This window comes from Methylosinus sp. DMC45, from assembly GCF_056313885.1.
This window is the reverse complement of sequence record NZ_JBQUZK010000003.1, coordinates 57672-114552: the sequence shown is the minus strand read 5'-3', so window position 1 is coordinate 114552 and position 56881 is coordinate 57672. Positions and strand designations below refer to the sequence as shown.

General features: G+C 65.8%; 51 protein-coding genes and 1 pseudogene (1 of these 52 running past the window's edge). 34 read left to right on the top strand and 18 right to left on the bottom strand.

Features of this window, described 5'->3' with window-relative positions; translation table 11 throughout:
• The first annotated feature begins 23 nt into the window (after positions 1 to 23).
• From ACT53T_RS00715 to ACT53T_RS00630, 18 genes are all read left to right on the top strand, one after another.
• Positions 24 to 1748 carry a formate--tetrahydrofolate ligase gene (locus tag ACT53T_RS00715; protein WP_018267456.1) on the top strand — a complete coding sequence of 575 codons (1725 nt, stop codon included), beginning with the start codon at positions 24 to 26 and terminating at the stop codon, positions 1746 to 1748.
• Positions 1749 to 1896: 148 nt separating this feature from the next.
• Complete coding sequence (locus tag ACT53T_RS00710; RefSeq protein WP_036293367.1) at positions 1897 to 3090, top strand: aminotransferase class V-fold PLP-dependent enzyme; 1194 nt, start codon at positions 1897 to 1899, stop codon at positions 3088 to 3090.
• Between the two features lie 117 nt (positions 3091 to 3207).
• Positions 3208 to 4149 carry a D-2-hydroxyacid dehydrogenase gene (locus ACT53T_RS00705; RefSeq protein WP_476159478.1) on the top strand — a complete coding sequence of 314 codons (942 nt, stop codon included), beginning with the start codon at positions 3208 to 3210 and terminating at the stop codon, positions 4147 to 4149.
• 197 nt (positions 4150 to 4346) lie between these two features.
• Positions 4347 to 5207 (top strand): NADP-dependent methylenetetrahydromethanopterin/methylenetetrahydrofolate dehydrogenase, encoded by an 861-nt coding sequence (locus tag ACT53T_RS00700; protein ID WP_018267459.1) that lies wholly within the window; start codon positions 4347 to 4349, stop codon positions 5205 to 5207.
• A gap of 17 nt (positions 5208 to 5224) precedes the next feature.
• Positions 5225 to 5854 carry a methenyltetrahydrofolate cyclohydrolase gene (gene fchA, locus ACT53T_RS00695; RefSeq protein WP_400765292.1) on the top strand — a complete coding sequence of 210 codons (630 nt, stop codon included), beginning with the start codon at positions 5225 to 5227 and terminating at the stop codon, positions 5852 to 5854.
• A 62-nt stretch (positions 5855 to 5916) separates the two neighbouring features.
• Positions 5917 to 7086, top strand: coding sequence for a malate--CoA ligase subunit beta (locus ACT53T_RS00690; protein WP_018267461.1), 1170 nt, complete (start codon positions 5917 to 5919; stop codon positions 7084 to 7086).
• Between the two features lie 22 nt (positions 7087 to 7108).
• Positions 7109 to 7996, top strand: a complete 888-nt coding sequence (sucD, locus tag ACT53T_RS00685; protein ID WP_018267462.1) for a succinate--CoA ligase subunit alpha — start codon at positions 7109 to 7111, stop codon at positions 7994 to 7996.
• 70 nt (positions 7997 to 8066) lie between these two features.
• Positions 8067 to 10814: a phosphoenolpyruvate carboxylase gene (locus tag ACT53T_RS00680; RefSeq protein ID WP_476159476.1), complete on the top strand. Its 2748-nt coding sequence runs from the start codon at positions 8067 to 8069 to the stop codon at positions 10812 to 10814.
• Between the two features lie 27 nt (positions 10815 to 10841).
• Positions 10842 to 11816: an HpcH/HpaI aldolase/citrate lyase family protein gene (locus tag ACT53T_RS00675; RefSeq protein ID WP_161912197.1), complete on the top strand. Its 975-nt coding sequence runs from the start codon at positions 10842 to 10844 to the stop codon at positions 11814 to 11816.
• Between the two features lie 144 nt (positions 11817 to 11960).
• Complete coding sequence (locus ACT53T_RS00670) at positions 11961 to 12338, top strand: endonuclease domain-containing protein (protein ID WP_476159474.1); 378 nt, start codon at positions 11961 to 11963, stop codon at positions 12336 to 12338.
• A gap of 210 nt (positions 12339 to 12548) precedes the next feature.
• The gene (locus ACT53T_RS00665) at positions 12549 to 13826 is read left to right on the top strand and encodes a glycerate kinase type-2 family protein (protein WP_476159473.1); all 1278 of its coding nucleotides are present in this window, start codon (positions 12549 to 12551) and stop codon (positions 13824 to 13826) included.
• Between the two features lie 49 nt (positions 13827 to 13875).
• On the top strand, positions 13876 to 14049 hold the full coding sequence (locus tag ACT53T_RS00660; RefSeq protein WP_018267467.1) for a hypothetical protein: 174 nt from the start codon (positions 13876 to 13878) through the stop codon (positions 14047 to 14049).
• A gap of 11 nt (positions 14050 to 14060) precedes the next feature.
• On the top strand, positions 14061 to 14819 hold the full coding sequence (locus ACT53T_RS00655) for a metal ABC transporter ATP-binding protein (protein WP_476159472.1): 759 nt from the start codon (positions 14061 to 14063) through the stop codon (positions 14817 to 14819).
• Positions 14809 to 15678 (top strand): metal ABC transporter permease, encoded by an 870-nt coding sequence (locus ACT53T_RS00650; RefSeq protein ID WP_018267469.1) that lies wholly within the window; start codon positions 14809 to 14811, stop codon positions 15676 to 15678. Before ACT53T_RS00655 ends, ACT53T_RS00650 begins: the two co-directional genes overlap by 11 nt.
• 3 nt (positions 15679 to 15681) lie before the next feature.
• Positions 15682 to 16605, top strand: a complete 924-nt coding sequence (locus ACT53T_RS00645; protein WP_476159471.1) for a metal ABC transporter substrate-binding protein — start codon at positions 15682 to 15684, stop codon at positions 16603 to 16605.
• Positions 16606 to 16695: 90 nt separating this feature from the next.
• The gene (locus tag ACT53T_RS00640; RefSeq protein WP_476159469.1) at positions 16696 to 17232 is read left to right on the top strand and encodes a DUF3617 domain-containing protein; all 537 of its coding nucleotides are present in this window, start codon (positions 16696 to 16698) and stop codon (positions 17230 to 17232) included.
• A 10-nt stretch (positions 17233 to 17242) separates the two neighbouring features.
• Positions 17243 to 18364: a CobW family GTP-binding protein gene (locus ACT53T_RS00635; RefSeq protein ID WP_476159467.1), complete on the top strand. Its 1122-nt coding sequence runs from the start codon at positions 17243 to 17245 to the stop codon at positions 18362 to 18364.
• A 198-nt stretch (positions 18365 to 18562) separates the two neighbouring features.
• A complete protein-coding gene (locus ACT53T_RS00630) occupies positions 18563 to 19612 on the top strand; it encodes an alpha/beta hydrolase fold domain-containing protein (protein WP_476159466.1) in 1050 nt (349 codons plus the stop codon).
• Positions 19613 to 19624: 12 nt separating this feature from the next.
• Here the strand turns inward: ACT53T_RS00630 and ACT53T_RS00625 are convergent, their stop codons facing one another.
• The 3 genes from ACT53T_RS00625 to ACT53T_RS00615 all read right to left on the bottom strand — a co-directional run bounded on the left by ACT53T_RS00625 (position 19625) and on the right by ACT53T_RS00615 (position 23095).
• Positions 19625 to 21247 (bottom strand): ABC-F family ATP-binding cassette domain-containing protein, encoded by a 1623-nt coding sequence (locus ACT53T_RS00625; RefSeq protein WP_476159465.1) that lies wholly within the window; start codon positions 21245 to 21247, stop codon positions 19625 to 19627.
• Positions 21248 to 21407: 160 nt separating this feature from the next.
• The gene (locus tag ACT53T_RS00620; RefSeq protein ID WP_036293338.1) at positions 21408 to 21815 is read right to left on the bottom strand and encodes a bacteriohemerythrin; all 408 of its coding nucleotides are present in this window, start codon (positions 21813 to 21815) and stop codon (positions 21408 to 21410) included.
• 224 nt (positions 21816 to 22039) lie between these two features.
• Entirely contained in the window at positions 22040 to 23095 is a 1056-nt protein-coding gene (locus ACT53T_RS00615; RefSeq protein WP_400765310.1) for a hypothetical protein, read from the bottom strand.
• Positions 23096 to 23251: 156 nt separating this feature from the next.
• On the opposite strand from ACT53T_RS00615, the gene ACT53T_RS00610 reads away from it, so the two are divergent.
• On the top strand, positions 23252 to 23440 hold the full coding sequence (locus ACT53T_RS00610; RefSeq protein ID WP_476159463.1) for a hypothetical protein: 189 nt from the start codon (positions 23252 to 23254) through the stop codon (positions 23438 to 23440).
• Positions 23441 to 23444: 4 nt separating this feature from the next.
• Here the strand turns inward: ACT53T_RS00610 and ACT53T_RS00605 are convergent, their stop codons facing one another.
• The 3 genes from ACT53T_RS00605 to ACT53T_RS00595 all read right to left on the bottom strand — a co-directional run bounded on the left by ACT53T_RS00605 (position 23445) and on the right by ACT53T_RS00595 (position 27866).
• The gene (locus tag ACT53T_RS00605; RefSeq protein WP_476159462.1) at positions 23445 to 23957 is read right to left on the bottom strand and encodes a CAP domain-containing protein; all 513 of its coding nucleotides are present in this window, start codon (positions 23955 to 23957) and stop codon (positions 23445 to 23447) included.
• A gap of 50 nt (positions 23958 to 24007) precedes the next feature.
• Positions 24008 to 26671: a DUF3772 domain-containing protein gene (locus ACT53T_RS00600; protein ID WP_476159460.1), complete on the bottom strand. Its 2664-nt coding sequence runs from the start codon at positions 26669 to 26671 to the stop codon at positions 24008 to 24010.
• Between the two features lie 61 nt (positions 26672 to 26732).
• On the bottom strand, positions 26733 to 27866 hold the full coding sequence (locus tag ACT53T_RS00595; protein ID WP_476159459.1) for a lysine-2,3-aminomutase-like protein: 1134 nt from the start codon (positions 27864 to 27866) through the stop codon (positions 26733 to 26735).
• Positions 27867 to 27941: 75 nt separating this feature from the next.
• Between ACT53T_RS00595 and ACT53T_RS00590 the strand changes: the two are divergent.
• A pseudogene (locus ACT53T_RS00590) lies at positions 27942 to 28850 on the top strand (acyltransferase family protein); the annotation flags it as partial.
• 56 nt (positions 28851 to 28906) lie between these two features.
• Here ACT53T_RS00590 and epmA read toward each other — a convergent pair.
• Complete coding sequence (gene epmA / locus ACT53T_RS00585; RefSeq protein WP_476159457.1) at positions 28907 to 29944, bottom strand: EF-P lysine aminoacylase EpmA; 1038 nt, start codon at positions 29942 to 29944, stop codon at positions 28907 to 28909.
• Positions 29945 to 30130: 186 nt separating this feature from the next.
• On the opposite strand from epmA, the gene efp reads away from it, so the two are divergent.
• Positions 30131 to 30700: an elongation factor P gene (gene efp, locus ACT53T_RS00580; RefSeq protein WP_018267484.1), complete on the top strand. Its 570-nt coding sequence runs from the start codon at positions 30131 to 30133 to the stop codon at positions 30698 to 30700.
• Between the two features lie 56 nt (positions 30701 to 30756).
• On the opposite strand, the gene ACT53T_RS00575 is transcribed toward efp, so the two are convergent.
• The 8 genes from ACT53T_RS00575 to ACT53T_RS00540 form a co-directional block, all read right to left on the bottom strand.
• Entirely contained in the window at positions 30757 to 31167 is a 411-nt protein-coding gene (locus ACT53T_RS00575; RefSeq protein WP_476159456.1) for a very short patch repair endonuclease, read from the bottom strand.
• A gap of 5 nt (positions 31168 to 31172) precedes the next feature.
• Positions 31173 to 32324, bottom strand: a complete 1152-nt coding sequence (locus tag ACT53T_RS00570) for a DNA cytosine methyltransferase (protein ID WP_476159454.1) — start codon at positions 32322 to 32324, stop codon at positions 31173 to 31175.
• A gap of 90 nt (positions 32325 to 32414) precedes the next feature.
• Entirely contained in the window at positions 32415 to 33077 is a 663-nt protein-coding gene (locus tag ACT53T_RS00565; protein WP_476159453.1) for a cytochrome c-type biogenesis protein, read from the bottom strand.
• The gene (locus ACT53T_RS00560; RefSeq protein ID WP_476159452.1) at positions 33077 to 35038 is read right to left on the bottom strand and encodes a heme lyase CcmF/NrfE family subunit; all 1962 of its coding nucleotides are present in this window, start codon (positions 35036 to 35038) and stop codon (positions 33077 to 33079) included. The genes ACT53T_RS00565 and ACT53T_RS00560 overlap by 1 nt, the downstream gene beginning before the upstream one ends.
• Positions 35039 to 35189: 151 nt before the next feature.
• Positions 35190 to 35630, bottom strand: coding sequence for a cytochrome c maturation protein CcmE (ccmE, locus tag ACT53T_RS00555; RefSeq protein WP_476159451.1), 441 nt, complete (start codon positions 35628 to 35630; stop codon positions 35190 to 35192).
• Between the two features lies 1 nt (position 35631).
• Entirely contained in the window at positions 35632 to 36738 is a 1107-nt protein-coding gene (gene ccmI, locus ACT53T_RS00550; RefSeq protein ID WP_476159450.1) for a c-type cytochrome biogenesis protein CcmI, read from the bottom strand.
• 57 nt (positions 36739 to 36795) lie between these two features.
• Complete coding sequence (locus ACT53T_RS00545; RefSeq protein ID WP_476159448.1) at positions 36796 to 38217, bottom strand: cryptochrome/photolyase family protein; 1422 nt, start codon at positions 38215 to 38217, stop codon at positions 36796 to 36798.
• A gap of 4 nt (positions 38218 to 38221) precedes the next feature.
• Positions 38222 to 39697, bottom strand: coding sequence for an amino acid permease (locus ACT53T_RS00540; protein WP_476159447.1), 1476 nt, complete (start codon positions 39695 to 39697; stop codon positions 38222 to 38224).
• Positions 39698 to 40004: 307 nt separating this feature from the next.
• Between ACT53T_RS00540 and ACT53T_RS00535 the strand changes: the two genes are divergently transcribed.
• Positions 40005 to 40976: an LLM class flavin-dependent oxidoreductase gene (locus ACT53T_RS00535; RefSeq protein ID WP_476159445.1), complete on the top strand. Its 972-nt coding sequence runs from the start codon at positions 40005 to 40007 to the stop codon at positions 40974 to 40976.
• 81 nt (positions 40977 to 41057) lie between these two features.
• Here the strand turns inward: ACT53T_RS00535 and ACT53T_RS00530 are convergent, their stop codons facing one another.
• Positions 41058 to 41552 carry a GlcG/HbpS family heme-binding protein gene (locus tag ACT53T_RS00530; protein ID WP_476159443.1) on the bottom strand — a complete coding sequence of 165 codons (495 nt, stop codon included), beginning with the start codon at positions 41550 to 41552 and terminating at the stop codon, positions 41058 to 41060.
• A gap of 297 nt (positions 41553 to 41849) precedes the next feature.
• Between ACT53T_RS00530 and ACT53T_RS00525 the strand changes: the two genes are divergently transcribed.
• The 12 genes from ACT53T_RS00525 to ACT53T_RS00470 all read left to right on the top strand — a co-directional run bounded on the left by ACT53T_RS00525 (position 41850) and on the right by ACT53T_RS00470 (position 54599).
• Positions 41850 to 42479 (top strand): helix-turn-helix domain-containing protein, encoded by a 630-nt coding sequence (locus ACT53T_RS00525; RefSeq protein WP_476159442.1) that lies wholly within the window; start codon positions 41850 to 41852, stop codon positions 42477 to 42479.
• Between the two features lie 257 nt (positions 42480 to 42736).
• The gene (locus ACT53T_RS00520) at positions 42737 to 43684 is read left to right on the top strand and encodes a family 2A encapsulin nanocompartment shell protein (protein WP_018267496.1); all 948 of its coding nucleotides are present in this window, start codon (positions 42737 to 42739) and stop codon (positions 43682 to 43684) included.
• Positions 43685 to 43766: 82 nt separating this feature from the next.
• A complete protein-coding gene (locus ACT53T_RS00515) occupies positions 43767 to 45965 on the top strand; it encodes a family 2A encapsulin nanocompartment cargo protein cysteine desulfurase (protein ID WP_476159440.1) in 2199 nt (732 codons plus the stop codon).
• Positions 45966 to 46153: 188 nt separating this feature from the next.
• Complete coding sequence (locus ACT53T_RS00510) at positions 46154 to 46597, top strand: RrF2 family transcriptional regulator (RefSeq protein WP_018267498.1); 444 nt, start codon at positions 46154 to 46156, stop codon at positions 46595 to 46597.
• A gap of 274 nt (positions 46598 to 46871) precedes the next feature.
• Positions 46872 to 49205: a DUF1549 and DUF1553 domain-containing protein gene (locus ACT53T_RS00505; protein WP_476159439.1), complete on the top strand. Its 2334-nt coding sequence runs from the start codon at positions 46872 to 46874 to the stop codon at positions 49203 to 49205.
• A gap of 37 nt (positions 49206 to 49242) precedes the next feature.
• On the top strand, positions 49243 to 50700 hold the full coding sequence (locus tag ACT53T_RS00500) for a DUF1501 domain-containing protein (protein ID WP_476159438.1): 1458 nt from the start codon (positions 49243 to 49245) through the stop codon (positions 50698 to 50700).
• Between the two features lie 139 nt (positions 50701 to 50839).
• Positions 50840 to 51253, top strand: coding sequence for a hypothetical protein (locus ACT53T_RS00495; RefSeq protein WP_018267502.1), 414 nt, complete (start codon positions 50840 to 50842; stop codon positions 51251 to 51253).
• A 20-nt stretch (positions 51254 to 51273) separates the two neighbouring features.
• The gene (locus tag ACT53T_RS00490) at positions 51274 to 52164 is read left to right on the top strand and encodes a dienelactone hydrolase family protein (protein ID WP_476159437.1); all 891 of its coding nucleotides are present in this window, start codon (positions 51274 to 51276) and stop codon (positions 52162 to 52164) included.
• A gap of 18 nt (positions 52165 to 52182) precedes the next feature.
• Complete coding sequence (locus tag ACT53T_RS00485; RefSeq protein ID WP_476159435.1) at positions 52183 to 52731, top strand: rhodanese-like domain-containing protein; 549 nt, start codon at positions 52183 to 52185, stop codon at positions 52729 to 52731.
• 7 nt (positions 52732 to 52738) lie between these two features.
• The gene (locus ACT53T_RS00480; RefSeq protein ID WP_018267505.1) at positions 52739 to 53302 is read left to right on the top strand and encodes a peroxiredoxin; all 564 of its coding nucleotides are present in this window, start codon (positions 52739 to 52741) and stop codon (positions 53300 to 53302) included.
• A 31-nt stretch (positions 53303 to 53333) separates the two neighbouring features.
• The gene (locus tag ACT53T_RS00475; RefSeq protein ID WP_018267506.1) at positions 53334 to 53825 is read left to right on the top strand and encodes a c-type cytochrome; all 492 of its coding nucleotides are present in this window, start codon (positions 53334 to 53336) and stop codon (positions 53823 to 53825) included.
• A gap of 30 nt (positions 53826 to 53855) precedes the next feature.
• Positions 53856 to 54599, top strand: coding sequence for a cytochrome b/b6 domain-containing protein (locus ACT53T_RS00470; protein WP_476159433.1), 744 nt, complete (start codon positions 53856 to 53858; stop codon positions 54597 to 54599).
• Positions 54600 to 54802: 203 nt separating this feature from the next.
• Here ACT53T_RS00470 and ACT53T_RS00465 read toward each other — a convergent pair whose 3' ends face one another.
• Together ACT53T_RS00465 and ACT53T_RS00460 are read right to left on the bottom strand one after the other, a co-directional pair.
• Positions 54803 to 56008 (bottom strand): hypothetical protein, encoded by a 1206-nt coding sequence (locus tag ACT53T_RS00465; RefSeq protein ID WP_476159432.1) that lies wholly within the window; start codon positions 56006 to 56008, stop codon positions 54803 to 54805.
• A protein-coding gene (locus ACT53T_RS00460) for a hypothetical protein (protein ID WP_476159430.1) crosses the window boundary here: on the bottom strand, positions 56005 to 56881 show its end. 938 nt of this gene lie beyond the right edge of the window; the window shows 877 of its 1815 coding nt (coding positions 939–1815); its start codon lies beyond the right edge, outside the window — the gene reads right to left on this strand; the stop codon is at positions 56005 to 56007. Before ACT53T_RS00460 ends, ACT53T_RS00465 begins: the two co-directional genes overlap by 4 nt.

Here is a 56881-nt window from a genome sequence, read left to right as displayed (position 1 = left end):
TCTGCGAGGGGAGAGAAATTGTAATGTCCGATACGTCCATCCCGGCCAGCGGGAAAGGCAACCAGCATCTTTCTCCCAAATCCGATATCGAGATCTCTCAAGCGGCGTCCATGCGTCCGATCGTCGACGTCGCGCGTGAGAAGCTCGGCATCCCCGCCGAACATGTGTTGCCTTACGGACATTACAAGGCGAAAATCTCCCTCGATTATCTCAATTCCCTGCAGGACCGCCCGGACGGCAAGCTGATCCTCGTCACCGCCATCACGCCGACGCCCGCCGGCGAGGGCAAGACGACCACCACGGTCGGCCTGGGCGACGCGCTCAATCACATCGGCAAGAAGGCCATCATGTGCCTTCGCGAGCCGAGCCTCGGCCCCTGCTTCGGCGTGAAGGGCGGCGCCGCCGGCGGCGGATATGCACAAGTCGTGCCTATGGAGGACATCAACCTCCATTTCACCGGCGACTTCCACGCCATCGGCGCGGCCAATAATCTCCTCTCCGCGCTCATCGACAATCATGTCTATTGGGGCAATTCGCTCGGCGTCGATCCGCGCCGCATCTCCTGGCGCCGCGCCGTGGATATGAACGACCGCTCGCTGCGTTCGATCGTCTCGTCGCTCGGCGGCGTGGCCAATGGCTTCCCGCGCGAGGACGGCTTCGACATCACCGTCGCCTCCGAGGTGATGGCGATCTTCTGCCTCGCCACCAGCCTCGAGGATCTTCAGCGCCGGCTCGGCGACATCATCGTCGCGCAGACGCGCGACAAGAAGAACATTCGCGCCTCCGAGCTGAAGGCGCAGGGCTCCATGGCCGCGCTGCTGAAGGACGCCATCGCCCCCAATCTGGTGCAGACGCTCGAGAACAACCCGGCCTTCATCCATGGCGGGCCTTTCGCCAATATCGCCCACGGCTGCAATTCGGTCATCGCCACCAAGGCGGCGCTGAAGCTCGCCGATTATGTGGTGACGGAAGCCGGCTTCGGCGCCGATCTCGGCGCGGAGAAGTTCTTCGACATCAAATGCCGCAAGGCGGGCATCAAGCCGGACGTCACTGTCATCGTCGCGACAATTCGCGCGCTGAAGATGCATGGCGGCGTCGCCAAGGACGATCTGAAGGTCGAGAATGTCGCGGCGCTGGAGAAGGGCTTCGCCAATCTGAAGCGCCACATCGCCAATGTGCAGAAGTTCGGCGTGCCGGTGATCGTCTCCGTCAACCGCTTCAGCACCGACACGCAGGCGGAGATCGAGCTGCTGCAGAAGCTGTCCGAGGCCGAGGGCGTCGATTGCGTGCTCGCCGATCATTGGGGCTCCGGCGGTCCCGGCGCGGCGGAGCTCGCCCATAAGGTCGTCTCGACGATCGAGGCCAAGCCGTCGCAGTTCAAGCCGCTCTACGCCGACGATCTGCCGCTCGTCGAGAAGGTGCGGACCATCGCCCGCGAGCTCTATGGCGCTTCGGACATCTCGCTCGATCCGTCGGTGAAGACGCGCTTCGCGGAGCTGGAGAAAGAAGGCTTCGGCCATCTGCCGGTCTGCATCGCCAAGACGCAATACAGCTTCTCGACCGACGCCAACGCCAAGGGCGCGCCCTCGGGTCATGTGATTCCGGTGCGCGAGCTGCGGCTGTCGGCGGGCGCGGAATTCGTCGTCGTCGTCTGCGGCGACATCATGACCATGCCGGGCCTGCCCAAGGTTCCCGCCGCCAATAATATCGAGGTCGGCGCGGACGGGCGGATCGCCGGCCTGTTCTAGAGCGCTCCTCGCCCGAGCATTCTCGCTCGGGCGATCGGAGCCAGCTCTGAGCGCGGCCGCCGCGGGAAGAAGCAACGGACGCCGGGCCTCGTCGCCAGCGTCCAACGACAACAAACTCGAACCGATGAGCTCGAAGGGAGCCCAAGACATGTCGAATTCCAGAATTCCGGGCCGCAATTTTCTGTTCGTTCCTGGCCCGACCAATATTCCCGATCGTATTCTGCGCGCGATGAACGTCGTCTCCGAGGACCATCGTTCGCCGAAGTTCCCCGAGCTGACGCTGCCGCTGTTCACCCAGCTCAAGAAGGTCTTCAAGACCGAGACCGGCCAGGCCTTCATCTTCCCGGCTTCGGGCACCGGCGGCTGGGAAGCGGCGATCACCAACACTCTGTCGCCCGGCGACAAGGTCATCGCGCAGCGCTTCGGCCAGTTCACCCATCTTTGGATCGACCTCGCCAAGCGCATCGGCCTCGATGTGATCGAGCAGGACGAGGAGTGGGGCGTCGGCAACAATCCCGACCGCATCGAAGAGACGCTGAAGGCCGACAAGAATCACGAGATCAAGGCCGTCTTCGCCACGCATAACGAGACCGCCACGGGCGTGACCTCGGACATCGGCGCGGTGCGCAAGGCGATCGACAACGCCAAGCATCCGGCGCTGCTGTTCGTCGACGGCGTGTCCTCGGTCGGCTCGCTCGACTTCAAGCAGGACGAGTGGGGCGTCGACGTCGCCGTCTCCGGCTCGCAGAAGGGCTTCATGCTGCCGGCGGGTCTCGCCCTCCTCAGCGTCAGCCAGAAGGCGCTGAAGGCCGGCGAGACCGCCAAGCTGCATCGCGCCTATTTCGACTTCCAGGATCATGTGAAGGCGAACGCCACCGGCTACTTCCCCTACACGCCGGCGCTGCCGCTGCTCTACGGCCTGCGCGAGTCGCTCAATGTCCTGTTCGAGGAAGGCCTCGATCAGGTCTATGCGCGTCATCACCATCTCGCCGAGGGCGTGCGCGCCGCGGTCGCGGCCTGGGGCCTCAAGCCCTGCGCCAAGGAAGCCAAGTGGAACTCCGACACGGTGACCGCCATCGTGGTGCCGGAAGGCTTCGACGCCGCCAAGGTCATCGAGATCGCCTATAAGCGCTACAATCTCGCGCTCGGCGCCGGCCTCAACAAGGTCGCGGGCAAGGTGTTCCGCATCGGCCATCTCGGCGACCTCAACGAGCTGATGCTGCTCGGCGCCATCGCGGGCGCGGAAATGGCGATGCTCGATGTCGGCATTCCGGTCACGGCCGGCAGCGGCGTCGCGGCGGCCCAGGCCGTCTATCGCGCCAATCCGATCCTCCAGGCCTGATGATTCGCGGCCTCGCCCCATTGCGGGCGAGGCCGCTACTTCAAAACGAGACGCGACGAATTACGTCGCAAAATGTCGAGCCGAAACGGCCGAGCGACTTCGGGGGAAGCAGAAAACATGTCGCACAAAATCGTCTTTCTCGATCGCGAGACGCTCGACGCCGATTTGCGCAAGCCGAATTTCCCGCATGATTATACGGAATATGCGCAGACCTCTCCGGCCGATGTGGTCGAGCGCCTGAAGGGCGCGACCATCGCCATCACCAATAAGGTGCCGCTGCGCGAGGAAGCGCTGAAGCAGCTTCCCGATCTCAAGCTGATAGCCGTCGCCGCCACCGGCACCGACGTGATCGACAAGGCCTTTACGACGGCCAATGGAATCACCGTCTCCAACATCCGCAATTACGCCTACAACACGCTTCCCGAGCATGTGATCGCGCTGATCTTCGCTCTGCGCCGCAATCTCGTGAACTATGTGGATTCGGTGCGCCGCGGCCGTTGGCAGGAGTCGAACCAGTTCTGCTATTTCGACTATCCGATCTACGACATCGCCGGCTCGACGCTCGGCATCATCGGCTATGGCGCGCTCGGCAAGTCGATCGCGACGCGCGCCGAGGCGCTGGGCATGAAGCTGCTCATCAATGACGTCGTTCCCGGCCCCGGCATCGTCGACATTCCGACGATTCTGCGCGAGGCCGATGTCGTGACGCTCAATCTGCCGCTGACGCCGCAGACGAAGAATCTCATCGGCGCGAAAGAGCTCGCCTCGATGAAGAAGACGTCGATCATCATCAACACCGCGCGCGGCGGCATCGTCGACGAGCAGGCGCTCGCCGATGCGCTGCGCAATGGCGTCATCGCCGGCGCCGGCTTCGACGTGCTGACCGTCGAGCCGCCCAAGCAGGGCAATATTCTGCTCGATCCGACGATTCCCAATCTCATCGTCACGCCGCATGTCGCCTGGGCCTCCAAGGAGGCGATGCAGGTGCTGGCCGATCAGCTGATCGACAATGTCGACGCTTTCGTCGCCGGCGCGCCGCGCAATCTGGTGACGGCGTAAGCGCAGTTGCAGAACGTCTCGCGCCCGACCCGCGCGTCAAGGCCGGGCGCGTCCCGGCCTTCCACGCCGAGAGGCGGCGGAGCGGACGAGATGAAAGTCGAAACGCATCAGAACGCCTCCGGCGCCGCGCGTGATCTCGCGGCGTGGATGGCCGGGACGAGCCCGGCCATGACGGGCGGCCTTTCACGGGAACTGCTATGACTCAGAAGCTCCTCTTCCTTCTCGACACCGATCCGGTCCCCAGCGTGTTCGACACGGTCGTCGCTTATGACGGCGGCGCGGATCATGTCATCGGCTACGCCAATGTGACGCCCGCCAATGTCGGCGCGCTGGTCGATGGCGCGATCTACACGCGCGGCCCGAAGGAGAAGCAGTTCACCGCGCTCTTCGTCGGCGGCGGCGATATGGTCGCGGGCGAGACGCTGTTCAAAGCGGTGCGCAAGCGCTTCTTCTCCAATTTCCGCGTCTCCGTGATGCTCGACTCCAACGGCTCCAACACGACGGCCGCCGCCGGCGTGGCGCTGCTCGCCAAGGCCAAGCCGCTCGCCGGCAAAAAGGCCATCGTGCTCGCCGGCACCGGCCCGGTGGGCCTGCGCGCCGCGGCCTTCCTGCATTCGGAGGGCGCCGAGGTCGCCATCACCTCGCGCCAGAAGTCGCGGGCCGACGCTGCGGCCGCCGCGCTGCAGGAGCGTTTCGGCTTCACGCCCACGGCGATCGAGGCCGTTGATAACGCCGCCCGCGCCGCGGCGGTGAAGGGAACCAATATCGTCTTCGCGGCCGGCGCCATCGGCGTGCAGCTGCTGGAGGAGAAGGACTGGCAGAACGATCCGACGATCGAGCTGCTCGCCGACGTCAATGCGCAGCCGCCGCTCGGCATCGGCGGCGTCGAAGCGACCGACAAGGCCAAGGAGCGTCACGGCAAGATCGTCATCGGCGCGCTCGGCGTCGGCGGCTTGAAGCTGAAGCTGCATCGCGCCTGCATCGGCCAGCTGTTCGAGGCGTCCGACAAGGTGCTCGACGCCGAGGAAATCTACGCGCAAGCCAAGGCCAACGCCTGACCCGAGGATCGACGAGAATGACCAAGGACGAAACGATCGGCAAATTCCTCGACGATCTCGCCAGCGAGCGCCCGACTCCGGGCGGCGGCGGCGCCGCCGCGGTGATGGGCGCGATCGGCGCGGCGCTGGTGTCGATGGTCGCCAATCTCACCATCGGCAAGAAGAATTACGAAGCCGTCGAGGAAGACCTCAAAGCCGCGCGGGCCGAGGCGGAGCGCGTCCGCGCCGAGCTGACCGCCGCGATCGACGAAGATGTCGTCGCCTTCAATTCTGTGATGGGCGCATACGGCCTGCCGCGCGCCACCGATGAGGAGAAAGCGGCGCGCTCGGCCGCCATTCAGGCCGCGCTGAAGGACGCCACGCTCGCGCCGCTGCGCGCCGTGAAGGCCTGCTTCGAGGTGATCGTCCTGTCCGAGGCCGCCGCCGACAAGGGCAATCTCAACGTTATCAGCGACGCCGGCGTCGCCGTTCTCGCGGCCAATGCCGGATTGCGGAGCGCCGCGCTCAACGTCTACATCAATGCGAAGGCGATCAAGGATCGCGAATTCGCCGAGAAGCAGATCGCCGAGGTCGAGGCCCTGCTGGCCGCGGCCGCCGAGAAGACCGAAGCCGTCTACAAGGTCGTGAGAGGCAAGATCGGCTCGTGAGTTTCGGCTCGTAAAATTTCGCCGCTCGCGGCGGCGACAAAAACTGCAAGGGGAGAGGAAACATGGACGTCCATGAGTATCAAGCCAAGGAATTATTGGCGAGCTGCGGCGTCGCGGTGCCTCCCGGCACCGTCGCTTTCAGCCCCGACCAGGCCGTTTACGCCGCCACCGAGCTCGGCGGCTCGCATTGGGTGGTGAAGGCGCAGATTCACGCCGGCGCGCGCGGCAAGGCGGGCGGCATCAAGCTGTGCCGCACCTATCACGAGGTTCAGCAGGCCGCGCGCGAATTGCTCGGCAAGCGTCTCGTCACCAAGCAGACGGGGCCGGAAGGCAAGCCGGTGCAGCGCGTCTATGTCGAGCTCGCCGACCCCTATGAGCGCGAGCTCTATCTCGGCTTCGTTCTCGACCGCAAGCTCGAGCGCGTGCGCGTCATCGCCTCCAAGCATGGCGGCATGGAGATCGAGGAGATCGCCAAGACCGATCCCGACGCCATTCTCCAGGTCATCGTCGAGCCGGCCGTCGGCCTGCTGCCCTTCCAGGCGCGCGAGCTGGCCTTTCAGCTCGGCCTCAATCTCAAGCAGGTGTCGCGCGCGGTTCAGTCGATCCTCGGCGCCTATCGCGCCTTCCGTGACAATGACGCGACCATGCTGGAGATCAATCCGCTGGTCGTCACCAAGGACGACAAGGTTCTCGCGCTCGACGCGAAAATGTCCTTCGACGACAACGCTCTCTTCCGTCGCCGCAACATCGTCGACATGAACGATCCCTCGCAGTCCGACCCGCGCGAGGCGCAGGCGCTCGAGCATTCGCTCAACTACATCGGCCTCGACGGCGAGATCGGCTGCATCGTCAATGGCGCGGGCCTCGCGATGGCGACGATGGACATGATCAAGCACGCCGGCGGCAATCCGGCCAACTTCCTCGATGTCGGCGGCGGCGCCTCGGCCGAGCGCGTCGCGACGGCGTTCCGTCTCGTGCTCTCCGACGCCAATGTGAAGGTGGTGCTCGTCAACATCTTCGCCGGCATCAATCGCTGCGATTGGGTCGCGCAGGGCGTCATCGACGCGGTGAAGGCGACCAACATCACGGCGCCGCTGGTCGTGCGTCTCGCCGGCACCAATGTCGAGGCCGGCCGCAAGCTGCTCGACGAGAGCGGCATCAATGTCATCACCGCCGATTCGCTGGCTGACGCCGCCCAAAAGGCCGTCGCCGCTTGGCGCTCCGTGAAGTGAGCGGCGAGGCCGGGAGGAAACAATGAGCATTCTCATCGACGAAAAAACGCCCATCCTCGTCCAGGGCATCACCGGCGACAAGGGCAGCTTCCACGCCAAGGAGATGATCGACTACGGCACCAATGTCGTGGCCGGCGTCACTCCGGGCAAGGGCGGCAAGACCGTGCATGGCGTGCCGATCTTCGACACGGTGCGCGAGGCGGTGAAGCAGACCGGCGCGACGACCAGCATCACCTTCGTGGCGCCGCCCTATGCGGCCGACGCGATCATGGAGGCCGCGGACGCGGGCATTCGCCTCATCTGCTCCATCACCGACGGCATTCCGGCGCAGGACATGATGCGCGTGAAGCGCTATTTCCTGCGCTATCCGCGCGAGAAGCGTCCGACCATGGTCGGGCCGAATTGCGCCGGCATCATCAGCCCCGGCAAGGCCATGCTCGGCATCATGCCCGGCCACATCTACAAGCAGGGAAATGTCGGCCTCATCTCGCGCTCCGGCACGCTCGGCTATGAGGCGGCCTCGCAGCTGAAGGAGCTCGGGCTCGGCATCTCGACCTCGGTGGGCATCGGCGGCGATCCGATCAATGGCTCGTCCTTCCTCGATCATCTCGTGCTGTTCGATCAGGACCCGGAGACCGAAGCCGTGCTCATCATCGGCGAGATCGGCGGTCCGCAGGAGGCCGAGGCCGCGGCCTGGATCAAGGAGAACTTCTCCAAGCCGGTGGTCGGCTTCGTCGCCGGCCTCACCGCGCCCAAGGGCCGCCGCATGGGCCATGCGGGCGCCATCATCTCGGCGACCGGCGACAGCGCCGCGGAGAAGACCGAGATCATGAAGTCCTACGGCCTCGCCGTGGCGCCGAGCCCGGCCGAGTTCGGCTCCGCCGTCGCCGCCGTGCTGAAGCGCGCGTGACACGACACTCGCCTCTCCCCGCGTCGCGGGGGGAGGCGCCCATCCGCCTCACCATAGCCAGGGAGACTGCATGACCGCCGACCAGAAGGTCTTGTCCGAATCGACCTCGTCCGCCGCCCCTTCGGCGCTGGCGACGCGATCGGTCAAAGAGGCGGCGGCCTTTCTGCTCGATCAGCTCGTGGGCGTGGTGAAGCGCCACCAGCCGGAGATCGCCCCGGTTCTGAGCGGCTTCGGCTCTTCCTCCGGCCTGCCGCCGGCGCTTATGGCGCGCGCGCTGCAGGCGCAGGGCATATGGTTTCAGCTGCTCTCCATCGCCGAGCAGGCCTCGGCGATGCGCCGGCGCCGCACCATAGAGCGCGCCAAGGGCCGCGACGAATTGCTCGGCTCCTTCGCGCATGTTCTGGCGGATGCGGCCAAGGCCGGCGTCTCCGCCGACGAGATTCGCGCGCAGCTGAAATCGCTGCGCATTCGCCCGGTCATTACCGCCCATCCGACCGAGGCCAAGCGCGTCACCGTCCTCGAGAAGAATCGCAAGATCTATCTGCTGCTGAAGGATCTCGAATCCTCGCGCTGGACCGATCGCGAGCGCGCCAGCCGCATCGGCGCGGTCGGCGATCAGATCGAGCTCTTGTGGCTCACCGGCGAATTGCATCTCGAGAAGCCGACCGTCGAGCACGAGGTCGCCTGGGGCCTGCATTTCTTCGCCGAGAATCTCTTCGATCTCGCGCCGGAGATGCTCGCCTCCTTCGAGAGCGCGCTCGCCGCTCATTATCCCAATGAGCGCTTCGACATCACGCCGTTCTTCCAATTCGGCTCCTGGATTGGCGGCGACCGCGACGGCAATCCTTTCGTCACCAACGCCGTGACGCGCGAGACGATGATCGTCAACGCGCTCGCCAGCCTCGATTATTATCGCCAGCGCATTCTCGATCTCGCCCGCGTATTATCGATCAGCGAAGGCTCGGTGACGATCCCGGCCGAGTTCCGCGCCGCGCTCGAGGCGGAGCTGGCGCAGGTCGAGGACGCCGACAGAATCAAGACGCGCAATCACGGCGAGGCCTTCCGGCAATATCTCACCTGCGTGCTGCGCAAGCTCGACGAGACGATCCTCGCCACCAAGGGCGAAGGCCGCGGCAAGGCGCGCTACGGCAACGCCGACGAGCTGATCCGCGATCTGCGCATTCTCGAGCAGGCGCTGACCGAGAGCCGCAGCCCCTCGCTCGCCAATGATCTGGTGCGGCCGGTGCGGCGCGCGGTGGAGATTTTCCGCTTCAGCACCGTGCGTCTCGATCTGCGCGAGAACACGACGCGCACGAATAATGCGCTGCGCGACATTCATCGCATCAAGACCGGCAAGGACGCGCCGGAGGTCGATTCGCCCGAGTGGCAGGCCTGGCTCATCGCCGAGCTGGCGCAGCCGCGCAATGGCGTTCCGTTCACCGGCCTCGCGCCAGAATCGCAGGACACGCTCGACATGTTCGCGCTGGTGGCGGACATGCGCTCGCGGCTGGATCGCGAAGCCTTCGGCAGCTTCATCCTCTCCATGACGCATTCGGTCGCCGATGTCCTCGGCGCCTATGTGCTGGCCAAGCATGGCGGGCTCTATCTCGACGACGCCGGCCTCGAGCTGTGCACATTGCCCATCGTGCCTCTGTTCGAGACGATCCCCGATCTGCGCGCCGCGCCCATCATCATGCGCGAGCTGCTGCGCGTGCCGGTCGTGCGCCGCAGCACGCGCTGGCAGGGCAATGTGCAAGAGGTGATGATCGGCTATTCCGACTCCAACAAGGACGGCGGCTTCATGTCGTCCAACTGGGAGCTCGCGAAAGCGCAATTCAAGCTCACCCGCCTCGGCGAGGAGCTGGGCGTCGCCATCGCCTTCTTCCACGGCCGCGGCGGCTCGGTCAGCCGTGGCGGCGCGCCGACGGGACACGCCATCGCCGCGCAGCCGGCGGGCTCCATTCGCGGCCGCTTCCGCGTGACGGAGCAGGGCGAGGTCGTCTCCTTCAAATACGCCAATCGCGGCACCGCCTCCTATCAGCTCGAGCTGCTGGCGAGCAGCGTCTTCGCTCATGCGCTGAAGTCCGAGCGCGAGGACGCGCTGGTTCCGCGCGCGGAATTCGACGATGCGCTGGAGGCGCTCTCCGGCGCCTCGCTCGCGGCCTATGGCAAGTTCATCGCCGATCCCGATCTCGTGGCCTATTTCCAGGCGGCGAGCCCGCTCGAGGAAATCTCGCTGCTCAATATCGGCTCGCGGCCGGCGCGGCGCTTCGGCGCGCGCAGCCTCGCCGATCTGCGCGCCATTCCTTGGGTCTTCGCCTGGGCGCAGAATCGCCACGCCATCACCGGCTGGTATGGCGTCGGCTCCGGCCTCACCAGCTTCATCGAGGTGCGCGGCGAGCGCGGCCTGCAGCTGCTGCATCGCATGTTCGAGGATTCGCGCCTCTTCCGCCTCATTCTCGACGAGGTGGAGAAGACGCTGGCGATGGTCGATCTCGGCATAGCGCGCCAATACGCTTCGCTTGTCGCCGACGAAGCCGTGCGCAAGAAGATCTTTTCGGCGATCGAGGCCGAATATCACCTCACTTGCGAGAGCGTGCTGCGCATCACCGGCGGCGGCGAGATCGGCGCGCGCTTCACCGACTATCAGGCGCGGCTCGCGCATCGCCTCGCCACCATCAACGAGGTCAACCGCGAGCAGGTGGAATTGCTGCGCCTGTTCCGCACCACCGAAGAGGAAGCGCTGAAGGAGGAATACAAGTCGGCTCTGCTGCTGTCGATCAGCTGCATCGCCGCCGGCCTCGGCGCCACCGGATAAGCTCTTACACAGGGAAAGGGAGTCATCATGAGTTTCACTTTGATCGAGCAGGCGACGCCGCGTCTCCATCGCTCCGAGCTGGCCGTTCCGGGCTCCGCCCCCGGCATGTTCGAGAAGGCCGCGACCTCCAAGTCCGACCAGGTCTTCCTCGACCTCGAGGACGCCGTGGCGCCGGACGACAAGGAGCAGGCGCGCAAGAACATCATCCAGGGCCTCAATGAGATCGATTGGGGCAATAAGACGATGACGCTGCGCATCAATGGCCTCGACACGCATTTCTGCTATCGCGACGTCGTCGACGTCGTCGAGGCCTGCCCGCGTCTCGACGTGATCCTCATTCCGAAGGTCGGCGTTCCGCAGGACGTCTACGCCATCGACATGCTGGTCACGCAGATCGAGAGCTACAAGAAGCGCACCAAGCGCATCGGCTTCGAGCTGCTGATCGAGACCGCGCTCGGCATGGCCAATGTCGAGGCGATCGCTCAGGCTTCGAAGCGCAATGAGGCGCTCTCCTTCGGCGTCGCCGATTACGCCGCCTCCACCCGCGCCCGCACCACCGTCATCGGCGGCGTGAACCCGGATTACGGCGTTCTCTCGGACAAGGACGCCGAGGGCAATCGCCAGTATTTCTGGGCCGACCAGTGGCATGCGGCGCAGACGCGCTTCCTCGTCGCCGCGCGCGCCTATGGCCTGCGTCCGATCGACGGTCCGTTCGGCGACTTCGGCGATCCCGATGGCTATATCGCCGCCGCCAAGCGCGCCGCGGTTCTCGGCTTCGAGGGCAAGTGGGCGATCCATCCCTCGCAGATCGATCTGGCCAATCAGGTCTTCACCCCCTCCGAGGCGGAAGTGAAGAAGGCCCGCCGCATTCTCGAGGCGATGGAGCAGGCGGCGAAGGAAGGTCGCGGCGCGGTGTCCCTCGACGGCCGCCTGATCGACATCGCCAGCATCCGCATGGCCCAGGCGCTGATCGACAAGGCCGACCAGATCGGCGCTGCGTAAGCAGTAGCCAAATCGTCGGGCGAGATTCCTTCTCCCGCTTGCGGGAGAAGGTGGCCCCGCGAAGCGGGGTCGGATGAGGGCCCTCGCATGCCCGCGCGAGTCTCGAAGTCCAAAACTGCCTTCGCTCGACGCTTGCGGCGCGAGATGACGAACGCCGAGGAAATCCTCTGGCGTTCGTTACGCAATTCTGGACTCGACGGTCTGAAATTCCGGCGGCAAGTCCCGATAGGGAATTATGTCGCAGATTTTCTCTGCATCGAACATAGGCTGATCGTCGAGCTGGACGGCCGACCGCATGAACAAGAAGACCAACGCCGCCATGACGCGATTCGCGACCAATGGCTGCGTGACAATGGCTACCAAGTGCTCCGCCTCGACAATGACCTCGTCATCGGTGGCGGCAATATTCCGCTGGAGCGGATTCGGGAAGCGATCGCAAATCGTCGCGGCCCCTCATCCGACCCGGCTCCGCCGGGCCACCTTCTCCCACAAGCGGGAGAAGGGAGAACACGATGGTCGTAGCGCGCTCTTCCTTCTCCCGCAGGGCGGGAGAAGGTGGCCCTCGCGTCAGCGAGGGTCGGATGAGGGCCGGCGCCGCGACCCGGATTCCGTTGGAAACTCTTCGCGAGGCGGATAGAACGATCGCGAAGCGGCGAGGACCCTCATCCGACCCGACTTCGTCGGGCCACCTTCTCCCACGAGTGGGAGAAGGGAGAACACCGAGGCTTAGGAATGTCTGACGATTATCGTGGTCTTCTCCGCGCCATGTTCGACGCCGCTGTCGGCGCGGCGCATCCGTCCGTCTGCCTGCCGGCCTTCCTCGAGAAGATCGCGCCGCCAAAGGGCCGCACCATCGTCGTCGGCGCGGGCAAGGCGGCGGCCTCCATGGCCGCTGCGGTCGAAGCGCATTGGCCGCATCCGATCGAGGGCCTCGTCGTCACCCGTTACGAGCATGGCGCTCCCACCTCCAAGATAGAGGTGATCGAGGCCTCGCATCCGGTGCCGGACGCCGCCGGCCGCGCCGCCGCGGGCCGCATCCTCGCGAAGGTGCAGGGCCTCACCGAGGACGATCTCGTGCTCGCGCTGATTTCCGGCGGCGGCTCGGCGCTGATGGCGCTGCCGGCCGATGGCGTGACGCTGGAAGAAAAGCAGGCCGTCAACAAGGCGCTGCTGAAGAGCGGCGCGACCATTTCCGAGATGAATTGCGTCCGCAAGCATCTCTCGGCGATCAAGGGCGGACGCCTCGCCCGCGCCGCCGCGCCGGCCAAGGTCGTCGCGCTGATGATCTCCGACGTGCCGAATGACGATCTCTCCGTCATCGCCTCCGGCCCCACAGTGCCGGACCCGACGACGCGCGAGGACGCGCTCGCCGTCATCGCCAAATATAAGATCGACGCGCCCGCCGCGGTTCTCGCCTATCTGTCGACCGACGCCTGCGAGACGCCCAAGCCCGGCGACGATATTTTCGATCGCGTCGAGAATATTCTCATCGCGACGCCTCAAGGCTCGCTGGACGCCGCCGCCGCAGTGGCGAGCAAGGCCGGCTTCACGCCGCTCATCCTCGGCGATCTCGAGGGCGAATCGCGTGACGTCGCTCTGGTCCACGCCGGCGTCGCCCGGCAGATCGCGCGCCATGCGCAGCCGATCGCGCCGCCCGTCGCCATCATCTCCGGCGGCGAGACCACTGTCACCGTGCGCGGCAATGGCAAGGGCGGCCGCGACGCCGAGTTCCTGCTGGCGCTGACGCTGGCGCTCGAGGGCTTCGGCGGAATCTCCGCCATCGCCTGCGACACCGACGGAATCGACGGCAGCGAGGACAACGCCGGCGCCATAATGACCGCCGATTCCTTCGCGCGGGCGGCGGCGCATGGCGTCGATCTCAAGGCGCTCTTCGCCAATAACGACGCCTATACCGCCTTCGAGAAGCTCGGCGATCTCCTCGTCACCGGCCCCACGCGCACCAATGTGAACGACTTCCGCGTCATTCTGGTGCCCGGCCGGGCGAGCTGACGGCATTCCGCGCTTGCCGGCTGCTGCTGTTATAATATAACATTCGGAAATGAACCGACAGCAATCGGCTATTTTTCAAAAGGACGCGCTCGCCGCTCACGCGCATGGCGAGCGCGCCGACGATCGCGTCTCCCTGCTGCGCCTTTCGGCGGGCGAGCGGCTTCTCGGCGCCGTCGCGGTGCTGGCGCTGCTCTGGGCCGCCGTCTATTGGGCGCTGAGCTGAAGGCGCGATCGATGAGCGCTGGCGCGATCCGGCTGGAGAATGTGACGCTCGGCTATGAGCGCCGCCCGGCCGTTCATCATCTTTCCGGCGTCGTGGAGGCCAGCGCCGGTCTCGCCGTCTGCGGGCCGAACGGCGCCGGCAAATCCACTCTGCTCAAGGCGCTCGCCGGCCTGCTGCCGCCGCTCGGCGGCCGTATCGTCTATGACGGCCTCGCGCTGCGCGATATCGCCTATCTGCCGCAATCGGCGGAGATCGATCACGCCTTTCCGATCGATGTGCTGGATTTCGTCTCCATGGGCGCGATGCGCCGCATCGGGCTTTTCGGCCGCGTCGGCGCCGGAGAGCGCACGCGCATAGCGGCGGCGCTCGCCGCGGTCGGGCTCGAGGGTTTCGAGGAGCGCGCGATCGGCACGCTCTCCGGCGGCCAGATGCAGCGCGTATTATTCGCGCGGCTGCTGGTGGAGGATTGCCCGGTCATTCTGCTCGACGAGCCTTTCGGCGCCATAGACGCCCGGACCATCGACGATCTGGTGAAGATCATCGCCCGCTGGCGGGAGGAGGGCCGCACGGTCGTCGCGGTTCTGCACGAGCACGACCTCGCCCGCCGCGCCTTTCCGCAGGCGCTGCTGCTGGCGCGCGAGCCGATCTTCTGGGGCGCGACGCGAGAGGCGCTGTCCGAGGCGCATCTCGCGCAGGCGAGCCGCATGGTCGAGGCCTTCGATCGCGACGCCGAGGACTGCCGGCGCGACGAGGCTCCCCATGCTGCATGAGCTCTTCATCGCGCCTTTCGTCGATTATGAATTCATGCGTCGCGCGCTGGTCGGCGCTATCGCTTTGTCGATCTCCGGCTGCCCGCTCGGCGTCTTTCTGATTCTGCGCCGCATGTCGCTCGCCGGCGACGCGCTCTCGCACGCCATTCTGCCGGGCGCGGCGCTCGGCTATCTCGCCTGCGGCCTGTCGCTGCCCGCCATGACCTTCGGCGGCCTGCTCGCCGGCCTCGCCGTCGCCGTGGCGTCGAGCGCGGCGGCGCGCTGGACGGCCCTGCGCGAGGACGCCTCGCTCGCGGCTTTCTATCTCGTCTCGCTGGCGCTCGGCGTCGCGCTCGTCTCGCTCAAGGGCTCGAATGTCGATCTGCTGCATGTGCTGTTCGGCTCCGTGCTGGCGCTCGACGACGCCACGCTGATCTTCCTCGCCGCCATAGCGAGCTTTACTCTGTCGGCGCTCGCGCTCGCCTATCGCGCGCTGGCGCTGGACACTTTCGATCCGCTCTTCGCCCGCCGCGTCAGCCCGCTGGGCGAATGGATTCCCTTCGCCTTTCTGGCGCTGGTGGTGCTCAATCTGGTGGCCGGCTTCCATGCGCTCGGCACGCTGATGGCGGTCGGAATCATCATGCTGCCGGCCGCCTCCGCGCGGCTGTGGACGCAGGACCTCACAAGGGCGCTGCCGCTGGCGGCGGCGATCGGCGCGGCCTCTTCCTATTTCGGCCTCGTCCTGTCCTTCCGCACGGGCCTCGCCGCCGGACCCGTGATCATCCTCATGGCGGGCGGCGCCTATTTCCTCTCTCTGGTTTTCGGCAGGACTGGCGGCCTGATTCGCTTGCGGAGGCCCAAGCGACATTTGGAGGGGTGACGCATGAAATCATCGCGCGCGACGTCCTCGGATTTTCGCCTTCTGTCACGCCGCGCCGCGCTGGCGACGCTCGCGCTCCTCGCCGCGCCGTTGCGCGCCCAGCCGGCGCCGCCTCCGCCGCCGAAGCTGCTGGTCGTCGCCAGCTTTTCCATTCTCGGCGATCTCGTCCGCATCGTCGGCGGCGACCGCATAGAGGTCGCGACCATCGTCGGGCCGAACGGCGACGCCCATGTCTATCAGCCGAGCCCGCAGGACGGCCGCCGTCTCGCCGCGGCCAAGCTCGTTTTCGTCAATGGTCTCGGCTTCGAGGGCTGGATCGATCGACTCGTCGCCGCCTCCAGGACCAAGGCGCGCATCGTCGCCGCGAGCCGCGCCGTCACGCCGCGCAAGGACGGGGAGGGCGTCGACCCGCACGCCTGGCAGGACGTCGCCAATGTCAAAATCTATGTCGCCAACATAAGGGACGCGCTGATCGACGCCGATCCAGACGGCGCCCAGCGCTATAGGGCCAATGCGGCGGAGTATCTTCATGCGCTCGGCGGGCTCGACGCCGAGATCGTCGCGGCGATCGACGCTATTCCGCACGCGCGCCGCCGCGTCGTCTCCACCCATGACGCTTTCGGCTATTTCGCGGCGCGCTATGGCGTGGAGTTCATCGCGCCGCAGGGCGTTTCCACTGACGCCGAGGCGAGCGCGCGCGACCTCGCCCGCATCGTCGATGCGGTGAAAGCGCATAAGGTCGCGGCCGTGTTCCTCGAGAATATCGTCGATCCGCGCTTCGCCCAGCGCATCGCCGCGGAGACGGGAGCCAAGGTCGGCGGCACGCTCTATTCCGACGCGCTCTCCCCGCCGGACGGCCCGGCGCCGAGCTATCTCCGGCTGATGCGCTTCAATGTGAAGCAGCTGACCTCGGCGCTCGCGCCCTGAAGCTCGCGGTCGGCCGACGACTTTCGGCCGGATTTCGGTCTATACTGCTCGCAGGCGCGTTGGCGATCCCGCGCCCCGGAGCCCTGTCCTATGCGATTTCACTTGTCTCTCGGCGCAGCTTTTTGCGTGTTCTGTCTCCCTGTCCTTGCGGCCGTCGCGGATGAGATGCCGCGCCGCAAGCCCGGCCTTTGGCGCATGGAGCATGTCATGGATGGCGCGCCATCGCCGAGCGGCGGGGTGGAAATGTGCATCGACGAGAAGACCGATGATATAATGCGCCAGAACATCGGTGAAAACGGGCCGAAATGCGAGAAGCTGAGCTTCACCCGCGACGGCGACAAATATCGCGTCAGCTCGATCTGCAAGCTCGACAAGTCGGTGACGAAGACGGAAGGCGTTTTCACCGGGAGCTTCGACTCCGCCTATCGCGGCGAGCTCCACATCACTTATACGCCGCCGATCCATAATCTCGCTTCCGCCGATATGGTGCTCGAGGCGAAGTGGCTCGGTCCGTGCAAGCCGGGCCAAAAGCCGGGCGACATCGTCATGCCGGGGCTGCAGGGCGGACAAATGAACATGCAGGAGCTCATGAAGAAGCGCGATCAGCTCCGCAAAGGCGCGCAATAGGAGCAGCCCCTTGACCGACAAGATTCCCGTCACCGTCCTCACCGGCTATCTCGGCGCCGGCAAGACGACTCTTCTCAACCGCATCCTCACCGAGCAGCACGGGCGGCGCTACGCCGTCATCGTCAATGAGTTCGGCGAGATCGGCATAGACAATGACCTCGTCGTCGGCGCCGACGAAGAAATCTTCGAGATGAACAATGGCTGCATCTGCTGCACCGTGCGCGGCGATCTCATCCGCATCATCGAAGGTCTGCTGAAGCGCCGCGGCAAGTTCGACGCGATCATCGTCGAGACCACCGGCGTCGCCGATCCCGCGCCGGTCGCGCAGACTTTCTTCGTTGATCAGGATGTGAAGGAGGCGGCACGGCTCGACGCTGTGGTGACGCTCGCCGACGCCAAATTTCTGGTGCAGCGCTTGGCCGATGCGCCGGAGGCCAAGAATCAGATCGCCTTCGCCGACGTCATCGTGCTGAACAAGACCGATCTCGTGACGCGCGAGGAGCTCGCCGAGGTGGAGGGCCGTATTCGCGCCATCAATCCTTATGCGACTCTGCATCATGCGGTGAAGGCCGGTGTTCCGATTGCGGCGGTGCTGGAGCGCAATGCTTTCGATCTCGATCGCATATTGGAGATAGAGCCGCGCTTCCTCGAGGCCGAGGATCACGATCATCACGATCATGATCACGGCCATCATCACCATGAGCATGAGCATGAGCATGACCACGAGTGCGGGCCGGATTGCGGCCACGATCATCATCACGAGCACGAACATCACGAGCACGCGCATCACGACGATCACGGCCATGGCCTGAAGCATTATCACGATGAGGAGATGGGCTCGGTCTCCATCCTCCACGAGGGCGAGCTCGATCCCAATGTCTTCGTGCCATGGCTCAACGAGTTCGTTCAGCGCGAGGGCGCGGATATTCTGCGCTGCAAGGGCATCGTCGCCTTCACCAACGAGCCGAAGCGCTTCGTCTTCCAGGGCGTGCATATGATCCTGGACGGCGATCTGCAGCGCGACTGGCGCCCCGACGAGAAGCGCAGCGCGCGCCTCGTCTTCATCGGCCGCAAGCTGAAGGAAGAGACGATCCGCGAGAGCTTCGAGACGGAAGTGCTGCGGCGCAAGTGATCTTTCCGCAATTCTGCGTGCGGCGAGGGCGTCTCGCCGCGCGTTTCCTCGCAGGGAGAGCGGGCGCCTCCCCGTCGGCGCCGGCGGGCCATCGGATAGAAACAGTCGTCGCGATCGAGCAAAGAATTAGAAAATCGTTTCGCTCATTCTGGTCCGCTCGAGGCGTGGCGTCGCCCGTCTTCCGATCGGGGTGAGAGGGTGAAGGAATCGCTCGCGCATTGCACAGCGGCGGGCTTGCTGCTGATCGCGCTGCTGCGGCCGACCTCGGGCGCCGATCCGGCCAGCGCCTCCGCTTATGCTTATGTTCCCGAAACATTATCGACCGACGGCAAGCGGCTGCTGGCGAAAATCGGCGGCGATCACGCCATCATTCCCACTCTGCCGGAGCCCGCCGATCACGACGGCTGGGCGCGGCTGCAGGCCGCCGCGGCGGCGGCGCGCGCAGTCGACCTCGCCGCGGTGCGGACGCAAGGAGTGTCCGTCTCGCGGATCGAGACGGACGGCGCCTCCTATTTCGACATTGCTCCGAACGGGCTCGTCGATGACGGATCGGTCGTCGTCTATCTCCATGGCGGCGCCTTCGTGTATTTCGACGCGCGCGGCGCGCTCGAGGGAATGGCCAAGCTCGCGCGCGTCTTTCGCCGTCGCATCGTCGTCGTCGATTATCGCCTCGCGCCGTCGGCGAAATGGCCGCAGATCACCGGAGACGTGGTCGCCGTCGTCAAGCGCCTGCTCGCCGGCGGCGCGCAAATGCGACGCATCGCCATTTTCGGCGACTCCGCCGGCGGCAATCTCGCCGTCGCGACGACGCTGAAAATGCGCGACGAAGGCCTCGGCCTGCCGGCCGCTGTGGCGACCTGGTCGCTGCTGGCCGATTTCCGCAACGCCGCCGACACCCGCGTCACGCTGCGCGACGCCGATCCCATCATGTCCTATGAGCGCCAGATCAAAAACGCCATGCTCGCCTATGCGGATGCGAAGGATTGGACGCATCCTCATGTGTCGCCGGTCTATGGCGATTTCGAGAAAGGCTTTCCGCCGGCTCTGATTCAGGCGGGCACGCGCGAAATTCTGCTCAGCGATTCGGTGCGGCTCTATCAGGCGATCGAGGCGGCGGGCGGGACCGCCAAGCTCGACGTCTATGAAGGAATGCCGCATGTGTTCCAGGGGCAGATTCCGAACGCGCCGGAATCGCGTCTCGCCGTCGCCAAGATGAAGGCCTTTTTCGACCAGCATCTTTCGCGGTGAGCGCGGCTTCGCTCACCCATGCACGCCCGGCGCCTCGCGCCCGGTGCGCGCGACATATTCCGTATAGCCGCCGCCGAACTGCTGCACGCCTTCCGGCGTCACCTCCAGCACGCGATTGGAGAGGGCCGCCAGAAAGCGCCGGTCGTGCGAGACGAACAGCATGGCGCCCTCATAGGCCGCGAGCGCCTCGACCAGCATCTCCTTGGTGCCGAGATCGAGATGGTTGGTCGGCTCGTCCAGCACCAGGAAATTCGGCGGATCAAAGAGCATTTTCGCCATCACCAGCCGCGCCTTCTCGCCGCCGGAGAGCACGCGGCATTTCTTCTCCACATCGTCGCCGGAAAAGCCGAAGCAGCCGGCGAGCGTGCGCAGCGCGCCTTGCCCGGCTTGCGGAAACGCGTCCTCGAGAGATTCGAAGATGCTGCGCTCGCCGTTCAGCAGCTCCATGGCGTGCTGCGCGAAATAGCCCATCTTCACATTGGCGCCGAGCGCCGCCGCGCCTTCGTCCGGCTGCGTCGCGCCGGCGATGAGCTTCAGCAGCGTGGATTTGCCGGCGCCATTGACGCCCATCACGCACCAGCGCTCCTTGCGCCGCACCTGAAAATCCAACCCCTCGTAAATGCTGCGCGAGCCATAGCGCTTGGAGACGCGCGCGAGCGTCGCCACCTCCTCGCCGGAGCGCGGCGCGGGGGCGAATTCGAAGGTCACCGATTGGCGCCGGCGCGGCGGCTCGACGCGCTCGATCTTGTCGAGCTTCTTCACGCGGCTCTGCACCTGCGCGGCGTGCGAGGCGCGCGCCTTGAAGCGCTCGATGAATTTGATCTCCTTGGCGAGCATGGCCTGCTGCCGCTCGAATTGCGCCTGCTGCTGCAATTCATTCTGCGCGCGCTGGCGCTCGTAGAATTCATAATCGCCGGAATAGGAGTTGAGCGAGCCGCCGTCGATCTCGATGATCTTGCCGACGATGCGATTCATGAACTCGCGATCATGCGAGGTCATCAGCAGCGCGCCGGGATAGCCTTTCAAAAATCCTTCGAGCCAGATCAGGCTTTCGATGTCGAGATGGTTGCTCGGCTCGTCGAGCAGCATGGCGTCCGGGCGCATCAGCAGAATGCGCGCCAGCGCGACGCGCATCTTCCAGCCGCCGGAGAGCGCGCCGACGTCGCCGTCCATCATCTCCTGGGAAAAGCCGAGGCCGGCGAGAACCTCGCGCGCGCGGCCGTCCAGCGCATAGCCGTCCAGCTCCTCGAAACGCGCCTGCGCCTCGCCATAGCGCTCGAGGATCGCGTCGAAATTCTCGAGCTGCTCGGGGTCGGCCATGGCGGCCTCCAGCTCGGCGAGCTCGGCGGCGACGGCGCTCACCGGGCCGGCGCCGTCCATCACCTCGGCGACGGCGCTGCGGCCGGCCATCTCGCCGACATCCTGGTTGAAATAGCCGATGGTGACGCCGCGATCGATCGACACCTGACCTTCATCCGGCCGTTCCTGGCCCGCGATCATGCGGAAGAGCGTCGTCTTGCCGGCGCCATTGGGGCCGACGAGGCCGACCTTCTCGCCGGGAAGCAGCGCCGCCGACGTTTCGATGAAGAGGAGCTGCTGGCCGTTCTGCTTGCTAATGTTCTCGAGGCGTATCATGTCCGCGCGCTTATCGGTGAATTGCGCGGGTCTTATGACATAGCGAGGCGGATTCCCGAAACCGGGCCGGCAACCGGCGATTTCCTCCCCCTCGCGCTTCGAGACGCCCGCTGCGCGGGCTCCTCGGCGCGAGGGGGAGGATCATTGCGAGAGCGGAGACTCAGGCCACGCCCTTCTCATTGAGGAAGGAGCCGTAGAGCTTGTCGATTTTCGGAATATGGTCGGTCAGCCAGCCGACGAGAAAGGCCGCCGTGTCGGCGGTCACTTCCGCCTCGCCGGCGTGGAACTTCTTCTGCAGATCGAGCGCGGTGGCGACGAGCTTGTCGTGCTCGGCCTTGTGGCCGGGATAGGCGGGATAGCCATAGGCTTCGAAATTCGCCTCCTCCGAGGCGAAATGCTCGGCCACATAGGCGATGAGCGCGTCGAGATCGCGGCCGACGGCGTCGCGGTCGCCGCTCGCGACGGAATCGCCGAGAACATTCAGCAGACGGAAAATTTCCTGATGCTCTATGTCATGCTTGGAGACGTTGGTGGCGAATTGCTCGGACGACCAGGTGATGAGCGACATGCCTTTTCCTCCATCGAATGATTGGTCCGACCGAGGCGCGCCGCGATCGAACGAGTGATCGCGTAAAGGGCGCGTCGCCGCGCGTCATTGACGAGCGTCAATAAAGGGCGAATTGCCGCTGCGGCATGATGAGGCCTTAGGGGCGTGACCAGAGCGAGCCTCAAAGGCTCGCGGTCCAGGGGCGGCTTTGGACCGCGAGCCTTCAGGCTCGCATCGCGGCGCTGTCACGCCTGCGCTTTGACGGCGTCTTTCCTCTGCTTGCGCCTGCGCTTCTGCTCCAAGACGCCGGGGCGTGCGGAGGCGGCGGCGGCGCGTTCCTTCTCCTGGCGCAGCGAGCCGGTCATGGCGGCGACGAGCCTCTGCGCGGCGCGCGGCGGCGTCGATCGCATCAGCGCGACGAGCGAGCGGATGCGCTCCACATCCGGCGCGGCGCGCTCGGCGCCGAGGAAAATGCGGATCGCCGTGTCCTCGCAGACGCCGAGGGCGAGCAGGGCGAGCGCCAGCGCCTCCCCGCTTTTGTCCATGAGAATGGCGCGCGCGCGCGACTTGCGGCAATCGAGCGCTTCCGCCAGCGCCTCGGCCAGCCCCTCGAAATCGCGGGCGACGGCGCAGGCGTCGATCTCCTCGGCCAGCGCCGGCGCCGGGCGCGCGACATATTCCGGCCCATTCGAGACGAGAGCCTGCGTCGCCGCCTCCAGCAATATGCGCGAGCGCTCGCCGGAATCGGCGGCGAGGAACAGCGCTTCCGGGTCGAGCGCGAGATCGGCGCGGTCCAGCAATATGCGGGCGAGCCGCAGATTGTCGCGCGCCGCCTGCAGCAGCGAGCGCCGCGCCGCCTGATCGAGATGCAGGCGCCGATTGGCGGCGAGGGCGCAGAGCACCTCGCTCTCGCCGCGCGAGGCGAGGCCGGCGATGATCTTGCGTTCCAGCGAGGAGCGGCGGGCGATGGCGACGGCGAGCTCGGCCGAGCCATGCTCGGCCAGCGCGCGCACGAGGCCGGCGTGAATCACCGGCGCATATTCTATGGCGATGCGGGAGACGCGTCCGCCCTTGTCCAAGAGCCGCGCGACGATTCCGCGCGGCGTGTCCGGGTGGCGGCACAATTCCAAAGCCCGCTCGGCGACCACATCGGCGTCGAGCACATCGATGAAGCCTCCGACGAGCGTCTCGAACTGGTCGATATCGGCCGCCGGATGCAGCGGACGCGCGACGAACTGGTCGACGATCTCGCGGAACAGAGCCGCCTCGGCCTTCCGATTTTCGCTTTCGCCTCGTGGCATATACGCACCAATCGCAAACTTAATACACGAACGGCGAATTTAGCGCGTGGACATTGACGCAACATTAACCCTCGGCGGCCCCTAATCGCCCTATCGACCGAACGCGCGATTTGCGCGGTTCATTGCGGGGGCCGGTTCATTGCGGGGGGCGATGAAATGGGCGAGCTCATAGCCTTCTCCTCGAAGGCGCGGCCGGCGCCGCAAGCGCCGCCCGCCGTCGGCGAGGCGCAAATTCTTTTCTTTCTCGGCGTGCGCTATGTGCGGCCGGATGAGGCGGCGACGAAAACGCCGGGCGGCGGCGGCACGGCGACGAGCGGCGGCCGCAAGCGCAAGCGCCGGGCGTGATCCGTCAGTCGGCGAGGATCAAAGCCCAATAGACCTTGTATTTCGCATTGGGCGCATAGGCGGTCGCAATGCCCATGCGCGTCGCTTTCTTCATCAGCAAATTCTTATTGTGCGGCGGCGACTGCCGCCATCCCGAGAACGCCTCGGCGAGCGTGTGATAGCCGGCCGAGACATTCTCCGAGGCGCTGACGCTGCGCATTCCGCGCGCGGTGAGGCGCATGTCCAGCGTTCCGCGCACCTCATGGCTCAGCGAATTGGCGGAGGCCATGGCGCTCGCCTGCGCCTGCGCGGCCTCTTGCAGCGCGGGGTCCAGCGCCAGCGCCGAGAGCCCGTTGTTGCTGCGATAGAGCGAGATCATGTCCCGCGCCGCCTCCACGTCGACGCGCGCATTCGGCGCGGCGAGCGAGCGATAGAAGCTCGGCTGCTCCGGCTCTTTCGGCAGGCGGCTCTCGCTCGTGCAGGAGGCGAGCGCAAGAAGCGCCGCGGCTGGCGCGAGGAAGCGAAGGGAAGGAGACATGCGCTTTCGTCTGTGAGCGAGATGAAGCGGAACGCGCGCGCCTTCTACACTCATTCGCCGGCGACCGCATAGTCCCGCTCGCGCCCGCTCTCCAGCACGCGCGGCGCGGGCGCGAAAGGCTCCAGCCCCATCACCTGCACCACCGCCGGCGCCGGCGCGGGGGCGGAGATCTTCACGCCCGCCTCGGCGAAGCGGCGGTAGATGTCGAAAAGCAGATCGCTCTTCACCCGCGTCGCCTGCTCGACATCCTCGACATAGCACCAGAGCTCGAAGCGAAAGGCGCTCTGCTCCATGGCGAGGAACATCACTTGCGGCGCCGGAATGCGCAGCAGCCCGTCCTGCGCCTTGGCGGCGGCGAGCAGCAGCTCGCGAATCTGCTCGGGATCGACGCCCGAATGCGGAGCGATGGCGATCTTGATGCGGCCGATGCGGTCGTTGCGCAACCAATTCTTAACCACGCCGGAAACGAGATTGGAATTGGGCACGATCATCGTCGCGCGATCGAAGGTCTCGATCTCGGTGGAGCGCACATTGATGCGCTTCACATAGCCCTGCTCGTCGCCGAGCACGACCCAGTCGCCGACGCGGATCGCCCGCTCCCACAGCAGGATGAGGCCGGAGACGAAATTATTGACGATCGATTGCAGGCCGAAGCCGATGCCGACCGAAAGGGCGCCGGCGACGATGGCGAGGCGCTCGAGGCTGAGGCCGAGCTCGGCCAGCGCCACGGAGACGGCGAGAATGAAGCCCGCATAGCCGAGGCTCGCGCCGATGGAATGTCGCAGGCCCATGTCGAGCCGCGTCAGCGGCAGCAGGCGCTGGTCGAGCCAGCGGCGCAGCGCCTTGGTCGCCCCATAGGTGAGCGCGAAGAGGGCGAGCGCCGTCGCCATGCCGGCCGGCGAGATGGTGACCTCGCCGATCTTGAAGCCGGCGAAGGCGGTTTGGAGATTGCCCAGGAAATCGCCGGATTGGAAACCATAGGGGACCAGCGCGACGAAGAGCGCGAAGCCGTAGAGGGCGAGCGTCGCGACGCCGGTCGAGAGCACGGCGAGCTGGCAGAGCGATTCGCTGCGCACGCCGAAGCCGGAGACGAGCGTGCGTCCGAGCGTCGTCTCCGGCTGGAAGAGATGTTTGAGGCCGGTCTCGACAAAGGCGAGCAGCAGATAGAGCGCCGAGCCCACCGCCGCGAGCCAGGCGAGCTGCAGCACCAGGAAATTGGCGAAAGCCACATAGCCCGCCGCCAGCGCGCCCGTGATGACGACGATCTCCACCCAGGCGAGAAGGCGCAGCGCATAGATGCGGTCGCGTCCGTCGAGATCGGCGCCGGGGTCGTCGTCGCATGTCTCATGGCGCGTCGCCACGGTGACGATGAGAAAGACGATGGCGATGAACAAGGCGCCGCCGCCGCGCGTCAGCACGATGACCGGAAGGCTCGCCTGCACGAATTCGGCGATCTGCTCGAGAACGCGCGTCGCCGCGGCGACGAAGCCGACGAGAACCGCGAGATAGAGCAGCCGCAGCGAGAGCCGGTTGCCCAAGCCGACGAGCCGCCATTGCGGCAGGCCCGGCGCCAGCAGCCCGCGCGCCAGCCCCAGGGAGACCGCGACGAAAGTCACCGATTCGGACAGACGCCGACCGAGCGGGGCGAGAACGGCGTCCTCGAGCTGAAAAGCGTCGAGCGCCAGAGCGATGGCCGCGACGATGGCGATCGGCAGCGCCGCGGTCACAATGGTCGTCGTCACCGCCGCCGTGGCCTTGTGGAATTGGTCCGGCGCCTCGATCGTGGCCTCGCGCTTCGCGAAACGGCGGGCGAACAAGGTCGCCGGGACGGCGAGCAGCAGCACGAAAAATATCGTCGCCAGAAAGCTCTCGAGCTGCCCATTGCGCAGCCGCGCCGAGACGGCCTCGGCGCGCTGCTCCAGCAGCAGGCCGAAGATCTTGGCGTCATAGGGCAGCTCTTGCAGAGCGGCGCTCCACAGCGCCGGGGAGAACAGACCGCTGGTGCGCAGGAACAAGGTCTTGGCGAAGAGCGCCCGTTGCCGCGCGCGGATCACCAGAGCGGTCTGCCGCGTCTCGATCGACAGCGCCCGCGCGCGCTTCAGCGTCGCGTCCACCTCCTCATAGAGCTTTTTCTGCTCGGCGAATTCGGCGTTGACGCTCGCCGTCGCCAGCGAGCCGCTATCCACCGCCGGAGCGGGGGCAGGGGCAGGGGCGGGCGTGGGGATGGCCGTGGGCAGGGAGCGCGTCTCGGCCGAGGCTCTGGCGATGACCGCTCTGCCATTGCCGGGCGCGCGCGCGCCTTTGCCGGGGGCGGGCTCCTCCTTCTTGGGCGGCGCCTCGGCCGGCGTCGGAGGCGGCGCGGCGGCGGGAGCCTCCTTCGTCTCGCCGGCGGGCTTGGCCGGGCCGGACAGCTCGTCGAGCCGCGCCTGCAAGGCGGCGAGACGCGGCGTCAGCCGGTCGATCACATCCTGAAGCTCGGCCGGCAGCGTATCGACGCGATCGCGCAGGCTCTTGAGCGTGGCGTCATTGAGCGAGGGATCGGCGAGGGCGGTCTCCACTTCCTCGAGTGTCGCGCGGGCGGCGTCGAGCCGCGCATTGAACTGCTCGAGCGTGGAAGAGGGCTCCGCGGCGACAGCGGCGCCGGCGAAGAAGAGGACGAGGCAGAGGGCGAGAAACCGGCGCAAGGCGAAGCTTTCGTTGATGAGACGAGCCATATACGCGCAATGAGACGAACAATTTGCCAATCTTGCGGCGACGCCGCCAGCGGGGCGGCGGCTATCGGTCGCGATCTTGCGCCGGATAGGGCCTTCGCTCTCCCGCGCGGTCGCGGACGAGCCAGCCGCCGTCCACGTCGCGTTCGATGTGGGATTGCTGAAGCGGAACCTTACCGTAGCCGCCCGGAATGTCGAGAACGTAAGAAGGAAGCGCGACGCCGGAGACCCGGCGCGCCAGCTCCGCATAGAGCGCCTGCCCGCGCTCCAGCGAGAGGCGGAAATGGCCGGTGCCCGGCGCGAGATCGGGATGGTGCAGATAATAGGGCTTGATCTGCGCCGTCACCAAAGCGCGCATCAGCTGCTCGAGCGTGTCGGCGGAATCGTTGACGCCGGCGAGCAGCACGGTCTGCGCCAGTGTCGAAACGCCCGCCCGTTGGATGCCGGCCACGGCCTCCCGCGCCGCGGCGGACAGCTCGCGGGCGTGATTGACGTGCAGCACCATATAGACGGCCTTGCCGCTCGCCTTCAGCGCCGCCAGCCGCTCCTGCGTGACGAGGCGCGGCGCGGCGGTCGGCGCGCGCGTGTGGATGCGCAGCACGGCGACATGCGGAATGGCGGCGAGCTTTTCGGCGACCATGCGCAGCCGCCGGGCCGAGAGCGCCAGCGGATCGCCGCCGGTCAGAATGACCTCGAAAATCTGCGGCCGCTCCGCGACATAGGCGAGCGCTTTGTCCACGGCCTCGTCGGAGAGCATGGCGCCCTTGCCGAGACCCACCGTCTCGCGGCGAAAGCAGAAGCGGCAATAGACCGGGCAAACCGAGAGCAGCTTCAGCAGCACGCGATCGGGATAGCGATGCACCAGCCCTTCCACCGGGCTGAAGGCGTCGTCGCCGATCGGATCGGCCCGCTCCTCCGGGCGCGTCTCCAGCTCGCGCAGGTCGGGCAGAAATTGCCGGGCGATCGGGTCCGCCGGATCGGCCCTGTCGATCAGCGCGGCGATTTCCGGCGTCACGGCGACGCTATAGCGCGCCTCGACGGCCGCCAGCGCCGCCGCTCGCGCCGGCTCCACCAGCCCGGCGGCGGCGAGATCGGCCACGGAGGTCGCGGTCGCGGCGCGCGGCGCGCCGGAGCCCCGGGGCTCCAGAATCGTGTCGTCGCTCCGCTCCAGGCGATAACGGGCGCTGTCCTCGGTCATCGGGCCGCTTATAGTGGCATAACCGCATGCGGCAACGGATTTCGCAGCGGGCTCGCCGCCGCCGACAGGAAGACTATGCCCGTCACCACCCAAAGCGCGCCATGGGAGATTCTGGCGCTGCTGCGCTTCTTCCTCGCCTTCGTGGTCCTCTCCGGGCACTTGAGCTGGTATCCGGCGGCCTCTGGCGGCTTTGTCGAGACATTCGACGATTTCGGCGGCAAGGCCGCGGTGCTCGGCTTTCTGCTGATGTCCGGCTTTTCCATCTCCGCCTCGCTGGAGCGGCAGGCGAGCGGCTTCTATCTCCGGCGCTTGCTGCGCATCTATCCGCTCTATCTCGGCGCGGTGGCGCTGTCACTTCTGGTCGAGGCCGCCACTCACGGCCATGTCCAGATCGGCGGCTTCTCGATCGAGGGCGAGAAATATCCGGCCGCGCTCGGCAATCTGTTTTTCCTGCAGGCTTTTTTCGTGCGGCCTCTGCAATTCGACGGGCCGCTGTGGTCGCTGGCGATAGAGGTCTTCTATTATCTGCTCGCGCCCGTCTTCCGGCGCCTCGAGCAAAAGCGCCTGCTCGCGCTGATGGCTCTGTCCCTCTTCTGCTTTCTGCTGCCGCGCGGCGCCGATTTCGGCCTCGCCTATCGGGCGCTGCTCAAATCCAATGCGCTGGATTATCTCTGGTGCTGGCTGCTCGGCTTTCTTCTGTGGCGGGAGCGATCCGTCGCAACGCTCGGCTTCGCCATCCTCGGCGCGGCGGCGGTGCGCTTCGGGCCGATGACGCCGGAGCCCTTGGCCGTCATCACTTTTCTCGCGCCGCTCGCCGCGCTTCTCCTTCGCGGCAGGATCGCCTTTCCGCAGCGGCTGCACGGAGTGGCCGCCTATCTCGGGGCCTTCTCCTACCCGCTCTATCTCTTCCATTTTCCGGCGATGATCATGGGCTATGCGGTCTTCGGCCTACGCGCGCCGGAGGCGCTGCTGGCCCTCGCGCTGGCGACGGCGCTGCTCGCATTCCACGCCATCGATCGGCAGCGAGAAAGGCGCGGCGGCTACGTCCCCTTTTCCGCCACCGGCGTCCACAAGACCTGCTCGATGCGCTCCGCCCCACTGGCCAGCATCGCCAGCCGATCGAAGCCGAGCGCTATGCCGCTGGCCGGCGGCATATGGGCCAGCGCTTCGAGGAAATCCTCATCCACCGGATAGCGGTCGCCATAGATGCGGGCGCGCTTCTCCATCTGCTCCTCGAAGCGGCGGCGCTGCTCGGCCGGGTCGGTCAGCTCGCCGAAGCCATTGGCGAGCTCCACCCCGCAGGCGAAGAGCTCGAAACGCTCGGCGAAACGCGGGTCGTCGGCCTTGGGCCGGGCCAGCGCGGCCTCGCTCGCCGGATAGTCGCAGAGCAGCGTCGCGCGCGCCCGGCCGAGCTGCGGCTCCACTTTCTCGGAGAGAATCTTGCTGAAGAGGTCCGACCAATCATCGTCCTCGGCCACGCGTATCCCGTCCAGCGCGGCGGCGCGGGCGAGGCCGTCGCGGTCGCCGAGCAGGGCGGCGAGGTCCATGCCGGCGTAGCGGTCGAAGGCCTCGCGGCAGGAGATCGCTTCCGGCTCCTCATAAGGATCGACGCTCGCGCCCCTATAGGCGAATCGCTCGACGCCGAGCGCCTCGGCCGCGGCGGCGAGCAAGCCGGCGCAATCCTCCATCAGCCGCTCCGGCGGCTCATGCGCCCTATACCATTCCAGCATGGTGAACTCGGGATGGTGGAGGGCGCTGCGCTCGCGGTTGCGGAACACGCGGGCGAAGGTGAAGATGCGCTCCTCCCCCGCCGCCAGCAGCTTTTTGCAGGAAAATTCCGGCGACGTATGGAGATAGAGCCGGCTCGCCTCACCCGCGTCGGAGACGAGATCGACGCCGAAAGCCGATATATGCGTCTCATTGCCCGGCGAGAGCTGAAGGGCCGCCGTCTCCACCTCGGCGAAGCCTTGGGCGGAGAAAAACTGCCTCAGGGCGGCGGCGATCCGCGCGCGAGCCTTGAGAAATGGCTTGCGATCGGCGTAAACATCCCTGGCCCACCAGGGCGACACTCGCGTCATTCGTCGGGCCATCCATGGGTTCGAGGGCGGCGGCCGAGTCCCGCGCGAGAGGCGCGGACGAGCCTTTTTCGAGCGATCTGATCGCTCCAATGCGAAGCGGACCCTTTTTTGATCCGACCGGATCAGAAAAGGGTCCGAGCCGTTCATAGACCGGCCGAACGCGGCCAGCAATCGAGGATAAACAACGTGAAAGTCATCGCCAGCTCGATCCGCAAGGGCAATATCATCGAGAAGGAGGACGGCCATCTCTATGTCGTTCTGAAGGCCGAGAGCTTCTTCCCCGGCAAGGGCACGCCCACGACGCAGATCGACATGCGTCGCCTCGCCGACGGGGTGAAGGTCGCCGACCGCTACAAGACCACCGAGCAGGTCGAGCGCGCCTTCGTCGAGGATCAGGACTTCAGCTATCTCTTCGGCGATGACGACGGCTACACTTTCATGAACACCGCGACCTATGACCAGGTCATCGTGCCCAAGGACGTCATCGGCGATCAGGCGCAATGGCTGCAGGAAGGCATGGTCTGCATTCTGTCGCTGTTCAACGGAACCGCGGTGGCGATCCAGCTCCCGGCCCGCGTGACACTCGAGATCACCGAGACCGAGCCGGCGATGAAGGGCCAGACGGCCTCCTCTTCCTACAAGCCCGCCATCGCCTCCAACGGCGCCCGCGTGATGGTGCCGCCGCACATCCAGGCCGGCACGCGCATCGTCATCCAGACGGAAGACGGCTCTTACGTCGAGCGCGCGAAGGATTGATCCGAGCGAATAGCGAGTAGGGAGTAGCGAATAGAGCTTCTTCTATTCGCTATTCGCTATTCGCTATTCCCTAAGAACTCTCGCAGCTTCGCCTCCAGCGCCGCGCGGTCCTTCAGCTCGCATTCCCACACGATGAGCGCGCGCCAGCCGATGCTGGCGAGCTTTTCCTGATGCGCAATGTCGCGCGCGCGATTGCGGGCGATCTTGCCGCGCCAATAATCGGCGTTGGTCTTCGGCGTTCGGGCGCCGCGCGCGCAATCATGTCCGTGCCAGAAGCAGCCATGCACGAATATGGCGCGCTTTCTGCCCACATAGGCGATATCGGGATTGCCCGGCACATCCTCGCGATGCAGCCGATAATGCGGCGCGAAGCCGCGCAGCAGCGCGCGCACCGCTTTTTCGGGAGAGGTGTCGCGCGATTTCACCGCGCGCATGATGGCGGAGCGTTTGGCGGGGTCTTCCGCCATGGCCGTCAGGCGGCGGCTCTCGAGAGGCCGCGCAGCGTGATGAGCAGCGGCTCGAGAATATGCGCCGCGAGATGGCGCGCCACGGGCGCGACGACGCCGTCGCCGGTGAGGTGATAGGCCTCGTTGTAATTGCTCGGCAGCTGGTAATCCTCGGGCAGGCCCATCAGCCGCGCCGTCTCGCGCGCCGAGATCAATCGCGAGCGCATGCGGCCCTTCTCGACGATCAGCACGATTTGTCGGCTGGAGCCGCCGGCGGGCGTGCGCAGGCAGCCGGCGAGATCGTCGAAGCGCGCCTCGGCGCGCTGAATCTTCACGCCATCGGCGCCATAGCGCGTGCGGCGATAGAGCGTTCCCACCATGCGCCGCCCAGCGCGCTTCGCCGCCTCCACCTTGGCGCGATTGAGATCGCTCATCTTGGCGAGCAGCGCTTGCGTCTCCTCGCGATCATGCCAGGCGACGCCCTCCGGCCTATCGTCGATAACATCGGCGAGGCGCGTGTTGCGCGCGGCGGCCGCGGCGAGGCGCCACCAGATCCAATTCTCACGCAGCGCACGCGGCAGGCGCTTCTGCGCCGTGAGCAGCGCGCGCGTATGCCAGAGCGGCGAGGGCTCCGCAGTCGTCAGCTCGGCGGGAGCGACGAAATCGCCATGCAGCGCGACGATGAACAAGCGCGGCCGCGATTGCGGCACGAACAGCGCGGCGTCGATCACCAGCGCGCCGAAGCGATAGTTCTCGCCGGCGAGCGCGCCGCAGAGCGATTCGAAATCCTTGCCGCCATGCGAGGTCAGCGCGCCGCAGACATTCTCCAGCACCAGGAGCGGCGGATGGCGGCCCTCCTTGCGCAGCGCTTTGACGATCTCGAAAAAGGGCCAGAAGGTTCCCGAGCGCTCGCCCTTCAGCCCCGCGCCGGCGCCGGCCAGCGAGAGGTCCTGACAGGGGAAGGAGGCCCAGACGAGATCGGCTCTGCCGGGCAGATCGGCGGTCGTCACCTTGCGCACATCGCCGGGGAAGAGCTCCTCGCCGCCCCAATTGGCGCGATAGCTCTCGCATTTCTTCAGGTCGAAATCATTGGCGAATAGGCATCGCCAGCCGTCGCCGAGCCCGGCGCGCGCCATGCCGCCGCCGGCGAAGAATTCGTAATAGCTCGGTCTGTCCATGCGGCGAGTCTAGCGCGATTCGAGAGGCGGCGACATGCCCCCTCCCCAGCCCTCCCCCGCTATGCGGGAGAGGGGGTTAGACTCGGCGTTTCATCGAGGGTTCGCGTCGGGATGGCCGCTTCCCTCTCCCGCGTTAGCGGGGGAGGGTGAGGGAGGGGGCTCGACGCCCAGCGCCTGCAATTGCGCGCGCTCTTCCGCGGTGAGCGCGGCGGCGGTGCGGCGATTGCGGCGCGTGGCCGCGAAGATGGCCCAGACGCCGCCGATCAGCGCCAGCGCGGGGGCCGCCCACAGCAGCAGCGTTTCGCGCTTCACCGGCGGGCGCAGCAGCACGAAATCGCCGTAGCGCGCCACGACATAATCGCGCACCTCGGCGTCGCTCGCGCCGTCCTGCAGCCGCTCGCGCACGATGACGCGCAGGTCCTTGGCGAGAGGCGCGTCGGAATCGTCGATGGACTGATTTTGGCAGACGAGGCAGCGCAATTCGCTGGCGATGGCGCGCGCGCGGGCCTCGAGCTTGGGATCGGCGAGCTTTTCGGAGGGCTCGACGGCGAGAGCAGGAGACAGAAGCGCAACGCTCAAAAGCAAGGCCGAAACAATGCGCGCGACTCCCCTCTCCCGCTTGCGGGAGAGGGTGGCCCTGCGTAGCAGGGTCGGGTGAGGGCTCGTGGGACCCTCATCCGTCGCGCATTCGCGCGACACCTTCTCCCGCAGGCCGGAGAAGGGGCGCTCTCCGAGATTCGACAAAATTCCCATCACTCCGCCGCCTGCGGCTGCGCAGCCGTGCGGGCGCGGCTGGCGACGCCGATGCGCAGGCGCCGATCGGCGAGCGACAATCCGCCGCCGAGCGCCATCACCACGGCGCCGAGCCAGATCAGCAGCACCAGCGGCTTGTAATAGAGCCGCGCGTCCAGCGTTCCATCCTCATGTTGCTCGCCCAGAGCCGCATAGACCTGGCCGAGGCCGAGCGTGACGATGCCCGCCTCCGTGCGCGCCATGCGGCGCGCCTGATAGAAGCGCTTCGCCGGCTCTATATGCGCGATCGTCTCGCCGCCCTTGCGCAGCGCCATCACGGCGTAGGTTTCCGCATAATTGGGGCCGGCGCGCGAGGCGATGTCCTCGATCACGATCTGATAGGGGCCGACCTCTTGGGCGACGCCCGGCTTCATGGCGACGATCTGCTCGACGCCCCAGCCGGTCGCGGCGAGGCCGAGCAGCGACAGGCCCATTCCCGCATGGGCGATCGAGGTTCCCCAGGCCGAGAGCGGCAGGCCTTTCAATCGCGCGAGCGCATTGCCTTGCGCGACGCGTTGCGCAATGTCCGAAAACGCGCCGACGACGAGATAGACGGCGAGGCCGGCGCTGACGATGGAGAGAACCGGCGCGCCATAGAGCGCGCCGAAAGCCGCGAGCGCCGCGACGCCCGCCGCAAAGGCCGCGCGCAGGCGTTGCAGCGCGGCGGCGAGATCGCCGCGCTTCCAGGCGAGCATTTGGCCGATCGGCATCAGCAGCACGAGCGGCAGAGCGATCGGGATCAAGACGGTGTTGAAGAAAGGCGCGCCGACGGAAATCTTGTCGCCGGTCAGCGCCTCCAGCGCCAGCGGATAGAGCGTGCCGATGACGACGGTCGCGCAGGCGACGGTCAGCAGCAGATTATTGACGACCAGCGCGCCCTCGCGCGAGATCGGCGCGAAGAGGCCGCCCGTCGGCAGAGCGCTGGCGCGAAAGGCGAAGAGCGCCAGCGCGCCGCCGATGAAGGCGACGAGGATCGCGAGAATGAACACGCCGCGCTCGGGATCGCTGGCGAAAGCGTGCACCGAGGTGAGCACGCCGGAGCGCACGAGAAAAGTGCCGAGCAGCGACAGCGAGAAGGCGAGAATGGAGAGGAAGATCGTCCAGACCTTCAGCGCCTCGCGCTTTTCCATCACCGCCGCGCAATGCAGCAGCGCCGTGCCGGCGAGCCAGGGCATGAGCGAGGCGTTCTCGACCGGATCCCAGAACCAGAAGCCGCCCCAGCCCAAAGTGTAATAGGCCCAGTACGAGCCCATCGCGATGCCGAGCGTCAGGAATATCCAGGCGGCGAGCGTCCACGGCCGCACGAAGCGCGCCCAGGCGGCGTCTATGCGTCCACCGATCAACGCCGCAGCGGCGAAAGAAAAGACGATCGAGAAGCCGACATAGCCGAGATAGAGCAGCGGCGGATGAATGGCGAGGCCGGGGTCTTGCAGAATGGGGTTGAGGTCGCGCCCCTGCCAGGGCGGATCGGCGACGCGCGCGAAAGGATTGGAGGTCAGCAGAATGAAGGCGAGAAAGGCCGCGCCCATCAATCCCTGCACGGCGAGCGTGTCGGCGCGCAGCAAATCCGGCATGGCGCGCGAGAGCAAAGCGATGGCCGCGCCGCAGGAGGAGAGCACCAGCACCCACAGCAGCATGGAGCCTTCGTGATTTCCCCACACGCCGGAGATTTTATAAATCATCGGCTTTAAGGAGTGGGAGTTCTCGATCACATTGACGAGCGAGAAATCCGAGACGACATGCGCATAGGTGAGCGCGCCATAGGCCGTGGCGACGAGGAGAAATTGCGCCACCGCCACAGGGCGCGCGACGCGCATCAGCGCGACATCGCGCAGCCGCGCGCCGACGAAGGGAAGAATGGCCTGCGCCAGCGCGAGAGCCAGCGCCAGAACGAGCGCGAAATGGCCGGTCTCGACGATCATATCTGCACCCCTCCCGAGGCGTGATGGCGAATGAAGCGATGCGAGAGCACGGACGCGGCTGTGGATCGCTTCGTCGCTCCGCTCCTCGCAATGACGGCTTCGTCATTGCGAGCGAAGCGAAGCAATCCAGGGCCGCGGGGCGTTCCGCTACTCACTTCTTCTCTCCCTGCCACACGCCCTGCTTTTTCAGCGAGTCGGCGACTTCGCGCGGCATGTAGCGCTCATCGTGCTTGGCCAGCACGCTGTCGGCGCGAAAGGCGCCGTCGGCGCCGAGCGTTCCATCGACGACGACGCCCTGTCCCTCGCGGAACAGGTCCGGCAGCAGGCCCTTATAGGCGACGCCGAGATCGGCGGTTCTGTCGGTGACGGTGAAAGCGACATTGCGGTCGTCGCCGCGCCGCACCGAGCCTTCCTTCACCAGGCCGCCGATGCGCAGCCGCGTCCCCGGCGCGACATGCTTTTGCGCGAGCTCTGCGGGCGAATAGAAGAACACGATATTGTCGCGCAGCGCGAACAGCGCCAGCCCGACGGCGACGGCGAGAACCGCGAGCGCGCCGGAGATGAGCGCGAGCCTCTTGCCCTTGCGAGTCATATCAACCTCCAACGCCCAATTCGCGCGCCAGCGCATCGACGCGGGCGAGACCATCCTTGTCCTGCGCCAGCGCCTTGCGGGCGCCGTCGAGCGCGGTCTTGGCCTTTTCCGTCTCGGCCAGCACGCTATAGGCGCGGATGAGCCGCAGCCAGCCCTCGACATCGGCGCCGTCCTGCTCGAGCTTGCCGCGCAGACGCTCCACCATTGTGCGAATGGCGTCCATTCGCTGCGCCTCGGGCATTGCTGCGATCTTCGCGCCCTCCTCGCTCGTCGGCGCGGATTCGGGCGCGGGCGCGCCGCGCAATTGCGCGAGCAGCGCTTCGACGCGCGGACGCCAGGGGGCGTCGGCCGGGCCGTCGGAGACGAGCTTGGTCCATATGTCTTCGGCCTTCTCGCGCGCGCCGGTCTGCGCCGCCTCGAGGCCGAGGTAGAAGCGCGCCATGGCGGATTGCGGATCGAGCGCGAGCGCCGCCTCGAACTCGCGCATGGCCTGCGGCGTCACGCGGCCTTCCGAGGCCAGCACGCGCGCCTCGCCGAGCGCATTGTGGCGATGCGGCGTCGGCCCCAGCAGGCGCAGCGCCTTCTCATAGGCGTCGGCGGCGTCCGCCGCGCGGCCGTTGCGCAGATAGAAGGGGGCGATCACCTCATAGCCGCGGCCATCCTCGGGATGCTCGGCGAGATGCGCCTCTATGCGCGCCACGGCGGTCGCAATGTCGGTGTGGCCGGGCTTGGCCTCGAGCCGCGCCTCGAGCGAGGCGTCCGGCAGATCGGGACGGCCGAGCTTGCCATAGAGCGGCAGCGCGAGAGCGGGGATCAGAATGATCGCGCTCGCCGCCGCGACAATGGCGTTGCGTCGGGAAGACGCGGCGGCGCCGGCGCTCGCGCCGCGGGCGCGCAGCAGGCGGCGGGCGGCCTCGGTCCGCGCGGTCTCGGCGTCGGCGGCGGACAGGCGCCCTTCGGCGCTCTCTCGCGCGATCTCGGCGATCTGCTCCTCGAAAAAGGCGATGTCGGTGGCGGCGGCGTCGGCGACGCCGCTTTTGCGGGCGAGCGGCCACAGCACGCTCATGACTGCGGCGCCGGTCAGTAGAGCGAAGATAAGCCAGATCATGGCCCGGCTGTTTAGAGGGAATCCGACTGAGAGGGAAGGGAGATAGAATTTCCCGCCTCAGCCGGCGCGTAGAGAAGCGTAAGCTTCGAGCGCTCTTCGACGCGCCGCGGCGTGATCGACGATGGGCCGCGGATAGGTCTCGCCGAGAGCAATCCCCGCTTCGCGCAGCGCGCGTTCCGGCGCGGCCCAAGGCTTGTGAATATATTTCGCCTCGAGCCGCGCCAGCTCGGGGACGAAGCGGCGGACAAAGGCGCCGTCGGGATCGAATTTCTCGCCCTGCAGCACGGGATTGAAGATGCGGAAATAAGGCGCGGCGTCGGCGCCGCAGCCGGCGACCCATTGCCAATTGCCGGAATTATCGGCGAGATCGGCGTCGACCAGCGTGTCCCAGAACCAGCGTTCGCCCTCCCGCCAGGGCAGCAGCAGATGCTTCACCAGAAAGGAGGCGGCCACCATGCGCAGCCGATTATGCATGAAGCCGGTCCGCCACAGCTGGCGCATGGCGGCGTCGACCAGCGGATAGCCGGTTTCGCCCTTCTTCCAGGCTTCGAGCGCGCCTGCGTCGCTCGTCCAGGGGAAGCGCGCGAAGGATTTGTCGAGCGGCGCCTTCGGCATATCGGGATGGGCGGCGAGCAGATGGTGGCAAAATTCCCGCCAGCCGAGCTCGCGCAGAAAGGCAAGGCGGCCCGCCTCGGGTGCGGCGACAGTCGCGCTCCAGATCTGCATCGGCGAAATCTCGCCCCAATGGAGATGCGGCGAAAGGCGCGAGGCGCCGTCCTTCGCGGGAAAATCCCGCAGCAGAGCATAGGCGCCTATGCCGTCGCGCAGAAAATCGGCGAGGCGCCGCTGCGCGTCGGCCTCGCCCGGACGCCGGCTCTCGCGCAGGCCTTCCGCCCAATCCGGCGCCTTCGGCTGCAGCCGCCAATCGGCGAGCCGATCGCTCGCGGGGGCGGGCGCGGCGCGGAGCTTTTTCGGCGCGGGCAGAGGCGGCGCCGGCTGCAGAAGCTCGGCGAGCGCGCGCCAGAAGGGCGTGAAGACGCGGAAGGGCTTGCCTTGCGCATTGCAGACCGAGCCGGGCTCGGCGAGCAGCGCGCCGGCGAAGCTTCGCGTCGTGACGCCCTTCTCGCGCAGCTTCGCCTCCAGCCGCGCGTCGCGATCTGTCGCCCAGGGCTCATAGATGCGGTTGCAATAGACGGCGGCGGCGCCGGTCTCCACGACGAGGCGCCAGAGCTCCGCCTGCGCGTCGCCGCGCCGCAGCGTCAGCGGCGCGCCGCGCTTCTCGAGATCGCGCGAGAGGGCGGCGAGGCTCTCGTGCAGCCACCAGCGGGCGGCGCCGCCGAGCCGCCACTCGCCGCCTTCTTCCTCGTCCAGAATAAAGGCGGGGATCAGCGGCGCGCCGGAGGCGACGGCGGCGCTCAGGGCGTGATTATCGGTGAGCCGAAGGTCGCGCCGAAACCAGATGATGGCCGGCGCGCTCAACGCATCACCTGCGGCGGGTGCGCAGGCTGCCGTAGAAATAATAGAGCGCGAGCCCGGCCGCCATCCAGACGAAGAGGCGGATCCAGGTTTCGATCGGCAGCGCGCCCATCAGCGCGAGACAGGAGAAAATGCCGCAAATCGGCACCCATGGAATGCCCGGCGCGCGGAAGGGACGATGCAGCTCCGGGTTCTTGCGACGCAAATAGAGCACGGCGCCGCAGACGAGCGCGAAAGCGGAGAGCGTGCCGATCGACACCATCTCGTCGAGAATCTCGATGGGGAAGAGGCCGGCGGCGACCGCCACCAGCACGCCGACGACGATCTGGCTGATCGCCGGGGTCTTATAGACCGGGTGCAGCCTGGCGAAGACGGAGGGCAGCATGCGGTCATGCGCCATCGAGTAGAAGACGCGCGTCTGGCCGAAGAGCAGCGCCAGTATGACGGTGGTGAGGCCGGCCAGCGCGCCGATCTTGACGATCCACGCCATCCAGGAGGCGCCGGTGGCGTCCATCGCCACGGCGATCGGGTCCGGCACATTGAGCGCCGTGTAGGAGACGACGCCCGTCGCCACGCCGGCGACGCCGATGAACAGCACGGTGCAGATGGCGAGCGAGCCGATGATGCCGATCGGCACGTCGCGCTGCGGCAGCTTGGCCTCCTGCGCCGCCGTCGAGACCGCGTCGAAGCCGATATAGGAGAAGAAGACGACGGAAGCGCCGCGCAGCACGCCGCTCCAGCCGTAATGGCCGAACTCGCCGGTGTTCTCGGGCACGAAAGGCGTCCAATGCGCCGTGTCGATATGGGAGACGCCGAAGATGATGACGATCAGCACCACGGCGAGCTTCACGAAGACGATGAAATTATTGAACATCGAAGATTCGTGCGTGCCGCGCGCCAAGAGCAGCGAGAGCGCCAATATCACCAGAGCCGCCGGCAGGTTGAAGAATCCATGGCCGGCCGCGGCGCCGACATGGCCGGCTTCCGAGAAATAGGCCGTCGTCCATTGTGGCGGCAAATCTATGCCGATTCCATGCAGCACGCGGTTGAAATAGCCCGCCCAGCCGACCGCCACCGTCGCCGCGCCGAGCCCATATTCGAGCACGAGATCCCAGCCGATGATCCAGGCGAAAACCTCGCCGAGCGTGGCGTAAGTGTAGGTGTAGGCGCTGCCCGAGACGGGGATGAGCGCGGCGAGCTCCGAATAGCAGAGCGCGACGAAGGCGCAGGCGAGGCCAGCGAGCGCGAAGGAGATGACGACGCCCGGCCCGGCGAACTTCGCCGCCACAGTGCCGGTGAGCACGAAGATGCCGGCGCCGATGATGCCGCCTATGCCGAGCGCGGTGAGCGAGACCGGCCCGAGGGCGCGCGCGAAATTGCCGCCTTCCTCGATGTGATTTTCAGCGAGAATTTCGTCTACGCTCTTGCGGGCGAAAAAATTGCGCGTCGGCGCGCGCGCGCCGGTCGTCGTGTCTTGCACCACGAGGAGATCCCTTCTTCCGCAATCGGCGCTCGCGCGGAAAGCGCGCAGGCCGTGGTCGGGCCGCGATTATGGTTGCGCTGTGAAAAGGTTACAAGAGGCGCAAGCGTGAGCGGCAGGGTGATCGCGCCTTGGGCGGCCTTGTCGCATTTCCGACGTCGGCCGCTCGTCGCGGAAGCGGCCGAGGGCGCCGGAGCGGCGGAATCTCGCTGTTCGACGCAGAAAATGCGGGCCGCGCGGGGGCGGCTCGGTTGTTGCACGTCTTCGCGCAATCTCCCCGGCGCCTGGCCGGGCCAGCTGGAGCGGCGCGATGAATCCGCGTTTTGGTTATCTCTGCCTGTTCGACAATCCGACCCTCGAGGCCGGCCGGGCCTTGACGCGCCAGCTCATATTGGTGCGTGAGGCGGAGCGCATGCGCTTCGACGACATTTGGTTCGCCGAGCATCATTTCGACGATCATTTCCCGAGCGGCGCCTGCTCGGTCATGCTCGGCTATGCGGCGGGCGTCACCATGCGCGCGCGCATCGGCTCGGCGTCGTTTCTGCCGGCGCTGCGCGATCCGATCCAGCTCGCCGAAGATGTCGCCAGCATCGATCTCTTGACCAAGGGCCGGTTCAGCTTCGGCGTCGCCAGCGGCGCCGATTTTCCCAAGCAGACCCTCAATTTCGGCGTCGCGCCGGAAGACGCCAACGAGCGCGGCCTGGAGGCGCTCGAACTCGTCGAACGCCTGCTGCTGGAGAGCGAGGTCACGCATAAGGGCAAATATTTCCAGGTGGAGAAGCTGAGCCTCTCGCCGCGGCCGGAGCAGAAGGTTCCGACCTGGATCGCGACGACGACGGAGAGCACGATTCGCCTCGCTGCGCGCAAGGGCTATGGGCTCATGGCGTCGGCGACCTGCACGAATGACGAGCTGCATCGCATTCTCGGCGTCTACAAAGACGAGGCGCCCGACGGCGACCCGCGTCTGGTGCTCGCGCGCTTCGGCTTTGCGACACAGGAACGCGCCGAGGCGGTGTCGATCGCGACCCCCTATCTCGAGGATTTCTGCGCCAAGGCCAATGCCGCGCGCGCCGAGGGCGAGGCGCCGCTCGATCCGCAGGCGCTTTTGTCCATGTCGCTGGTCGGCAGCTTCAAGGAGGTCGCGGACCAGGTGAACAGTCTGAACGAGGAGTTCGGCGTGCATGGCATAGCGATGGCGCCCACCACCTCGCAATTCGACACGGTGAAGCGCTGTCTCGCGGCTTTCGTCGACGAGATTCGTCTGCGTCTGCCGGTGGATTGATCGAGAGCGCTTTCCGATCGAACGGAAAGAGCTCTCGAGGTGAGAGAGCCGCTCGGCCGAGCGGCTCTCTGATCTGTCGCTCTACTTGAGCTGGTCGGCGACCTTGTCGATGCCGGCCTTGGCGCAGGCCTCGTCCTTGTCGCCGCCCGGCGCGCCGGAGACGCCGACGGCGCCGATCACCACATCGCCCGCCTTGATCGGCAGAGCGCCCTGCGCCGCGATCACATTGGCGAGATGCACGGCGCTCAGCGTCGGATTGTCCTTCACGCGCTGCGCGAACTCGCCCGAGGGCGTGCGGAAGGTGCGCGAGGTGTAGGCCTTGCGATGGCTGTTCTCGAAAGTATGCGGCGAGGAGCCGTCGCCGCGAATGGCGATGAGGATCTGGCCCTCCTCGCCGACCACAGTCACCGAGATGCGATAGCCCTGCTGATAGCAGACGTCATAGGCGGTCTGCGCAATGGCGAGGGCGACCGGCGTCGGCAGGATCTTCTGCGTGAGCAGCTCGGCGTTGGCGGGCGCCAGCGTCGCGGCGAAGGCGCCGAGAGCGGCGAAGGAGGCGAGGAGTTTCGACGTCATGGTCTCTCCGGGGAAGAGGAAATTTTGCTCCACATCCCGACGGGGATGGTAAACCGATCAATGTTATAGAATTCATGAACCGTCAAGGCCGCGCTATAGCGCGCCGATTGGACGAGCCTTGTCGCCGATACGCTGCCGCGCGTAGCGAGCCTTCTCCAAAAATGCAAAGAAAAGAACGAAAAATCTGCAGTGTGGCGAATAGGTCGCGCTCGCCGAAGAAAAGCCGCGCGCCCGTCATAATTCTTGACCGCGGCCAAAGCGACAGATTAAAAAATATTTAGAAAATAGGAGTTGTCGATGGGTAGATTCCAGCGTTCGTCCGACTCCGAGCCGCCCCGCAGCGAAGCCTCCGAGCGCCTCGCCGATACGGTGGCGCAGCGGCTCGAGCGGCTGATCGCCCGCAAGGGCCGCTCGCTCGAGCGGCTCGCCGAGCTGAGCGGCGTCGAGCTGGAAGAGCTGCGGTCGATCGAATCCGGGGCCAAGGCGCCGACGATCGCCCATTTGTGGCGCATCGCCAATGCGATCGGCGTTCCCTTCGGCAGCCTCGTCGCCTCGCAGGAGCGCAGCGGCGTGCTCGTCATGCGCAAGGCCAGCCCGCGGCTGATCGGCTCGCAGGACGGCAATTTTCTCTCGCGCCCCTTGTTTCCCTATGACAGCGCCCGGCCCGTCGAATTCTATGAGGTCACGATCGCGCCGCTGCATCAGGAGCGCGCCGAGGCCCATGCCCCGGGCGCGAAGGAGACGCTGGTCGTCGCGCAAGGTGAGATCGAGATCATCGCCGGCCGCGAGCCGCCGGTGACGCTCGCCGCGGGCGACGCCGTCGATTTTCTCGCCGACGTGCCGCACAGCTATCGCAATCTCGGCGAGACGCCGGCGAGCTTCTTTCTCGTGATGTCCTATGCCGCGGCCGAGGCGAGCGAGACGTGAGCGCTGCGGTCGGCGCTCTTCGACACACTATATAGTTCTTGTAGACGTATAGTAAGTGAATATAAAAAGATAAGTAATTGAAAGTAGTAAAATTTTCTATTTCGAATACTATTGATTTGCATGGGGGACGACTGTAGTTATCGCTCGCGGTTCGGATTCGTCCCGCCGCGCTTTTTCGATGACGGCCGACGTTCATCGGCGTCCGCGCGAGCTGAAGCTCGCGTCGGCGCCGGGCGCATCGTTCGAGGAATGAACCCATGACCACGGAACCAGAAGTCCGGCGGACGCTGAGCGAATCTGCGGCCCGCCAGCTCGCCAATGCGACCAAGACGAGAGCGCAGTGGTCGGGCATCACCCCGCGCTGGCTCGTGTCCTTTCTGCCTTGGACGCCCGTCGAGGCCGGCATCTACCGGCTGAACCGCGTGAAGGAAGAGGGCGCCCTCACCGACGCCGACGTGACCTGCAGCCCGGCCCGCGACCGCGACGCCGATCTGCCGGAGACCTTCGTCGATTACGAGGATCATCCGCGCGAATATTCGATGAACGCGGTCACGACCGTGCTCGACGTGCAGACCCGCGTCTCCGATCTCTACAGCCATCCTTACGATCAGATCCAGGAGCAGGTCCGCCTGCTGACGGAGAAGGTCAAGGAGAAGCAGGAGAGCGAGCTCATCAACAACGCCGAATACGGCCTGCTCGCCAACGCCCATCCGTCCATGAAGATCAGGACGCGGACGGGCGCGCCGACGCCGGACGATCTCGACGAGCTCATCACCAAGGTGTGGAAGGAGCCGGCCTTCTTCCTCGCGCATCCGCGCGCCATTGCGGCCTTCGGTCGCGAATGCACCCGCCGCGGCGTGCCGCCGCCGACCGTCACCTTGTTCGGCTCGCCCTTCATCACTTGGCGCGGCCTGCCGCTGGTGCCGAGCGACAAGCTCTTCATCGACGAGAACGGCAAGACCAATATTCTGCTGCTGCGCACGGGCGAGAAGAAGCAGGGCGTGATCGGCCTGTTCCAGCCGGGCATTCCTGGCGAGGTGGCGCCGAGCCTTTCGGTGCGCTTCATGGGCATCAACCGCAAGGCCATCGCCTCCTATCTCATCTCGCTCTATTGCTCGGCCGCCGTGCTGACGCATGACGCGCTCGGCGTGCTCGAGGGCGTCGAGGTGGGCAAGTTCCACGATTACGGCGACAAATACGTCTGATCTTCGGCTCTAAAGAGCCGCTCGCGCCGGCGGAGCATCGCCGCCGGCGCGCTTTTTCCGAACCTTTCGAGAGAGAGCGATCATGTCTTCTGCGCCGTCCAATTCCGCGGCCTTCGGCGCCAGCGCGCCGGACGCGCCCTCCGAGGAGACGCTGACGCGCCATGGCGCGCCGGCCTTTCCCGATCCGGCCATGATCGCCCGCCTCGCCAATGCTTTTTTCCAGGCCTCGCCCAGCGAATCGCCGGCGACGCTCTCTCCCGGCGCGCCGATCGTGCCGCCGACCCTTCCCGAGGCGCCGGCCCCCTCCATCGTCACCAGCGTCGCGCCCTATGCGCCGGCGCGGGCGCCCGTGGGGCCGCCGGACGTTCCGCCGACGACGATTCCCTCCATCGCGCCGACGCCCAATCTCTCCGCGCCCTCGGCGCCGGTCGGCCTGCAGCCGGCGGTCCCGCCCTATGGGCTCTCGGACGTTCCGCAGCCGGGCGCGTCCGCCGGCGCCTTCGAGCCGGGGAGCCCTTCGGCGGCGGCGATCGATTATTCCGCCATTCCCAGCACGCTGGCGCAATATGGCGGCGCCGCCCCCGTGCAGGCGCCGGCCCCCTATGGCGCCTATGACGCCGGCTCCGTCCCCGGCGGCGTGAAAGCCGCCCCGGCCGACAATCTCTATTTCCTGCACGAGCGCGCGACGCCCGCCGCCGCGCCATCCGATCCCTCGCTCTCGCTCGTCGATCGCTATGACGTCGATGGCGCGCCGGAAGCGCCCGCCATCGTTGCGCCGGATGCGGCGCCGGAGAGCTTCGCCTATTCCGGCCCCTCCGAGGCCGATCCGCATCGCGTCTCGGATGCGTTCGCGCTTGGGACGCCCAATGTCGCGCTGCCGGAAATCTCCGGGCAGGAGCGCAGCTTCGCGCCCGGCGCCGCCGGCCCCGCGGCGACCGATTCGCTCTATTTCCTCGATCGCGCCGGCGCCGTTCCCGCCGCGCCGAAGACGGCTCCGCAAGAGTCGCAGGGCTATGCGCCGCAGCTCGCGGCCAGCGCGCCGGCGAGCCGGGCGGCCTTCGACCCCTATGCGGTGAAGCGCGACTTCCCCATTCTGCAGCAGCAGGTGCATGGCAAGCAGCTGGTTTGGCTCGACAACGCCGCGACGACGCAAAAGCCGCAGGCGGTCATCGACCGTCTCGCGCACTTCTACGAATATGAGAATTCCAACATTCATCGCGCCGCCCATGCGCTGGCGGCGCGCTCGACCGACGCCTATGAGGCCGCGCGCGAGAAGGCGCGCCGCTTCCTGAAGGCGCCTTCGGTCAAGGACATCATCTTCGTGCGCGGCGCGACCGAGGCGATCAATCTCGTCGCCCAGGCCTGGGGTCGCCGCAATGTGCAGGCGGGGGACGAGATCGTCGTCTCCTGGCTCGAGCATCACGCCAATATCGTGCCCTGGCAGCAGCTCTGCGCCGAGAAGGGCGCGCGTCTGCGCGTCGCGCCGGTGGACGATCGGGGCCAGATCATCCTCGAGGAATATGAGAAGCTGCTGAACCCCAAGACGCGGATCGTCTCGGTGACGCAGGTCTCCAACGCGCTCGGCACGGTGACGCCGGTGCATGAGATCACGGCCATGGCCCATCGCCACGGCGCGCGCGTGCTCATCGACGGCGCGCAGTCCGTCTCGCATATGCCGGTGGACGTGCAGTCGATCGGCTGCGATTTCTTCGTCTTCTCCGGCCATAAGGTGTTCGGCCCGACGGGAATCGGCGTCGTCTACGGCAGGGACGACGTTCTCGCCGACATGCCGCCCTGGCAGGGCGGCGGCAATATGATCGCCGACGTCACCTTCGAGAAGACCATCTATCAAGGCCCGCCGGAGCGTTTCGAGGCCGGCACCGGCAATATCGCCGACGCCGTGGGCCTTGGCGCCGCGCTCGATTATGTCGAATCGATCGGCATGGAGGTGATCGCCCGCTACGAGCATGATCTCCTCGTCTATGCGACGGAGAAGATGCGCATGGTGCCGGGCCTCACCTTCATCGGCACGGCGGCGGAGAAGGCGAGCGTGCTCTCCTTCGTGCTCGACGGCCATCGCACCGAGGAGGTCGGCAAGGCGCTGGACCGCGAGGGCATAGCGGTGCGCGCCGGCCATCATTGCGCGCAGCCGATTCTGCGCCGCTTCGGCCTCGAGGCGACAGTGCGGCCGTCGCTGGCCTTCTATAATACATGCGCGGATGTCGACGCGCTGGTCGCCGCGCTTTTGCGCCTGCAGAGCGGCCGCGCCGGCTTTTTCTGATGGATGCCGCTCGTCGCTCGAGGGGTCGTGATCGGGCCTCTCGGGCGCTCGAGGAAAATCTTCTTTGGCGCCGGCAGGCGCGCATCCTCACCATCTTCCGTCCGTCGTTTCAACGAAAGCTCTATCGTCTTTATTGACTTCCCGACTCGCCACTAATAGTCTACAGTTTTTATAGACGAGGTGGCCCGATGCTGACGAAAAAAGGCAAATACGGCATCAAAGCCATGAGCTATCTCGCGCGATTCGAGCCTGGGCGGACGGTGCCGGTGCAGGAGATCGCGACGACGCAGCGCATTCCCAAAAAATTTCTCGACGCCATTCTCTGCGAGCTGCGCAATCTCGGCTATGTCAGCTCCAAAATGGGCAAGGGCGGCGGCTACACGCTGGCCCGCCCGGCCGAGACCATCACCGTCGGCAACATCATTCGCGCGCTCGACGGTCCGCTCGCGCCGCTCCCCTGCGCCAGCAAGACGCGCTACCAGCCCTGCGACGATTGCGTCGATGTCGAAAAATGCGCCGTCCGGCTGGTGATGCAGGACGCTCAGCGCGCTCTGTCCGGCGTGCTCGACAATTGCTCGCTCGCCCATGTTCGCGACCTCGCCGATGAGGTCGCGCTCTGCTACGAGATCTGATCTTTCAATCGCTTCGCAGCATTGCGTAGAGCCTGCGGCGCGCATGGCGCCGTGCGGGCGGCCGAGCGCCGGCGCGCACGTGCGACGACGTGCGGATCGCCCTGCTTTTTTCGATGAGAAGTTGATCTTCTTTGTAGACTTAATGGATATAGTCGCCTAAAGTCCCCCTCCAGCCACGAAGATGCGAGCGCGCAATGCGCGCCGACGGAACGCGGACGCTTCTCGCAAGCATATGACGCCTATAGGCAATAGAGAAAAACGAGGTTGCGGGCACATGACGAAGACCTTGAAACGATCCGTGATCGCAATGATGCTGAGCGCATCGGCGGCGGCTCTCGCGATCGCCGAAGAGCAGAAGGCGCCGGCGGGCGCGGCTTCTGAATCGGCGCGCGTCAGCAAGCCGCATTGGGCGTGGCAGCCGGCCTACCAGCCCTTCGCGCCGAATGTGCAGAACAAGGACTGGTCGCGTTCCTCCTTCGACGCTTTCGTGCTGTCCAAGATCGAGGCGCGCGGCCTGACGCCTTCGCCGGACGCCGATCGCGCCATCTTCATTCGCCGCGCCACTCTGGACGCCTGGGGCCTCATCCCGACGCCGGAGGAGGTCGCTGCATTCGAGAACGACAAGAGCGCGGACGCCTATGAGAAGCTTATCGACCGTCTGCTCGCCTCGCCGCGCTATGGCGAGCGTCAGGCGCGCTTCTGGCTCGATCTCGCGCGCTACGCCGACAGCACCGGCTTCCAGAACGACAATACGCGGCCGAACATGTTCCGGTATCGCGATTACGTGATCAAGGCGTTCAACGACGACAAGTCCTACGCCCAGTTCATTCGCGAGCAGATCGCCGGCGACGAGATCGCGCCCGGCGATCAGGATGTGCTGGTCGCGACCGGCTTCCTCGCCGGCTACCCGGACAACAGCAACTCGCGCGATCTGGTGCAGCGCAAATATCAGATCACGACCGATATGGTCGACACGGTCGGCCAGGCGATCCTCGGCACGACGGTCGGCTGCGCGCGCTGCCACAATCACAAGACCGACAAGTTCACGCAGAAGGACTATTATTCTCTGCAGGCCTTCTTCGCCAACACCGCCTTCGACGAGAAGGTCCCCGCCAGGAAGGGCGAGGTGGAGGCCGAGTTCCAGAAGGAGCAGGCCGTCTATAATGAGGCGACCAAGGCCATTCGCGCGCGGCAGAAGGAGATCATCGACTCCGTTCGCGAGGCCGCGCTGAAATATCATAAAGAGCGCTATCTCACCGACAGCCGCGACTCGATCTTCAAGCCGAAGGATCAGTGGAACGCGATGGACCGCTGGGTCAATCACCGTCTCGTCGCGGTGACGGACGATGCGGCGCTCGCCGGCTTCCTGCGCTACGCCGCCGACGACAAGACCGCGCCGGAGCACAGCGAGGAGATCGTCAAGAAGGCGGAAGAATATCAGAAGCTGACGCAGGAGCTGCGCAAGTTCCAGACTCTGCGCTCCAACAAGGGCTCGCTGAACTACACCGCCGCCACCGAGCTCGGCCATAGCGACGCGCCGCCCACGCATATTCTCTTCGTCGGCAATCACGAGAAGCCGCTCGACGAGGTGCAGCCGGCCTTCCCCGAGGGCATGACGACCGAGGCGCCCGACATCAAGCCGACGGCGACCTCCTCCGGCCGCCGCACGGCGCTCGCCGACTGGCTGGTGAGCGAGAAGAATCCGCTCACCGCGCGCGTTTTCGTCAATCGCGTGTGGAACCAGTATTTCGGCAAGGGCATCGTCGGCACGGTCAGCGACTTCGGCAAGGCTGGCGACAAGCCCACCAATCAGGAGCTGCTCGACCACCTCGCCTTCACCTTCGTGAAGGACGGCTGGAGCGTGAAGAAGCTGCATCGCTCCATCCTGCTCTCGGCGACCTATCGCCAGTCCTCCGATTATCGCGAGGATGTGGCCAAAGCCGATCCCGAGAACAAGCTGCTCGCCGTCTTCCCGCGCAAGCGTCTCGAGGCGGAGGAAATCCGTGACTCGATCCTCGTCGCGTCCGGCAAGCTCAATGAGAAGATCGGCGGCCCGAGCGTGTTCCCGCCCGTTCCGACGAATTTCGCCGGCGGCGGCAATTTCAATCAGGATCCCGCCTGGACCGTCTCCAAGGATCCGAAGGACTACACCCGCCGCAGCCTCTACATCTTCACGCGCCGCAGCCTGCCCTATCCGCTGCTCGAGACATTCGACATGGCGAATGCGCAGCAGATTCACAGCAAGCGCGATGTGACGACGACGCCGCTGCAGGCGCTGACGCTCTACAACAGCGAGCTCGTCTTCCAATGGTCGCAGGCGCTGGCGGGCCGCGTGATCGAGGAGGCCGGCGACAATGAGGCAGCGCAGCTCGATCGCCTCTATCTCGTGCTGTTCGGCCGCAAGCCGAGCGAGCCGGAGGTAAAGGCGCTGCACGCCTTCCTCGACCAGCATCAGAAGACGATCGCCGAGAAGGCCGAGAACGGCAAGCTCTCGATCGCGGTGCCGGTGACGACGAAGGCGCATTTCGTCGATCCGCTTCGCGCCTCCGCCTTCGTCGATCTCGTGCACACGGTCGTGAACAGCAACGATTTCGTCTACCGCTTCTAAAAGACACCACAGCAATCAGAACCGAGGGGAGCATCTCATGCTCATCAAGACATCGCGTCGCGAATGGCTGCGTAGCGCGGCCTATGGAGTGGGTGGTTTCGCTGTTTCCGGCATGATGCCGGGCGGCGGCTGGTTCGGGGTTCCCGACGCCAATGCGGCGGCCACTTTCGTCGATCCGCTGGCGCCCAAGCAGCCGCATTTTCCGGCCAAGGTGAAATCGGTCATCTGGGTGCATCTGGACGGCGCGCCAAGCACCATCGATCTCTATGACTATAAGCCCGAGCTCGAGCGCCTCGCCGGCCAGGACATTCCGGCCTCCTTCCTCGAGGGCATCAAGACCTCGACGCAGGGCGGCGTCGGCAAGCTCTTCGCCTCGAAGCGCAGCTGGAAGCAATATGGCCAGAGCGGCGCCTGGTTCTCGGATCTGCTGCCCAATCTCGCGCAGCAGGCCGACAAGCTGACCTTCGTCAAGTCCAGCGTCACGGTCGGCGCCACGCACGACATCTCGATCCTGAAGCTCAACACCGGCGATCTCTCCCCCGGCCGTCCTTCGCTCGGCGCCTGGGTCGCTTATGCGCTCGGCTCGGCCAATCCCGATCTGCCGCCCTATGTCGTGCTCTATGGCGGCCAGCGCGAGCCGCGCGCGGGCTCGGTCAATTGGAGCTCGGGCTTCCTGCCGGCGGTCTATCAGGGCACGGCCTTCCGTCCGGGCGCGCAGCCGATCCTGCATCAGGCGCCGCCGGAGCTGATCGGCCTGCAGCAGCAGCGCGAGAGCCTCGATCTGCTGCATCAGCTCAACGACATTCGCTCCGCCTCGCGTCCGCAGGACAGCGAGCTCGCCGCGCGCACCAACTCCTATGACCTCGCCTATCGCATGGAGGCGACGGCGCCGGAGGCGGTCGATCTCTCCAAGGAGACCGAGGCGACCAAGGCGCTCTACGGCCTCGACGACGAGGCGACGCGCGACATGGGCACGGTGCTGCTGCGCGCCCGCCGTCTCGTCGAGCGCAATGTGCGCTTCGTGCATGTCGTGTCCGGCCCGATCGCCGGCCTCGGCCAGGGCGACGACGCCAATTGGGACGCGCATCGCCAGCTCGAGCGCAATCACGGCGCTCATGCGCGCGCCATCGACAAGCCGGTCGCCGGCCTGCTCGCCGATCTGCAGTCGCGCGGCCTGCTCGACGACACGCTCATCGTGTGGACCTCGGAGTTCGGCCGCACGCCTTACGGCCAGAGCGGCGACGGTCGCGACCATAATCCCTGGGGCTACACCCAGTGGCTGGCCGGCGGCGGCCTGAAGCACGGCGTCACCTATGGCCGCACCGACGACCTCGGCCTCAAGACCGTCGAGAATCCGGTCGACACCTATGATCTGCACGCCACCGTGCTGCAGCTCCTGGGCCTCGATCACCTCAAGACGATCTATCTGCGCGCCGGCCGCGCCGAGCGCCCCACCGTCGTCTACGGCAAGGTCGTGAACGACATTCTCGCCTGACGATCAGACTCGGCCGGAGCCCTCGTGGCTCCGGCGCGACATGCCGATCTTGCTCGCGGCGCGGCGGCGCGCGCCGCGAGAACGAACAGGCGTGTCCTCGGCACAGCAGAAACCTCGAGGCAGGATTGCAAAAAGCGCCATGAGCCGCATCTCAGCCTATCGAAATTCTTACGCGCGTCTCGCCCTTTGCGCGATGCTGATCGCCACGCCGGCGCTGGCCGCCTTGGACCTGCGCGATTACGACGACGATCTGATGCGCGATCTCGAAAAGACGATCAAATATTTCGAGCCGGACATCACCGCGCAAAATTCGCAGGCCGCGAAAGAGGATGCGGAAGTGCTGCTCGACGGCTTCCGCTATACGGAAGACTATTTCGCCAAGCGCGGCAAGGACGACGCCGTGGCGATCTCCCGCGATGGATCGCGCCTCATCGCCGATGTCGTCGCCAAGGTCGACAAAGGCGAGTTCGACGCCGCCGCCGCCTCCGCGCGGGAGGCGACCCAAGTCTGCAAAACCTGCCACGAAATCTACAAGCCCCGACTCGCACGTTGAGAGACCCGAGGAAAAGAACCATGACGCGTAAGACCGCAAACGAGTTCCCGCCCGGAATATTGAAGCTCTTCGATCTCTTCGTGCATGGCGACATCGACCGTCGCGGCTTCGTCGAGGGCGCGAAGAAATTCGCCATCGGCGCGGCCGCCGCGACCGCCTTCCTCGACGAGCTGCTGCCGCGCTTCGCCGAGGCGGAGGTCGTCAAGAAGGACGATCCGCGCATCGTCGGCAAGACGCTCGAGGTTCCTTCGCCGGACGGCAATGGAACGGTGAAGGGCTATTTCGTTCAGCCTGTCAAAGTGGAAGGCAAGCTGCCGACCGTGCTCGTCATCCACGAGAATCGCGGCCTCAATCCCCATATCGAAGACATCGCCCGCCGCCTCGCTCTGGCGAATTTCGTCGTCTTCGCGCCGGATGCGCTGGCGCCGCTCGGCGGCTATCCGGGCGACGAGGACAAGGCCCGCGAGCTCTTCACCAAGCTCGATCAGGCCAAGACGCGCAATGATTTCATCGCCGCCTATGGCGCGCTGAAGACCTGCCCGATCGGCAATGGCAAGGTGGGCGCGGTCGGCTTCTGCTATGGCGGCGGCGTGGTCAATTTCCTCGCCACCAAGCTGCCCGACCTCGCCGCGGGCGTTCCCTTCTACGGCGCGCAGCCGCCGGCCGAGGAGGTCGCCAAGATCAAATCGCCGCTGCTCATCCAATACGCCGGCGTCGACGATCGCATCAACGCCGGCTGGCCGGCCTATGAGACGGCGCTGAAAGCCGCGCATGTCGATTATCAGGCTTTCGTCTATCCGGGCGTGCAGCACGGCTTCAACAATGACACGACGCCGCGCTTCGACGCCGCGGCGGCCGAGCTCGCCTGGAAGCGCACCGTCGATTTCTTCAATGCGCATCTGCGCGCCTGACAGAGAAAAGGAAATAGCATGAGAGCCTCGACGCTCTTTCTCGGCCTCGCGCTCGGCGTCGCCTCCACCGCGCTTCTTTCGACCGGCGCCGGCGCGCAGCAGGCGCCTGCGCCCGCCGCTCCCGTCGCCGCGGCGCCCGTCACGCCGCAGAATGATCCCGCCTACACCTACAAGACGCTTCGCCTCAATCGCGCCGCCTTCGACGCTCTGCTGGCGAAGCCCGAGGATCTTCTGGTTCTCGACATTCGCCGGCCCGACGAGCTGACCAAGGTCGGCGGCTTCCCGGTCTATCTGAGCATCCAGACCAAGGAAGTTCAGAAATATCTCTCCTATATTCCGCGTGACCGTCTCATCGTCACTGTTTCCAATCGCGCGCATCGCGCCGGCGCCGTCGGCGATATTCTCGCGGGCCTCGGCTTTCATGTCGTCGGCGCGATCGGCGTGCTCGATTATCAGGACGAGGGCGGAACTCTGACCAAGATCGCGCCGCCGGCCCCCGCCGCGACGGCCGCGGTCGCCGCTCCCACCGCCGCCCCTGCCGCGGCTCCCGCCACCGCCGCCAAGTGAGGCCAAAATGCGTAAGCTCGCGATTTTCACTGCTCTCTCGGTCGCTCTCGCGGCTGTCCCGGCCTCCGCTGCATTGAAGACGGGCGCCTCGGCGCCCGATTTCAGCGCCCAAGCCGCCATTGGCGGAAAGGACTTCGTCTTCTCTCTCGCCGAGGCGCTGAAGAAAGGCCCCGTGGTCCTCTACTTCTATCCCAAATCCTTCACGCGCGGCTGCACGATCGAGGCGCATGAGTTCGCCGAGAATTACGACAATTTCGCCGCCGCCGGCGCCTCGCTGATCGGCGTCTCCGCCGATACGATCGAGACGCAGCGCGATTTCTCGACCAAGGAATGCCGCGACAAATTCCCCGTCGCGGCGGATGCGAATTTTACCGTCATCAACGCCTATGACGCAAAGCGCGACCGCCCGACGCAGAATGGCGACACGGTTTCCGACCGCATCTCCTATGTCGTGACGCCGGACGGCAAAATCGGCTTGACCTTTGTCAGCTCGGACCCGATCAAGCATGTCTCGGAGACGCTCCAATTCGTGCGGCAATGGCAAGAGAGCCATAAAGCCGGCAAGATTTGAGCATTCAACCTCGGAATAAAAAGGGACGATCATGAGTCTGTATTCGAAGCGCTCGCTCGCTCTCCTCGGCGGCGCGCTCATCGCCGGTTGCGTCGCGCTGAATTCCGCCTCCGCGCAGGCGCCCGGCCCCACGCCGGCGAAAATCGCGGTGGAGAATCGCAAGGCGGAATTCGTGCTGATCGGCAATTTCTTCCGCTGGTTCGGCGCCGTCGCCAGAGGCAACGCCCCCTATGACGAGGCGGAGGCCAAGAAGCGCTCCGAGCGCATCGCCTATATCGCCGGCCTGCTCGACGAATCCTTCCCCGACGTCTCCAATGTCGGCGAGCCGGACAGCAAGGCGAAAGCCGAAATCTGGAAAGAGAAGGCGGAGTTCGACAAGAAGCTCGCCAAGTTCAAGGAGGACGCCCATGTCTTCGCCGATGCGATCGGCAAGGAGAAGGGCGCGACGGAAGCCTTCAAGACCGCGGTCGCCAATCTCGGCCAGGACTGCAAGGGCTGCCACGACTCCTACAAGGCGAAATAGTCAGGCCCAACGAGCGCGACGAGACGTAAGATGACGGTGATCGACAGGCCGCCCGAAACAAAGGCGGCGGACGCGCAATCGAAAGAAGAGCGTCTGGTGTGGGACTTGCCGGTGCGGCTGTTCCACTGGTCGCTCGTCGTCTCTTTCATCGGCGCCTATGTGACCAACAGGCTCGGCGTCGCCTGGTTCGACTGGCATGTCCGCTTCGGCTACGCCGTTCTCACGCTCGTCGTGTTTCGCGTGCTCTGGGGCCTTTTCGGCGCCAAGCACGCGCGCTTCGCCAGCTTCCTGCGGCATCCGCGGGAGGCGTGGCTCTATGGGCGAGGCCTGCTGCGCGGCCGCGCGCCGCTCTACGCCGGGCATAATCCGCTCGGCGCGCTGATGGTCGTCGCGCTGCTGCTCGGCCTATTGGCGCAAGCGACCATGGGCCTTTTCGCCAATGACGAGATTTTCAACGTCGGCCCCTTCGCCGGCGCGGTGAGCAAGGAGACGAGCCTGCTGCTCACCTCGCTGCACAGGAAGGGATTCTATGTGCTGGCGGCGGCCGTCTTCATTCATGTCGCGGCGGTGATCGCCTATGTGCTGGTGAAGCGCGAGAATCTCGTGCGCGCAATGGTCACGGGCTATAAGCGCGCCGAGACCGTGCATCCCAAGGACGAGATCGCCAGCTCCCGCCTGCCGCTGGCGGCGACATTGCTGCTCGTCGTCGCCATCGCCCTCGCCGCGCTCACCTCGATCGCGCCTGTGGCCAGCGCCGGCGGCGATGGGTTTTGAGGGAAGAGGTAAAGGGGGCAAAGACAAATCGCTTGTCGGCTCCTCGTAAACCGAGCGCCGATCGAGGGTGCGCCCGCAGTCGCTTTTTTTTACGAGAGTATTCTCAAATAGCTCCTACTCGGATTTCTGATAGATTGATTTCTCTTTGAGAGCCTACGCCAATCGACCGAACGGGCTCCGTTCGGATGGCAAGCGCGGCAGCTTCAGCTCGGCAACGACCTCATCAAGTATTCCCAACCGATTCGCATGCTCGCCTCGACTTCGGCGTCCATGACGTTCTTCCAGCACAAGTCGTCGGTGACCGGCTCTAATTCCGTTTTCGCCCGATCCGGTGACCCGTCGTCCAATTCCTTCCGCGTGTTGAGCCGCAGCGCTCGGAACAGGAAATATTCGGCGCACAGAATGCGCCAAAACACCGGGTGCGTGCTTGGATGAAAATTGGCAATGATTTTTGTCAGCGGCGCGAGAGCTCGCAGCAGAGTCGAATTCGGCAGGGCGAGCGCCTTCTCGAATTGTCCGAATGTGATTATCCGCCGTTTTTCACCTTCGACATCGATGAGCGCTTCCATCAAATTGTCTAGGCGGCCGAGGAACACCCCTTGCTTGATGACGCCGGAATTCGCCGAGCTATCCGCGCGGTCTCGATAATCGGGAATAGCCGGGTCGAGCGCGGCGAATTGAAAGTCCCGCGTGAACGCCCGATAGGAAGCATCGGAAAGAGCGAATGCTCGCTTGACCCAAGGATCGAGCGTCAAGTCACGATGGGTCAATTGCGTCCGCAAGAGATAGGCGATCGCGAGCGGAGCCAGCAGTTGGAACAATGTCGATCGAATATAATAGCCGCGGCCGCTGTCTTCCATGAGTTCGCCCGAAAGTGCGCCCGTCGATGCGACCAGCCGACCTTCTCGGGCTTCGCGCGCCAAGCTTATCACGCGTCCGATCGCTACTCCGGCGTTTTGTGAAAGCTGGAACAGCAATGGCTCGCATTCCTGATAGAGGCGTCTGCGAGCTTCGTACTCATAGGCGCGCCGCGCCGAAGCCGCCGATAGACGCTCCTCCTCTGATTTCGAGAAGGCGGCGAGCTGTAGATCGCCCTGCAATTTGATCGCAGCGGTGAGACGCGCGATCTCCTCGTCGCTTCGGCGCTTCAAACCGACCAGCTTCTCTTGCAGCTCGGCGTTGAAAGCAGCCATTCTCCGATCATTTGCCCGTCGCCGAAATTCATTGAAAATCAGCGCGACGAATGACAGCAGCGCACAAACGATCGAGGCTGTTGCGGCAATGATCGCCGCTTCGACCGCGGCATTCGGATTCGCCGCAGGAGCGTTCTGCGCGAATGCAGGCGTATTCAGCGACAAAGCGAGCGCCAAAATTTTGACGCTACTTCGAAAGGTTGCTTTAATGGTCACGGCTTCAACCCCGTTGATTTCATTGCTCGCGATCTCAAGGCGACGCCCTCCTTATAAATAATCGACATCGGATCGATAGAAATTTGAGGATTGCCTTTTATCGCTCCCTCGAGCAGAAGGTGGAATGGAATAAGCCTTTCAGGGTCTACATATGTATTGAGAAATTCCGCTATCGTATGTTTGGCGATCATGCTCTCGAATAATTCAATGTCTGACAGCGCCATCAGCGTCGGCGATGTTATTCGTATATTGCACAGTCGAAATTCTCCTGTCGCCTCCTGGATCGGCTCACTCGCAAAGTCCCGGATCGCGCTAGCGAACTCGCGAGCGAGAAATGGCGGAAGCGCAGGGGTGACGGCGCTCGTGTCTTGCAGCAATAGCAGCGGAACGATCGTCTCGACACCCGCGAAAAGCGCTGGGTCGTCCGGGATCATTGTCCGTTCCACGACGCCGACGATCGATCTCGCCAACTGCCCAATGCCTTTGTTGGGCTTTCCGTAGCTCGCGAGACGATCTCGGATCGCAGTGACGAACGCGGCGTCGCCATATTCCCACTGCGCCTTTTCCGGCAGCCATGCGGTCTTGCTTTCGATCATTACGAGAATCGGGCCTTCGCGAATGCATATATCGGTTATTTCGCTTTGGCCCGCTTTCGGATTCGCGACGACGATTCGCTTCGCGTCTCCCGCGCGCGTCGCCGCCGACCGCAGCAGCCGGATGACATAGCTTTCAATCGCCGCCCCGAACGACGCGAACAGCTCGGAGGCGGGAACGCCATCGGCGAGGAGACGAAACACCGGACCGAGCCACAGCTTGTCTTGCAGAAATATTCGGTCGGAAAGAACGACCGAACCACGCTTGGTGCGGACGAAA

Coding starts and splice junctions, on each gene's coding strand:
- ACT53T_RS00715 (WP_018267456.1), top strand. CDS start 24: ATGTCCGATACGTCCATCCCGGCCAGCGGGAAAGGCAACCAGCATCTT.
- ACT53T_RS00710 (WP_036293367.1), top strand. CDS start 1,897: ATGTCGAATTCCAGAATTCCGGGCCGCAATTTTCTGTTCGTTCCTGGC.
- ACT53T_RS00705 (WP_476159478.1), top strand. CDS start 3,208: ATGTCGCACAAAATCGTCTTTCTCGATCGCGAGACGCTCGACGCCGAT.
- ACT53T_RS00700 (WP_018267459.1), top strand. CDS start 4,347: ATGACTCAGAAGCTCCTCTTCCTTCTCGACACCGATCCGGTCCCCAGC.
- fchA (WP_400765292.1), top strand. CDS start 5,225: ATGACCAAGGACGAAACGATCGGCAAATTCCTCGACGATCTCGCCAGC.
- ACT53T_RS00690 (WP_018267461.1), top strand. CDS start 5,917: ATGGACGTCCATGAGTATCAAGCCAAGGAATTATTGGCGAGCTGCGGC.
- sucD (WP_018267462.1), top strand. CDS start 7,109: ATGAGCATTCTCATCGACGAAAAAACGCCCATCCTCGTCCAGGGCATC.
- ACT53T_RS00680 (WP_476159476.1), top strand. CDS start 8,067: ATGACCGCCGACCAGAAGGTCTTGTCCGAATCGACCTCGTCCGCCGCC.
- ACT53T_RS00675 (WP_161912197.1), top strand. CDS start 10,842: ATGAGTTTCACTTTGATCGAGCAGGCGACGCCGCGTCTCCATCGCTCC.
- ACT53T_RS00670 (WP_476159474.1), top strand. CDS start 11,961: ATGACGAACGCCGAGGAAATCCTCTGGCGTTCGTTACGCAATTCTGGA.
- ACT53T_RS00665 (WP_476159473.1), top strand. CDS start 12,549: ATGTCTGACGATTATCGTGGTCTTCTCCGCGCCATGTTCGACGCCGCT.
- ACT53T_RS00660 (WP_018267467.1), top strand. CDS start 13,876: ATGAACCGACAGCAATCGGCTATTTTTCAAAAGGACGCGCTCGCCGCT.
- ACT53T_RS00655 (WP_476159472.1), top strand. CDS start 14,061: ATGAGCGCTGGCGCGATCCGGCTGGAGAATGTGACGCTCGGCTATGAG.
- ACT53T_RS00650 (WP_018267469.1), top strand. CDS start 14,809: ATGCTGCATGAGCTCTTCATCGCGCCTTTCGTCGATTATGAATTCATG.
- ACT53T_RS00645 (WP_476159471.1), top strand. CDS start 15,682: ATGAAATCATCGCGCGCGACGTCCTCGGATTTTCGCCTTCTGTCACGC.
- ACT53T_RS00640 (WP_476159469.1), top strand. CDS start 16,696: ATGCGATTTCACTTGTCTCTCGGCGCAGCTTTTTGCGTGTTCTGTCTC.
- ACT53T_RS00625 (WP_476159465.1), bottom strand. CDS start 21,247: ATGATACGCCTCGAGAACATTAGCAAGCAGAACGGCCAGCAGCTCCTC.
- ACT53T_RS00620 (WP_036293338.1), bottom strand. CDS start 21,815: ATGTCGCTCATCACCTGGTCGTCCGAGCAATTCGCCACCAACGTCTCC.
- ACT53T_RS00615 (WP_400765310.1), bottom strand. CDS start 23,095: ATGCCACGAGGCGAAAGCGAAAATCGGAAGGCCGAGGCGGCTCTGTTC.
- ACT53T_RS00610 (WP_476159463.1), top strand. CDS start 23,252: ATGGGCGAGCTCATAGCCTTCTCCTCGAAGGCGCGGCCGGCGCCGCAA.
- ACT53T_RS00605 (WP_476159462.1), bottom strand. CDS start 23,957: ATGTCTCCTTCCCTTCGCTTCCTCGCGCCAGCCGCGGCGCTTCTTGCG.
- ACT53T_RS00600 (WP_476159460.1), bottom strand. CDS start 26,671: ATGGCTCGTCTCATCAACGAAAGCTTCGCCTTGCGCCGGTTTCTCGCC.
- ACT53T_RS00595 (WP_476159459.1), bottom strand. CDS start 27,866: ATGACCGAGGACAGCGCCCGTTATCGCCTGGAGCGGAGCGACGACACG.
- epmA (WP_476159457.1), bottom strand. CDS start 29,944: ATGACGCGAGTGTCGCCCTGGTGGGCCAGGGATGTTTACGCCGATCGC.
- ACT53T_RS00575 (WP_476159456.1), bottom strand. CDS start 31,167: ATGGCGGAAGACCCCGCCAAACGCTCCGCCATCATGCGCGCGGTGAAA.
- ACT53T_RS00570 (WP_476159454.1), bottom strand. CDS start 32,324: ATGGACAGACCGAGCTATTACGAATTCTTCGCCGGCGGCGGCATGGCG.
- ACT53T_RS00565 (WP_476159453.1), bottom strand. CDS start 33,077: ATGGGAATTTTGTCGAATCTCGGAGAGCGCCCCTTCTCCGGCCTGCGG.
- ACT53T_RS00560 (WP_476159452.1), bottom strand. CDS start 35,038: ATGATCGTCGAGACCGGCCATTTCGCGCTCGTTCTGGCGCTGGCTCTC.
- ccmE (WP_476159451.1), bottom strand. CDS start 35,630: ATGACTCGCAAGGGCAAGAGGCTCGCGCTCATCTCCGGCGCGCTCGCG.
- ccmI (WP_476159450.1), bottom strand. CDS start 36,738: ATGATCTGGCTTATCTTCGCTCTACTGACCGGCGCCGCAGTCATGAGC.
- ACT53T_RS00535 (WP_476159445.1), top strand. CDS start 40,005: ATGAATCCGCGTTTTGGTTATCTCTGCCTGTTCGACAATCCGACCCTC.
- ACT53T_RS00530 (WP_476159443.1), bottom strand. CDS start 41,552: ATGACGTCGAAACTCCTCGCCTCCTTCGCCGCTCTCGGCGCCTTCGCC.
- ACT53T_RS00525 (WP_476159442.1), top strand. CDS start 41,850: ATGGGTAGATTCCAGCGTTCGTCCGACTCCGAGCCGCCCCGCAGCGAA.
- ACT53T_RS00520 (WP_018267496.1), top strand. CDS start 42,737: ATGACCACGGAACCAGAAGTCCGGCGGACGCTGAGCGAATCTGCGGCC.
- ACT53T_RS00515 (WP_476159440.1), top strand. CDS start 43,767: ATGTCTTCTGCGCCGTCCAATTCCGCGGCCTTCGGCGCCAGCGCGCCG.
- ACT53T_RS00510 (WP_018267498.1), top strand. CDS start 46,154: ATGCTGACGAAAAAAGGCAAATACGGCATCAAAGCCATGAGCTATCTC.
- ACT53T_RS00505 (WP_476159439.1), top strand. CDS start 46,872: ATGACGAAGACCTTGAAACGATCCGTGATCGCAATGATGCTGAGCGCA.
- ACT53T_RS00500 (WP_476159438.1), top strand. CDS start 49,243: ATGCTCATCAAGACATCGCGTCGCGAATGGCTGCGTAGCGCGGCCTAT.
- ACT53T_RS00495 (WP_018267502.1), top strand. CDS start 50,840: ATGAGCCGCATCTCAGCCTATCGAAATTCTTACGCGCGTCTCGCCCTT.
- ACT53T_RS00490 (WP_476159437.1), top strand. CDS start 51,274: ATGACGCGTAAGACCGCAAACGAGTTCCCGCCCGGAATATTGAAGCTC.
- ACT53T_RS00485 (WP_476159435.1), top strand. CDS start 52,183: ATGAGAGCCTCGACGCTCTTTCTCGGCCTCGCGCTCGGCGTCGCCTCC.
- ACT53T_RS00480 (WP_018267505.1), top strand. CDS start 52,739: ATGCGTAAGCTCGCGATTTTCACTGCTCTCTCGGTCGCTCTCGCGGCT.
- ACT53T_RS00475 (WP_018267506.1), top strand. CDS start 53,334: ATGAGTCTGTATTCGAAGCGCTCGCTCGCTCTCCTCGGCGGCGCGCTC.
- ACT53T_RS00470 (WP_476159433.1), top strand. CDS start 53,856: ATGACGGTGATCGACAGGCCGCCCGAAACAAAGGCGGCGGACGCGCAA.